This window comes from Paracoccus albicereus, assembly GCF_024359525.1.
GTDB lineage: Bacteria > Pseudomonadota > Alphaproteobacteria > Rhodobacterales > Rhodobacteraceae > Paracoccus > Paracoccus albicereus.
This window is the reverse complement of record NZ_JAKZEU010000001.1, coordinates 55,156-112,590: the sequence shown is the minus strand read 5'-3', so window position 1 is coordinate 112,590 and position 57,435 is coordinate 55,156. Positions and strand designations below refer to the sequence as shown.

The window sequence follows — 57,435 nt, the reverse complement described above, 5'->3', positions numbered from 1 at the left end:
GTGCTGCGCGATCAGTACAACACCATGCTGGCTGCGATCCGTTACTGGCCGGTGCGCGTGGGCGAGGCGACGGCCCTGCTGCTGGGGCCGGTCGCGGTCCACCCGACCGCGCAGGGCGAGGGCCTTGGCGGGCTGCTCATGCGCGACAGTCTGACCCGGGCACGAACGCTGGGCTGGTCGCGCGTGATGCTGGTGGGTGACGCGCCCTATTATTCGCGTTTTGGTTTTTCGCGGCTGGATGACGTCGAGATGCCGCCGCCGACCAATCCCGACCGGGTGCTGGGGCTGGAACTGAAACCCGACGCGTGGGTTGGCATCAAGGGTCTCGTCACGCGCGAGGAGGCGGGGCCCGTCCTCGCCGCTCTGGCGGAAATCGCAGAGCTTCCCCATATCGGGAATGCCTGCGTGGAGGTCGATCATCCGCGCGATGCCGCCGAAGGAGAGACGCGACATGGCGACGAACAGCGCGAAGAACCGCCAACTGGTGCTTCCCCCGATCAATGATCCGACGGTCCATGCAGAAATCGGCGCGCTGGCGCGTCGCTATCTGGATGCAGGCGGGCTGGGGATGGAGATCCTGTCGACCATCGGAACCAGCGCCGAGGGACTGATCGCACGCCTGCCCGGCTTCGTTCGCAAGCGGCTGGATCGGATCACGTTGAGCGGGCTGGAACGCGCCTTCGGGGCGGCTGAACGGTCGCGCCGGATCGTGCGGGACCGCGGCGAGTGGTTCAATCGTCTCGCATCCTCGGTCAGCGGCGCGGCTGGCGGCATTGCCGGTCTGCCGGGCGCGGTGGTGGAACTACCCGTGACGATCACCCTTCTGCTGCGCGGCATCCTGGATGTCGCGTCCGAACACGGGCTGGATACGCAATCACCCGAAGTCAGGGCTGAAGCGCTGCGCGTCTTTGCCGCCGCCGGTCCGATGTCGGAGGATGACGGCACTGATCTGGGTCTGTTGGCCGCGCGGCTGTCGGTGACCGGCCAGACCTTGCAGGCCCTGATCGCGCGGGTTGCGCCGCGATTGTCGGTCGTGCTGGGCCAGAAGCTGGCCGCTCAAGCGACGCCGATCTTTGGCGCGGTCGCTGGGGCGTCGATCAATTACACGTTCGCGCGCTATTATCAGGAGCTTGCCCGCGTGCATTTCGGTGTGATGCGGCTCAGCCAGGAAACCGGCGTTCCGCACGAGGCGCTGGTGGAGGCGCTGCGGCTGGAGATCGAACGGGTCGAAAGGCAGCGTCGTGCGCGCCGGTCGGGCATGGACGACTAGCCGCGAAACAGGACCAGACGGCCCGGACCCTGCGCGGCAAGGATCAGCAGGCCGCCTGCGATAGCCCAGTTCTTGACCACGATCGTGACCTGCCAGGGGTCCGCCCGAAGCTGCCAGTGAAACCAGCTTGTGAAGATGCAGTAGGCAGCCAAAACCAGCGCCCAGTTCCGCACGCCCGGTCCGAAGACCAGCGCCAACGCAGCCAGCAGGTTGAAGGCGAGGACAGGCCAGATCAGCCAGGCCGGCAGATCGATGGACCGGATCATCTGGGTCACCGGTCGCGGATCGACCCACTTCTGGGACGCGCCACCCAGGAACAGCAGCGCGATCAGGATGCGGCCGATCAGGTTCAGGACGTCATTCATCGGTGTCGGCCTCCAGTGACAGGGGTGAGGTTGCCGTCGTCAAATCATCGATCCCCAGCGGCGTCGCGGGCCGCGCCAGCCGCGACCGCACCACCCAGAACAGGCGTTCCTGCGCCCGCGTGATCGCGACGTAGGCGAGACGCTTCCAAAGCGCGATCCCTGCCTCGGAACGACCGGAATATTCCGCCGCGGCGATGTCGGGGGCAAATACCTGGACCGAGGGCCATTGCGAGCCCTGAGCCTTGTGGATCGTCACCGCAGCGCCGTGCAAGAAGACCGCCCCCATCCGTGCCGCGTAGGGGATGAAGGGCTCATCCTCCTCCGGCGCCTCGATGCGCACGATCGAGGCGACCGACAGGCGCGGATCCTCGGCTCCGATAACATGCATCCGCGAGAAACCGGGCTTCTTGCCCGCGCCGAGATAGACCACCTGTGCGCCCTTGATCAGGCCGCGTGCCTCCAGATCGATGCGCTTCTTGCGGTGCTTCACCGGCAGTTCGATTCCGTCGCAGACCAGGGGTTCGCCCGGCAGCAGCGCGTCGCCCGGCGCGCCGTGCGCGCTGCGGAAGGCGTGGATCAGGCGAATACGAGTGGCATTGCGCCAGACAAGCACGGGGCTGCGCGCCATCAGGTCGCTTTCCACGCGTTCCGCCCAGACGACGCGCGGGTCCCGGGCGGCGGCCTCGCGGATCATGCTCTCGAAGTCGCGCAGTGTCAGCGCGGGATCAGCCAAGGCATGGGCCAGATCGAGGATCGGGCTGTCGTCGGCCTGGCGGTGAATGCGGTCCAGCATCAGCCGTTGCGGGGCGGCGAGCTTGTCGAAGACCATCTCGCCCGACTGCCCGACAGGGGCGAGCTGCGCCGGATCACCGAAGAGGACGAGCAGCGGAAAGATCTCGCGCAGATCGTCGAACTGGCGTTCATCCAGCATCGAAGCCTCGTCGATCAGCCCGATGTCCAAGCCGTCGTCACGCCGCTTCCAGCCCTTGATGAAGTCCGAACCGCGCAGCCCAGCCGTCGCCAAGGCGCCGGGGATGCTGGCATGCTGGTCGTAGAAGGCCTTGGCGCGGTCCAGCGAGGCGTCGGTCAGCCCTTCGATCACGGGGCGGTCGCCGTTTCCGGCCAGCCACTCGGCGATCTTTTCATATTCCGGATCATAGACCGGCGTGTAGAGGATGCGGTGGATCGTCGTTGCGGGCACGCCGCGCGTGCGCAGCACGAAGGCCGCCTTGTTGGTCGGTGCAAGGATCGCGACGGTGCGGCGGTCCTTGCGGCGCTTGCCCTCGTAGTCGCCGCTTATCACGTCCACGCCCGCCTCGCGCAGGGCGCGGGTCAGTCCGGCCAGCATCATTGTCTTACCGGAGCCGGCCTTGCCGATCACCGCCATGACCCGCGCCTTGCCCGGCTTCGGTGGCGTGATCTCTTCGGCGGCCAAATCGATGCCCGCCGCATCGAACGCTTCGGCCAGGCGGTCCCATGCCTCGGCCTGATCGTCTGACAATGCGGGAAGGGGGGCTGTGGCCTGCATGGCGCGACACTAGCAGCCGCGCCGGGACCCACAAGCATAAGACCAAAGTTTGCGCGACAGGCGAATCGATGCGTGCTAGGCTGAATGCATGATCGAGCTTTTCTTCGTCACATGCCTGCTGTCCGATCCGGCGAAATGCGCCGATCACAGCCTGCTTTTCGAAGAACGCAACGGCCTTTTCACCTGCATGCGCGAAAGTCAGTTCGAACTGGCCCGTTGGATGGAGACACATCCGAAGGAAAAGGTGCGCGAGTGGAAATGCCGCGTCGCCGGATCGGGCGGACGCAAGGCCTGATCCTCCCTTCAGGGATTCCCTCGACAGCGTCGGTGTGGCATGATCGCATCCAACAAGAACCGGCCGGTCAGCGGCCGCTACGGGCAGCATCATGAACCAGCGCTTTTCGCTTTCCTCGGCGATCTTCTTTCTGCTGACCATCGGGCTTGGCCTTTATTTCGCCTTCGCCGCCGTTCAGGGACCGTCCGGCATCCTCCGTCGGGTTCAGGTCGAGGCGGAGACTGATGAGCTTCTGGCCGAGCGTGAGCGGCTGCAGGCCGAGGTCGGAGAGATGCAGAACCTGACCAGGCGCCTGTCCGACGAGTATCTGGATATCGACCTGCTGGACGAGCGTGCGCGCGACGTCCTCGGCCTTGCGCGGCCCGATGAGGTGATCATCCGCTGACACCTTGTCGTGCGCGGTCGTGGCACATTGCACCCGTTGTGGCGATGCGTTACCCATAGTTTAACGCTGAACTATTCCGCCCACGCGTCAGGAGGAATCCGATGGCCAGGAAACCCGCAGCCGCCAAGCAGACATCGCAGGACTCGGAGACCGCTGCGGCGGCTACGCCCAACGTCTCGGCCGATGAACTGAAACAGTATTACCGGGACATGCTGCTGATCCGCCGGTTCGAAGAAAAGGCCGGCCAGCTTTATGGTATGGGTCTCATCGGTGGCTTCTGCCACCTTTATATCGGGCAGGAAGCGGTCGTCGTCGGCCTGGAAGCCGCGGCCGAGGACGGCGACAAGCGCGTCACCTCTTATCGCGACCACGGCCACATGCTGGCCTGCGGCATGGAGGCGCGCGGCGTCATGGCCGAGCTTACCGGCCGTGAAGGCGGTTATTCAAAGGGCAAGGGCGGCAGCATGCACATGTTCAGCCGCGAGAAGCATTTCTACGGCGGCCATGGCATCGTCGCGGCGCAGGTTCCGCTGGGAGCGGGTCTGGCCTTCGCTGACAAGTATCTGGGCAACGATCGCGTGACCTTCACCTATTTCGGTGACGGCGCGGCCAACCAGGGCCAGGTCTATGAGACCTACAACATGGCAGAATTGTGGGACCTGCCGGTGATCTTCGTGATCGAGAACAACCAGTACGCGATGGGAACGTCGGTCAAGCGGTCGACGAAATCGACGAGCTTCTTCGGCCGGGGGGAGGCCTTCGGCATCCCGGGCGAGCAGGTTGATGGCATGGACGTTCTGGCGGTCAAGGCTGCGGGCGAAAAGGCCGTTGCGCACTGCCGCGCTGGCAAGGGTCCCTACATCCTCGAGGTGATGACCTATCGCTACCGTGGTCATTCGATGTCCGACCCCGCCAAGTACCGCACCCGCGAGGAGGTGCAGAAGATGCGCGATGAACGTGACGCGATCGAGCATGTCCGCGAGTTGCTGCTGCAGGGCAGCCACGCGACCGAGGATGAGCTGAAGGCGATCGACAAGGAGATCAAGGACATCGTCAACGATTCCGCCGAGTTCGCCAAGGACAGCCCCGAGCCTGCGCTCGACGAGCTGTGGACCGACATCTACGCCGAAGCCCTGCCGCAAGGCTCGGCTGAAGACCACGCGGACGCCTGAGGGGAGGGCAGCACATATGGCAACCGAAATCCTGATGCCCGCCCTGTCGCCGACCATGGAGGAAGGCACGCTGGCGAAATGGCTGAAGAAGGAAGGCGACGAGGTCAAATCCGGCGACATCATCGCCGAGATCGAGACCGACAAGGCCACGATGGAATTCGAGGCGGTCGATGAAGGCATCCTTGGCAAGATCCTGATCGACGAGGGTACCGAGGGCGTAAAGGTTAACACGCCCATCGCGGTGATGGTCGAGGAAGGCGAAAGCGCCGACGACATCGAGACGAAGTCACCCGAGAGCGAGCCATCCGCCGAGAAAGGCGAGGGCGAAAACAGCAAGGACGAGACCGGCGAAAAGCCCAAGGCGGAAGCCAAGGCGCCCGACGTGCCCAAGCCCGATCGCAGCCCCGACTGGCCCGCGGATGCCAAGCTGAAATCCATGACCGTGCGCGAGGCTTTGCGTGAGGCGATGGAAGAGGAAATGGACCGCGACGAGACGGTCTTCCTGATGGGTGAAGAGGTCGGCGAATACCAAGGCGCCTACAAGATCAGCCAGGGTTTGCTGGACAAGTTCGGCTCGCGCCGCGTGGTGGACACGCCGATCAGCGAATATGGTTTTGCGGGCATCGGCACGGGTGCCGCGCTGGCCGGACTGCGCCCGATCGTCGAGTTCATGACCTTCAACTTCGCGATGCAGGCGATCGACCACATCATCAACTCGGCCGCCAAAACGTTGTACATGTCGGGTGGCCAGATGGGTTGTCCGATCGTGTTCCGCGGACCGAACGGCGCGGCCGCGCGGGTGGGTGCGCAGCACAGCCAGGATTATTCGGCCTGGTATTCCCAGATCCCCGGCCTGCGGGTTGTCATTCCTTACACCGCATCGGATGCAAAGGGCCTGCTGAAGACCGCGATCCGCGATCCGAACCCCGTCATCTTCCTCGAGAACGAGATCCTCTACGGCCGCAGTTTCGACGTGCCGGACATGGAGGATTTCACCATCCCCTTCGGCAAGGCGCGGATCGCGCGCGAAGGGTCGGACGTGACCATCGTCAGCTTCGGCATCGGCATGAGCCACGCGCTGGAGGCCGCCGACAAGCTGGCCGAGGACGGCATCGACGCCGAGGTGATCGACCTGCGCACATTGCGCCCGATGGATACCGCGACTGTCATCGAGTCGGTCAAGAAGACCAACCGCTGCGTGACCGTCGAGGAAGGCTGGCCCGTCGCCAGCATCGGCAGCTACATCAGTTCGGTCCTGATGCAGGAGGCGTTCGACTGGCTGGACGCGCCGGTCATCACCTGCACCGGCAAGGACGTGCCGATGCCCTATGCCGCCAATCTGGAAAAGCTGGCTCTCATCACCCCGGCCGAAGTGGTCGAGGCGGTGAAGAAAGTCACCTACAAGTAAGGGGATCGCGACATGCCGACAGAAATCCTGATGCCCGCGCTCTCCCCCACGATGGAAGAGGGCACGCTGGCCAAGTGGCTGGTCAAGGAAGGCGACGAGGTCAAGTCCGGCGACATCATGGCCGAGATCGAGACCGACAAGGCGACGATGGAATTCGAGGCCGTGGACGAAGGCGTCGTCGGCAAGATCCTGATCGACGAGGGCACGTCGGGCGTCAAAGTGAACACGCCGATTGCCGTGCTTCTGGAAGACGGCGAGAGCGCGGATGATATCGACGCGTCCTCTGGTGTCGGCAGTGCGGTTAAGCCGGACAAGGACGCGGCCAAGCTGGACGAGGAACCGGAGCCTGCCGAGAAGGGCTATGGCAGCCCGATGGGTGCCCCGGTGAAGGGCGAGGGCGAAGGTAAAGCGAAATCCTCTTCCGGCGAGAAGACCGAAGAGAAGGGCGAGCGTATCTTCGCATCGCCGCTGGCACGGCGGATCGCCGCGGACAAGGGCCTTGATCTGGCTGCCTTAAAGGGCTCTGGCCCGAACGGTCGCATCGTCAAGGCGGACGTCGAAAACGCCAAGCCGGGCGAGGCACCGAAGGCGGAGGCCGCGAAGGAACAGCCCGCTGCGGCAGCGCCGGCAGCGGCTGCGCCGGCCGGGCCGTCGGCGGATGCGGTCGCGAAAATGTATGCTGACCGCGAGACCGAGGTGGTGGAACTGGACGGGATGCGCCGGACCATCGCGAAGCGGCTGGGTGAGGCCAAGCAGACGATCCCGCATTTCTATCTGCGGCGTTCGGCGAAGCTCGATGCGTTGATGGAATTCCGCGGCACGCTGAACAAGCAGCTGGAAGCGCGCGGCGTGAAGCTGTCGGTCAATGATTTCATCATCAAGGCCTGCGCGCTGGCGTTGCAGGAGGTGCCGGACGCGAACGCGGTCTGGGCGGGCGACCGGATCATCAAGCTGAAACCGTCTGACGTCGCGGTGGCCGTCGCGGTCGAGGGCGGGCTGTTCACGCCGGTGCTGCGCGACGCGGATGCCAAGACGCTGTCGAAGCTGTCGACCGAGATGAAGGATCTGGCAAATCGCGCCAAAAACAAGAAGTTGGCGCCGCAGGAATATCAGGGCGGCAGCTTCGCGATCAGCAACCTGGGGATGTTTGGGGTCGAGAATTTCGACGCCGTCATCAACCCGCCGCATGGGGCGATCCTGGCCGTCGGAGCGGGGATCAAGACGCCGGTCGTCGAGGGCGACGAGGTGGTCATCCGCACGATGATGTCGATGACGCTGTCGGTCGATCACCGTGTCATCGACGGCGCGCTGGGGGCGCAATTGCTTGAAGCGATCGTCAAGCATCTGGAGAATCCGATGGGGATGCTGGCCTGAGCCAGCCGCACGTCGGGATGGTTTCAGGGGCGCTTCGGCGCCCCTGTTTCGTTAACGGTCCTTGACGGCAACGGCAGCGCACGGTGGGGCGCAACAGCGCAACACTTGTCGCCCGATTTCGGCCAGCAATTGCTGGGTTTGACGCAGCACAACCCGTACACCGCCCGTACACAGGCTGTACACAACCTGTACACAGGCTGCGGACGTGCGGTTCAGGAAGCGTTAAGAGATCCCGGCTGGCGCCGGGATGCCTCCGGCGGGGATATTTGACTGAAGAAGAAGGGGTTAGGCGACCGCGGCACCCGCTGACGGTGTTGCGCCGCTTTGTGGCGCCCAAGGGCTGCCAAGGCCCTTACTCCGCCGGGACTTCCCGGGCGCTGTTCAGGCCGATGCGACGGGCGAGCCTGCCGAAGACGCGACGCTGCCCGCCGTGGATCACAGAGAAGAGCGATGGCACGAACAGCAGCGACAAAACCGTCGAGAGGAGCAGGCCGCCGATCACCGCGATGGCCATGGGCGAGCGGAACTCGCCGCCTGCGGCGATGCCAAGCGCCGAGGGGACCATGCCTGCGCTCATCGCGATCGTGGTCATCACGATGGGCCGGGCGCGTTTGTGCGCGGCGTCCAGGATCGCCTCGCGCTTGGGTGTGCCTTCCTCCATCGAGGTCAGCGCGAATTCGACCAGCATGATCGCGTTCTTGGTCACGATCCCCATCAGCATCAGGAAGCCGATGACCACCGCCATGCTGATCGACTTGCCGGTCAGGAAGAGCGCCAGGATGGCCCCGCCGATGGCCAGGGGCAGCGACAACAGGATCGCGATCGGGGTGATGAAGTTGTGGAACAGCAGGACCAGCACGACGTAGACCAGCATGATCCCGGCGGCCATGGCGGTGCCGAAGGCCCCGAAGACCTCGCCCATGATTTCGGCGTCGCCGGACGGCTGAATCGTGGTGCCGGGCGGCATGTCCACCTGCGCCTGCAATTCCTGCACCTGCGCGTTGACCGGACCCAGAAGGGCGCCGTCGGCGAGGTTGGCGGAGACCGTGGTGCGATATTGCCGGTCGTAACGACTGATTTCGGTCGCGCCCGAGGCGAGGCGCACGTCGGCCACCGCATAGAGCGGCACCTGCCCGGCGGAGGAGGGCACCCGCAGGTTCTGCACCGTCATCAGGTCCTGACGCGCGGATTCGCGCAGTCGCACCACGATGGGCAGTTGTTCGTCGCCGGTGTTGAACTTGGCGAGGTTCGATTCGGTGTCGCCCAGGGTCGCCACGCGGAGGGTCGAGGCGAGCGCGCTGGCGGTCACGCCAAGCTGGGTCGCGATGTCGCCCTTGGGGTGGATCTGGATTTCCGGCCGCTGAAGGTTCGCGGAGGAGGTGACACTCTCCAGCGTATCCAGACCGGACATCGCCGCCATCAGGCGCTCAGCCGCCTGTGCGGTCGCATCCTCATCATCGCCGAGGACCGAGATGGTCAGATCGTTTTGCCCCGCCTCGTTCTGGAAATTGATGCGCATGTCGGGCGTGCCGGCCAAACGGGCCTTCAGCTCATCCTCAAGCTCGAACTGGGTACGGTCGCGGTCGGCGCGGTCGCCGTAGTTGATCATCAGCCGCGCCTTGCTGACCTTGGACGAGCCGCCCTCGACGAAGACCGTGCGAACCTCTGGCGTCTCGGCGATGCGGTGGCTGAGCGCACGGGCCGCATCTTCGGTTTCGGAGAGGGGGGAGCCGGGCGGCAGCTCGATCTCGACCTGGCTGCGGCCGACATCCTGGGCGGGGATGAATTCGGTCGGCAACAGCGTCGCCGAATAGATCGAGCCCGCGAAGATGCCCAACCCTGCCAGCAGCGTCAGGCCGCGATGGCGTAGCGTCCAGCGCAGCACCGACATCAGCCCGCGCATCAGGAAGCCATCCTTCGGTTCGGCGATGCCCTTTGCGTCGCGCAGAAGGTAGGCGGCCATCATCGGCGTGATGATCCGCGCGACCAGAAGCGAGAACAGGACCGAGACCGCGACGGTCAGTCCGAACTGCTTGAAATACTGCCCGGCAATGCCGCCCATGAAGCTGACCGGGGCGAAGACCGCGACGATGGAGAAGCTGATCGCGATGACCGTCAGGCCGATCTCGTTCGCGGCCTCTTCGCTCGCCTCGTAGGCGGGCAGGCCCATGTGGATGTGTCGGACGATGTTCTCGATCTCGACGATGGCATCATCGACGAGGATCCCGGTGACCAGCGTGATCCCCAGAAGGGAGATGCCGTTCAGCGTGAAGCCCAGCCATTGCATCACGAAGAAGGTGGGGATGATGGACAGCGGCAGCGCGACGGCGGCGATCAGCGTCGCGCGCCAGTTACGCAGGAACAGGAACACCACGATCACCGCCAGGGCCGCGCCTTCGTAAAGCGTTTCCATCGCGGAATGGTAGCTGTCGGCGGTGTAGGTGGTGGAATCGTCGATCAGCGTGATCCGGGTGTCGGGATAGCGGGCGGCGATCTCTGCCAGCTTATCCTTGGTGCCGTCGCCTGCGCCCAGATCGGACTTGCCCGAGGCGCGATAGACGCCGAAGGCCACGACCGGCTGGCCGTCCATCAGCGCGAAGCTGCGTTCCTCGGACGCGCCGTCGATCACCTCGCCCAGTTGATCCAGCCGGATCGTGCGGCCGTTCGCGATGGCGATGGGTGTCGCTGCCAGTTGCGCGACGCTGTCCGCGGCGCCGAGCGTGCGGATCGAGTATTCCGTGCCCGACAGATCGCCGCGCCCGCCGCCCAGATCGATGTTCTTGGCGCGAAGCTGCTGCGAGATCTCGGCGGCGGTCAGGCCGTGGGCCAGCAGGCGGTCGGGATCAAGCTCGACCTTGATCTCGCGGTCGGCACCACCGATGCGGCCGATCTTGCCGACGCCGTCCACGTTCGACAATTCGCGCCCGATCACGTCGTCGGTGAATTTCGACACTTCCTCGATCGTGCGGGTCGGGTCGCTGACCGCGTAGGTCAGGATCGGAAAGCCCTCGATATCGATGCGGGTGACGATGGGCTCGCTGATGCTTTCGGGCAGGTCCGAGCGGACATTGGCGACTGCATCCTTGACGTCGTTGACCGCGCGGTCGGTATCGGTTTCCAGCTCGAATTCGACGGTGATGTTCGCGGCGCTGTCGCTGGCGGTGGCGCTGATATGGCGAACCCCGGTGATCGAGGAAATGGAATCCTCGATCGGCTGGATGACCTGCGTGGTCAGTTCCGTCGGCGCGGCACCGGGCTGGGCCACGGTGACGCTGACGATGGGCAGGTCGATGTTGGGCATCGCCGTGACCGGCAGGCGCTGAAAGCTGAACAGGCCGACGACCAGCAGGACCAGAAAGATCGCGATGGGCGGAACGGGATGCCGGATCGACCAGGTGGACAGGTTCATGGCTGGCGCGAGGCGGTGGTGGCCGGCGCCTCTGCCGCGTCGGCGGCGCCGATGGGCGTGCGGTCGGGCTGGGGCGTTGTGCTGGCGGTGGGGCTGGGCGCGTCGGTCGGCTGAGCCGGCTCGGCAGGGCGGATCGGGGTGATCTGATCGCCGGTGCGGAAGAAGGCGCCCGAGCGGGCGATGACGGTCTCGCCCTCGGCCAGACCCTCTGCGATCTCGCGCCGCCCGTCCCACAAGAGGCCGGCCCTGACCGGGCGCACCTCGACCATGCCGGCATCGCCCACGACGCGGACGGTTTCGCCTTCGGCATCGGCGAGGATCGCGGCCGAGGGAATGGTGACCGCATCGCGGACTGCGGTGGTGATCCAGCCGCTGGCGAAGAGACCGGTGCGCAGGCGCGGATCGGAAGTGAGCGAGATCCTGACCAGGCCCAGTCGGGTGACGGGATCGACGCTGGCCGGGACCAGGCGCACCTTGCCCTCGATCGCGCCGACACCGGCGACCTGGACGCGAGCGGGTAGCCCCGGTTCCAGCGATTGCAGGGCGGTTTCGATGACTTCGGCGGAGACTTCGATATCGCCGCCGGCGACGATGGTGAACAGAGGTTCGGCGCCGGGCGCGGCGATGGCGCCAAGCCGGGCGTTGCGGTCGACGATCAGGCCCGCGACCGGCGCCTTGATGCGCGTGTGCTCAAGGTTCAGCGCGGCGATGCTGCGTGCGGCATCGGCCTGGGCCAGCGCCGCTTCGGCGACGGCAAGACCGTCTGATGCAGAGGCGGCTTGGGCCTGGGCATTCGCCTCAGCCGCGACGGCCTGATCCAGGGCCGCCTGCGAGGCGTTGCCGCTGTCGCGCAGCCGCTGCGCGCGGTCCAGCGCGGTGACGGCCTGCGTGCGCGCGGCCTCGGCGCTGGCGATCTGGCTGCGGGCCTGCCCGACGCCGGCCTGCGCCCGCTGATATTCGGCCTCGGCCTGTTTCAGCTGTGCGGCGAGCGTGCTGTCGGAGACGCGGGCGAGAAGCTGGCCAGCCGTCACCTGATCGCCCGCTTCGACCAGCAGTTCGGTGATCTCGAAGCCGGAGACCTGGGGAAAGACCTGCACTTCCTGCCGGGCGACGAGCGTGCCAGAGACCGGCACCTCGGCCCTGACCTCGGCGATTTGCGCAGAAGCGACCGTAACGGAAGGAGCGGCGGCGGGCGATGCGGCGACATCGTCCTGGGCAAGCGAAGGCTGTGCCAGAAGCGTAAGGGCAAGCGCGGCCAGAAGAGATCGCATCGGGTCGGGACCACCTGTCGTCGGAACGTCGGCGTGACCAAGATAGGCAACAGCCGGCCTTGCAACAATCGCCCGGCCCGCCATTTGACTGGATCGCACGCGACTGTGCCGCAGAGTTTATCAGAAATCGACGCTGACGCCGGGTAAACCAAGCTCGGCCACGAGATCACGCAGCTCCTGACGCGCGGCAATGTTCGACATCGAGAGGTTCTGCGTGCCGATGTCGCGCAGATCCAGCAGGGTCAGCCCCCGCGGGAACAGTTCGCGGAAGATGACCCGTTCCGAAAAGCCGGGCGCGACGCGAAACCCGATGCGCTTGGACAGCGCGGTCAGCGCAGTTCCGACCTTGCGCTTGTTGTGCATCTGCTGCGTCCCGAGCCGGTTGCGCAGCACCAGCCAGTCGATCGGGCCTGCCCCCGCCTCGGCCCGCATCTGGCGTGCGGCCCAGACCATCTCGGCATAGATCGAGGGACCTAGCACCTTCCCTTCGGGCGACATCCGGGCCAGCAGATCGAAGTCGATGAAGCTGTCGTTCATCGGCGTGACCAGCGTATCCGCAAGCGTATGCGCGATCTGGCTGAGCCGCGTGTGCGAGCCGGGACAGTCGAGCAGGATGAAGTCGCAATCGGGCTCCAAAGCCTCCATCGCGGGCGACAGCGGGTCGGAGCCTTCGCCCAGCGTGCCGAGGATCGGCGTCGGCAGGTCCAGTCCCTTGCGCTTGAGATAGGCCATCCGGTTTTCCAGGTAGCGCCCGAAACTGCGCTGGCGCACGTCCAGATCCAGCGCGCCGACGCGGTGGCCCATCCGCGCCAGCGCGGTTGCGACATGCATCGAGGTGGTGGACTTGCCCGAACCGCCCTTTTCGTTCCCGACGACGATGATATGCGCCAAACCTGTCCGCGCCCCCGTTGCGATCCGGCGCGACCCTAGCGGCGAGGCCGGCGATTGAAAAGGCGGCGGGATGAAAAGCGCAGGTTGTTCCGTGCGTTGTGCGGCGCCGCGACCCGGTCTAGGATTGGACATGATCACGCAAAAGATGAAATACGCGCTGAAGGCGCTGATCGTGCTGGCCGATGAGCGGGCCGACACCGATACCGCCCTGCAGATCGAAGAGATCGCACGGCGATCGGGCGCGCCGAAGCGGTTTCTGGAACATATCATGCTGAGCCTGCGCAATGCGGGTGTGGTCACCTCGATCCGGGGGCGGCGTGGCGGCTATCGGCTGGCCCGCGATCCGCGCCAGATTCCGCTGGAAGGGTTGTTGCGCCAGATCGACGGTCCGATCGCGCCGCTGCCTTGCCTGTCGCGCACGGCCTATCAGCGCTGTGAGGACTGCACGGACGAGGCGAGCTGCCGCCTTCGCCGCACCTTCGCCGGTGTGTTCTGGTCCTACCTGCTGCTTCTCGAATCGCTGACGCTGGCCGACCTGGTCGGCGACGGCGCGCCGCTGCCGCTCGATTCCATCCCCGAAGTTCAAGCAAGCGACTGACGCGCAAGGCTTAAATACACGATCTCATCGCTAGATATTTTCGTTGATAATCACGACCGCTTGTGTCGTAATTAACACGTCAGGGGACGACCCGACGCGTCTGACGGGAAAAGGAGATCGTCATGACCATGCTGAACCATCTGGGCGAGTTCGCGCAGAGCGCGAGAGCTGCTTGGATGCCGGTGACCCCTTGCTATGCGGTGCGGCTGATCGACCGAGCGACGGGCATGGCGCATTGCATCGCCGACATTCCGCTGGTGATCTATAGCCGCGATCCACAACAGGCCGCCGCCGAGCTGCTGCGCAATCGCGACCCGGAACGGTGGATGACGCATATCGAGCCGGTTCGGAAAGTCCGGTCGGTGCGATCATGAACGTGCTGACCATGACAGGGCTGGGCGCGACGCTGCAGCCGTTGACGGATGGCGGGATGCTGCCGGATCTGGGCTTCGCCACGATCACCGTCGGAAGCCGCGGAACGGCGCAGGGTCAGGTTCTGCGCCATCATCGTGACGGGCGCGTCACCGTGGACGCGGGCGGTGCGCAGGTGACGGGTCATCCGATCGGCGGCACGCCGCCGCGCGGCTGGTGGGGGCGGATCGGGTCGCCACCGATCATCTGAAAGACATGACATGCTTTGCGAAGCGCCGTCCGGGTTCCGGGCGGCGCTTTTCATGTGATAGCCGGTGGATGTGACGCTGCGCGCCGCTTGCGGCAGGGTGCGCAGGATCATATATGGTTTTTTAGATATGTAAGCCGGAGCCAGACAATGTCGACCTCGCCCATCGTCCGTGCCTTTTTCGACCGTCCGACCGGCTCGCTTCACTATGTCTTCCACGATCCGGCAACGATGAAGGGCGCGGTCGTCGATCCGGTCTGGAACTTCGACCCTGCCGCCGCAGCGGTCTGGACCGAATCCGCGGACGAGATGCTGTCCTATATCCGGGACGAGGGAATCTCGATCGAATGGATCCTCGACACTCATCCCCATGCGGATCATTTCAGCGCGGCGGTCTACATGGCCGGGAAGCTTGGCGGTGTCCCGCGCGCGATCGGCGAGAAGGTCACCGGCGTCCAGCGGCTGTGGGCAGACATCTACGACGATCCCGACCTGCCGCAGGACGGCTCGCAATGGGACCGGCTGTTTGCCGAGGGCGACACGTTCATGGTTGGTGAGGTTCCGGTCAAGGTGATGTTCTCGCCCGGCCACACGCTCGCCTCCATCACCTATGTCGCGGGCGATGCGGCCTTTGTCCACGACACGCTGATGTATCCCAGTTCCGGCACCAGCCGCGCGGATTTCCCGGGCGGGTCGAGCGCGGATCTGTGGGACTCGATCCGCGCGATCCTGGACCTGCCGGCCGAGACGCGGCTGTTCGTCGGTCACGACTATCCCGAGAAGGGGCGTCAGCCGAACTACATGGCGACCGTCGCCGAGCACCGCCTGTCCAACATCCACGTCAAGGACGGGATCGACCGCGACACGTTCATCCAGCGACGCGATGCCCGTGATGCGACGCTGCGCCTGCCGGATCGGATGCTGCATGCGCTGCAGGTCAACATCCGTGGCGGTCGGCTGCCGGGTAGCGAGGAGGGCGGGCACGGATACTTCAAGATCCCGGTCGGACGGTTCGAGCGCCGGTGAGGGATTGACCCTGCCGCGCGGACGCGTCACGCGGCATCAGACCCATCATCGGTGAGGCATTGTGAAACGCGTCGTCTCGGGCCCGGCGGCCGGCAACCTGATGGGCAGTCTGTGGATGATCGCCGCGATGGGCGCCTTCGCGGTCGAGGACAGTTTCATCAAGGCTGCCTCGAAGACCCTCCCGGTGGGGGAGATTCTGATCCTGTTCGGTCTGGGCGGCACGATCGTCTTTGCCGGCCTCGCCCTGAGCCGGGGAGAGCGGCTGTTCTCGCCCGACGTGCTGTCGCGCCCGATGCGCATCCGGGTGGGATTCGAGATCGTCGGGCGGCTGTTCTATGCGCTGGCAATCACGCTGATACCGCTGTCGGCGGCGACGGTGATCCTGCAGGCCACCCCGCTGGTCGTGGTCGCGGGCGCCGCGTTGCTGTTCGGTGAAAAGGTCGGCTGGCGGCGGTGGCTGGCCATCGTCGTCGGGCTTGCGGGGGTGGTGGTGATCGTGAAGCCGGGAGCCGAAGGGTTTTCCGCCCTGTCGCTTCTGGCGGTGATCGGCATGATCGGATTTGCGGGCCGCGATCTGGCAAGCCGTGCCGCGCCCGCCTCGCTGAGCACGGCGATCCTGGGGCTTTACGGCTTCGGCGCGGTGGTGATCGCCGGGGTGCTGGTCGCGCTGTGGGATCGCACGGCGCTGGTGATGCCGGCCGCCGGGGCCGCAGGCGCGATGCTGGCGGCGGTTCTGTCCGGGGTCGCCGCCTATTCCTGTCTGATGAAGGCGATGCGCACTGGCGAGGTCTCGGCCGTGACGCCGTTCCGCTATACGCGGCTTCTGTTCGGCGTGGCCTTCGGGCTGGCGTTCTTTGGCGAGCGCTTCACGCTGTCGATGCTGATCGGATCAAGCCTGATAGTGCTTTCCGGCGTGTTCATCCTGTGGCGCGGGCGACAGGTCCGCGGCGAGGCGTAGCCGGCAAGCAAAAACGCCGCCCCGAGGGACGGCGTTTCCATGGTGCACTGACCGGATTTCTCAGAAACCCAGGCCGGCGTACTTGTTCTTGAACCGCGACACGCGACCGCCGGTGTCCATCAGCTTGGCCGAGCCGCCGGTCCAGGCCGGGTGCGAGGTCGGGTCGATGTCGAGCGACATCGTGTCGCCTTCGGCGCCCCAGGTCGAACGGACCTGGTAGGTGGTGCCGTCGGTCATCTTGACCTCGATCATGTGGTAGTCGGGATGGATGTCCTTTTTCATCGCCGCTCTCCTTACGCGTTCACGCCGGCGCCCTTGGGCGCGCGGTAGTTGGTCTTTTCCGCGATCCGGGCCGACTTGCCGCGGCGGTCGCGCAGGTAATAGAGCTTCGCGCGGCGGACCTTGCCGCGGCGCACGACCTCGATCGAATCGATGTTGGTCGCGTAAAGGGGGAACACACGCTCCACGCCCTCGCCGAAGCTGATCTTGCGGACGGTGAAGCTGGCGGCGATGCCGTCACCACCCTTGCGGGCGATGCAGACGCCTTCGTAGTTCTGAACGCGGGTGCGGGTGCCCTCGGTCACCTTGTAGCCCACGCGGACGGTGTCGCCGGCCTTGAAATCCGGGATGGTCTTGCCGAGCTCCTTGATCTGCTCGGCTTCGAGTTCTGCGATCAGGTTCATCGCGCTAATCCTTTTCATGCTCGCGGTGCTGCCGCGATTGGTCTGATGCGCCCGAGAGCTGTCGGTCCTTTGCCGGGTCCATACCGTCCTGGTATGCCCGCCACAGGTCGGGGCGGCGTTCCTTGGTCAGGCCTTCGGCCTGCTTCATCCGCCAATCGCGAATGGCCGCGTGATTTCCCGAAAGAAGGACTTCCGGGATCGCGCGGCCTTCCCAAAGGGCGGGCTTCGTGTACTGCGGATGTTCAAGCAGACCGTCGGAAAAGGATTCCTCGGCCAGCGACGCCTGATTCCCCAGCACGCGCGGTATAAGGCGGACGGTCGTGTCGATCAAGACCTGAGCCGCGATCTCTCCGCCGGTCAGGACGTAGTCGCCGATGCTGATTTCCTCGACGTTGCGGGCGTCCAGAAGGCGCTGGTCCAGCCCCTCGAACCGGCCGCAGATCAGCGTCATTCCGGGCCCTTCGGCCAGCGCGCGGGCGCGGGCCTGGGTGAAGGGACGGCCGCGGGGCGACAGGTAGATGACGGGCAGGCCGGGATCGGCCTTTGCCAAGGCGGCGGCCATCACGTCGGGGCGCATCACCAGACCCGCGCCGCCGCCCGCCGGCGTATCATCGACGTTGCGGTGCTTTCCCAACCCGTACTCGCGCAGCGGGATCGTGCGCAGATTCCACAGACCGTCGGCCAGCGCCTTGCCTGTCAGCGAAAGGCCCAGCGTGCCGGGGAAAGCCTCGGGGAACAGGGTGACGATGTTCGCGGTCCAGGCGCCGACATGCTGCGGCTCGGCCATCAGGTCGCGCGGCTGGCGGCTCGCGCGGACCGAAAGTCGGCCATGCGATTTCGAGGTGCGTGGATCACTCATCGAAGGCGGGCGCCGGATCGCTGTCCTCGGCCGGCGGGTCGGCGACGATGCGGCCAGCCGCAAGGTCGACGGTCGGGACGACCGCACGGGTGAAGGGCAGAAGGATCAGGCCCTTGCCCACCACCTCGAGGATGTCGCCCGCGCCGTGATCGTAGATCGCACGGACGCGGCCAAGCGTCGCGCCGCCGGTATCGACGACTTCCAGCCCGATCAGGTCGGTGTGGTAGAATTCGTCGTCCGGCAGCGAGGGCAGGGCGTCGCGGGGCGCCCAGAGCGTCGTGCCTTTCAGCGCCTCCGCCTGTTCGCGGGTGGCCACGCCCGACAGGCGCGCGCCGAACCCGCCGGTGACGGGGCGGGTCAGCGTCACGATGTACTGCCGCGCGCCATCCTCGGTTGACAAGGCGCCGTAGCTGGCGATGTCGCCCGGTTCGGCACAGAAGCTTTTCAGCCGCACCTCGCCGCGGACGCCGAAGGCGCCCGCGATGGCACCGACGCAGACCTTATCCGCGCCGGCCATGCGATCATTCCGCCGAGGTTTCGGCGGGCGCTTCGGCGGCAGCTTCCTCGGCGGGCGCATTGGCGGCCTCGGCTGCGGCGGCTTCGCGGTCGGCGCGCTTCTTGGCGCGGTCCTGCGCGGCCTTGCCGGGTTCACCTTTTTTCAGGTTCGCGCGCTCGGTCTTGTCCTTGACGCCGGCGGCTTCCAGGAAACGCGCCACGCGGTCGGTCGGCTGCGCGCCCTGGTCCAGCCAGTGCTTCACGCGCTCCATGTCCATCTTCACGCGCTCTTCGCTGTCTTTCGGCAGCAGCGGGTTGTAGCTGCCCAGCTTTTCCAGGAAGCGACCGTCGCGAGGCATGCGACTATCGGTCGCGACGATCGAATAGAACGGACGTTTCTTGCTGCCACCACGGGCAAGGCGGATCTTCATGGCCATCGGGATACTCCTTTGAAATGGCGTTTCGGGCGGGGTTATTCCCCGGCCTGAGGTTGGGTCTGCGATTGGTGGTGTTCGTGGTGCCGGATCACTTCGGCGATCACGAAGTTGAGGAGCTTGCGCGCGAATTCGGGGTCGAGATCGGCCTCGCGTGCAAGCCGTTCCAGCCGCTCGATCTGGGTCGCCTCGCGGGCGGGATCAGAGGGCGGAAGATCGTGTTCGGCCTTGAGGCGGCCGACGGATTGAGTGTGCTTGAACCTTTCGGCCAGCGTGTAGACGAGGATCGCGTCCAGCCTGTCGATGCTGGCGCGATGGTCACGCAGAAGCGCCGCGGCGCGGATGGCGGCTTCGGTCATGCGGCAGCTCCGGTGACGAGGTCGCGGGCAGTGGCTGTCTGCCCCCGCACTTCCGAGGATATCTGGACCAGGGAGAAGGGCATCAGGCGGACCCTTCGGTGGAATTCGCGGGGTGGCGGTAGATCAGGCAGGGCGTGCCCCGGACCGTGCCTTCACGCTCGACATGGGCGCCCATGCGTTCGGCAAGCCGGCGAGAGCGATGGTTGTCGGGGTGAATCTGCGAGATCAGCGGGCCGAGGCCCAGATGGGTCTTAGCATGATCGCGTGCGGCAATCGCAGCTTCATAGGCGATGCCCTTGCCTTCGAACCCTTCATAGACATGCCAGCCGATTTCAGGCTCGGGCCAGTCGATGGGGTTGAGGATGCCGACGCGGCCGGCAATCTCGCCCGAGGCCCGATCCTCGACCGACCACATGCCATAGCCGCGCAATGCCCAATGGCCGATGGTGCCGGTCAGGGCGCCCCAGTTCTGCCATTCCTCGAACGGACCGCCGACGAAGCCGGACCGTTCGGACAGGCCGAAACGGTTCACCGCGTCCCAGTCCGACAGGCGCGGTTCGCGCAGGATCAGACGCTCGGTTTCGATGACCGGGATATCGATGGCGATGGTCGTCATCACTTCTTCCCGAACATCCCCGACAGCCCGCCGGGCAGGCCGGCCTTGCCCAGATCGCCGCCAAGACCGCGTGGGTCCTGCAACAGCTTGGTCGCCTCGGCCATCTTGGCGGGATCGACATCGGCCATGTCGGGCAGCCCGCCGCCCTTGCCCTGCATCGCGCGCATCGCCTGTTTCAGCATGCCGCCCTTACCCATCTTGCCGAGCTTCTTCATCGTGTCGGCCATCTGCTTCTGCATCTTCAGCAGGCGGTTCAGTTCTGCGACTTCCATGCCTGCGCCAGCTGCGATCCGCTTCTTGCGGCTGGCCTGCAGCAGGTCGGGATTGGCGCGTTCCTTCTTGGTCATCGAGTTGATCAGCGCGACCTGACGGCGGATGACGCTGTCGTCCATGCCGGCCTGTTCGGCCTGTTTGGCCATCTTCGCCATGCCCGGCATCATGCCCATGATCGACTGCATGCCGCCCATCTTCTGCATCTGCTCAAGCTGGTTCTTCAGGTCGTTCATGTTGAAGAGGCCCTTCTGGAACCGCTTCATCATGCGCTCGGCCTGTTCGACCTCCAGCACTTCCTGCGCGCGCTCGACCAAGGCCACGATGTCGCCCATGCCGAGGATACGGCCGGCGATGCGCTGCGCGTCGAACGCCTCAAGCGCGTCCATCTTTTCACCGAGGCCCACGAAGCGGATCGGCTTGCCCGTGACCGCGCGCATCGAGAGCGCCGCACCGCCGCGCCCGTCGCCGTCCATCCGGGTCAGCACCACGCCCGAGACGCCAACTTTCTGGTCGAACTCGGTGGCGACATTGACCGCGTCCTGGCCTGTCAGCCCGTCGACGACCAGCATCGTTTCGCGCGGGTTGGCGACATCGCGGACGGCCTGAACCTCGTCCATCAGCGTTTCGTCGATGTGCAGACGGCCGGCGGTGTCGAGCATGTAGACGTCGTAGCCGCCAAGGCTGGCCTGCTGTTTGGCGCGTTTGGCGATCTGGACCGCGCTTTCGCCCTTGATGATCGGCAGCGTGTCGACGCCTATCTGCTGGCCGAGGATCGCGAGCTGTTCCATGGCGGCCGGACGGTTGGTGTCGAGCGAGGCCATCAGCACGCGCTTCTTCTCGCGGTCCTTCAGGCGCTTGGCCAGCTTGGCGGTCGTGGTCGTCTTGCCCGAGCCCTGAAGGCCGACCATCAGGATCGGCGCGGGCGGGTTGTCGATGCGCAGCGTGTCGGGTTCGCCCTCGCCCTGCAGGACCTTGATCAGCTCGTCATGGACGATCTTGACGACCTGCTGGCCGGGCGTGACCGATCTGGTGACGGCGGCGCCGGTGGCCTTTGCGGTGATCGACTTCACGAAGGACCGCGCGACCGGCAGCGAAACGTCCGCTTCCAGAAGCGCCGTGCGCACCTCGCGCATCGCGGCGGTGACGTCGTCTTCGGACAGCGCGCCCTGCTTGGTCAGGCGGTCGAAGACTCCGCCGAGGCGGTCGGACAGGTTCTCGAACATCGCGGGCCTCCAGCGGTCCGTTAAAGCAAGATGGCCCCCGTGGGCGCGACGCGCTGACGGGGGGCGATCCCCGCGACGACGGGGACCGGAAGGATCAGCCTTCCGGGAATTGCCGATGCAGATAGGCGAGACGGCGGTGCGAGTCAACAACGCCGGCCATGACGCGGCGCCGGCGGCTTAGCGCTGGATCGTGATGCGCTGCCGAAAGGTGAGCGGTTCTTGCGGCATGTCGGGCGTGAAGGCCGGCATCGGGGGCATGTTGCGCACGAGGCGGAGGGCGGCCTCGTCCAGCGCCCCGTAGCCCGAACTGTCGACAACGCGACCCGACACGATCGTGCCGGACGGATCGACCGTGAGGGAAAACGACAGTTCGACTGGCTCCGTCAACGTCAGGTTCGACATGGACCCAGCGATGGTTCCGGCCTGCCGATGCACGTTGGCCGACAACAGGGTACCCCATTCCTGCATGTCGGCCGGCCGCATCGTCTCGATCGAGCCGAACTGGGTTTGGGCCGCTGCGGGGCCTACCACCGCAGGCAGGGTCACGGCCAGGCTGAGGGCGAGGGCAACACAAGGCGCCACGGATTTACGACGAGGTATCATGTTCGCCCGCCTCAATTGCGATGAACGCCAAGGCCGAGCGTGTGGATATACATCTCCTTGCCCGCCATGTCGGGGGTGAAGGCGGGGAAGGGTGCGCTGGCAGCGATCGCGCGGACCAGTGCCTCGTCTAGACCCGGGCCGCCGTTCGATTGCAGGATCTGGACATCGCCCAGACGACCATCCGGCCTGATCGCCACGGCGACCAGCGTGGCGATACGGGTGGCCCGGCCCGATCGGGGCAGCGACGAATTGGCGCGGCGGATGCCGATCATCAGCTGATCCTCGACCGTCTTTTCATATTCGCGAAGATTGGTGGGCGCCGGCCTGACCTTGCCGAACGAGGTCTGCGCCGCAGCGGGCAGGTTCGCTGCGGGTATTGCCGCAAGAGACAGGGCGAGGGCGGTCAGGGCGATGCGCATGGGGAGGGTCCGTCAGCTTGAAATTCATCTATAGTCTGCGCACGGCGTGGGACAAGTCGTAACGCAGGGATGGTTAATCCCGCGAAGATCGCGATGCGGACTGTCATCATGCCGCGGCGGCACCTGGTTCGACCAGCGCGACGATGTCCATCATGATCGTGTTCAACTGGAAATCCTTGGGCGTGTAGACCCGCGTGACACCCATCGCCAGAAGCCGGCGGGCGTCATCGTCCGGGATGATGCCGCCGACCAGCACCGGCACATCGCCCAGCCCGGCGGCGCGGACGCGGTTCATCAAATCCTCGATCAGCGGCAGGTGGCTGCCGGACAGGATCGAGAGGCCGATGACATGCGCCTCCTCCTTCAGCGCGCGCGCGACGATCTGCTCGGGGGTCAGGCGGATGCCTTCATAGGTGATGTCCATGCCGCAGTCGCGGGCGCGGAAGGCGATCTGTTCGGCACCGTTGGAATGGCCATCAAGACCGGGCTTGCCGACGAGGAACTTGAGCCGACGACCAAGGCGCTGACTGACCGCGTCCACGGCCTCGCGGATGTCGTCCAGCCCTTCGGTGCGGTTGCTAGGCGAGGACGAGACGCCGGTCGGGCCGCGATACTCGCCGTGAACCTGCCGCATCACGCCCGCCCATTCGCCGGTCGTGACGCCCGCGCGGGCGGCCTGGATGCTGGCGGGCATGACGTTTTCACCCTTAGAGGCCGCGTCTCGCAGGGCGGCGAGTGCGGTCTTCACCGCCGACTCGTCGCGGGCTGCTCGCCAGTCATTCAGCCGCGCGATCTGATCCTGTTCGACAGCCGGATCGACGGTCATGATCCCGCCGTCGCCCGCAACCAGCGGCGAGGGTTCGCCCTGCTGCCAGCGGTTCACGCCAACGACCACGGTTTCCCCCGCCTCGACGCGGTTCAGCCGCTCGGCGTTCGATTCGACCAGCCGCGCCTTCATGTAGTCGATCGCCGCGATCGCGCCGCCCATGTCGTCGAGCGTCGCAAGCTCTGCGCGCGTCGCTTCCTTCAACGCCTCGACCTTGGCGGCGACGGCCGGGTTGCCGTCGAAGAGGTCGGCATATTCCAGCAGGTCGGTCTCATAGGCGAGGATCTGCTGCATGCGCAGCGACCATTGCTGATCCCAGGGGCGCGGCAGGCCCAGCGCCTCGTTCCAGGCCGGAAGCTGGACCGCGCGGGCGCGGGCGTTCCTGGACAGCGTGACGGCAAGCGTTTCCAGAAGGATGCGATAGACGTTGTTTTCAGGCTGCTGTTCGGTCAGGCCAAGCGAGTTCACCTGCACGCCATAGCGGAAGCGGCGATATTTCGGATCCTCGATCGCGTAGCGCTGGGCGGTGATCTCGTCCCACAACTGGGTGAAGGCGCGCATCTTGCACATCTCTGCCACGAAGCGGATGCCGGCGTTCACGAAGAAGCTGATGCGCCCGACCATCTCGGGGAAGCTGTCCGTCGGCACCTTTGTCTTCAGGTCGTCCAGCACCGCAATCGCCGTCGCCAAAGCGTAGGCCAGTTCCTGCTGCGGCGTCGCGCCCGCTTCCTGCAGGTGGTAGGAACAGACGTTCATCGGGTTCCATTTCGGCAGATGCTCGCGCGTGTAGGCGGCGACGTCGGTGATCATCGCGAGGCTTGGTTTCGGCGGGCAGATATAGGTGCCGCGCGAGAGGTATTCCTTGATCAGGTCGTTCTGCACGGTGCCTTGCAGCGCCGAGACGTCGGCGCCCTGTTCCTCGGCCACTGCGATGTAGAGCGACAGCAGCCACGGCGCAGTGGCATTGATCGTCATCGAGGTGTTCATCTGGTCCAGCGGGATCTGGTCGAAGAGCGCGCGCATGTCGCCCAGATGGCAGATCGGTACACCGACCTTGCCAACCTCACCGCGCGCAAGGACGTGGTCGCTGTCATAGCCGGTCTGGGTGGGCAGATCGAAGGCCACCGAAAGCCCTGTCTGCCCCTTGGCGAGGTTGGCGCGATAGAGCGCGTTGGACCTTTCGGCGGTGGAATGGCCTGCATAGGTGCGGAACAGCCAGGGCTTGTCGCGGCTTGGTGCTTCTGGATCGGCCATGTCGTCGCCTCGCAACAATCTGTCGGTTGTGAAAGCGTTACTGAAATAATGATACGCCGTCAATTCGCTGCAGCGCGGCGGAATTCTAACCTTCTGCTGATTGCGTCAAAAGCGAGCGATTAGCTGGTCGAGTAGGTTGATCGGGGCAGCGAGGAAGTTACATAATTACGAAATACACACCCTATGTGTTGTAATGTTTCGCGGCGTCTCGTATTCCTGACGCATCAAGCCGCCGATTCTGCGGTGCGGCACCCGCTAGGAGTTTCCGATGGCCCTCGACGCCCCGACCCCGATCGCGCCCTACGACGCACCCGAAAAGGATCTGTATGAAATCGGCGAGATGCCGCCCCTCGGGTATGTTCCGAAAACCATGTACGCCTGGGCGATCCGGCGCGAGCGTCACGGCGAGCCCGACAAGAGTTTCCAGATCGAAGTCGTCCCGACATGGGAGATCGACAGCAACGAGGTCCTGGTTCTCGTGATGGCGGCGGGCGTTAATTATAACGGCGTCTGGGCGGGGTTGGGCGTGCCGATCAGCCCCTTCGACGGACACAAGCAGCCCTATCACATCGCCGGATCCGACGCGTCGGGGATCATCTGGAAGGTCGGCGACAAGGTGAAGAACTGGAAGGTCGGCGATGAGGTCGTGATCCATTGCAACCAGGACGACGGCAACGACGAGGAATGCAACGGCGGCGATCCGATGTTCTCGCCCACCCAGCGGATCTGGGGCTACGAGACGCATGACGGCAGTTTCGCGCAGTTCACCCGCGTGCAGGCCCAGCAGCTGATGCCGCGCCCGCGTCACCTGACGTGGGAGGAATCGGCCTGCTACACGCTGACGCTGGCCACCGCCTACCGGATGCTGTTCGGACATGAACCGCATGAGTTGAAGCCGGGCATGAACGTGCTGGTCTGGGGGGCATCGGGCGGCCTGGGGTCCTACGCGATCCAGTTGATCAACGCGGCGGGCGGCAACGCGATCGGCGTGATCAGTGAAGAGGACAAGCGCGACTTCGTCATGGGACTGGGTGCGAAGGGCGTCATCAACCGCAAGGAATTCAAGTGCTGGGGCCAACTGCCCACGGTCAACACCCCGGAATACAAGGAATGGTTCGCCGAGGCGCGCAAGTTCGGCAAGGCGATCTGGGACATCACCGGCAAGGGCAACAACGTCGATATCGTCTTCGAGCATCCGGGCGAGGCGACGTTCCCGGTCAGCACCCTGGTCTGCAAGAAGGGCGGCATGGTGGTGATTTGCGCGGGCACCACGGGTTTCAACTGCACGTTCGACGTGCGCTACATGTGGATGCACCAGAAGCGCCTGCAGGGCAGCCACTTTGCGCATCTGAAACAGGCGGCTGCGGCCAATCGACTGATGCTCGAGCGGCGGCTGGACCCCTGCATGTCCGAGCTGTTCCCATGGGCCGAAATTCCGGACGCGCATGTCAAGATGATGAAGAACCAGCACAAACCCGGAAACATGGCGGTTCTGGTCCAGTCCCCGCGTCCCGGGCTTCGGACGCTGGAGGATGTGCTAGAAGCCGGGCCGAAACGCTGAGAGAGCGATCACTGATCGCTGACCGATCGTGCGGCGATCAGTGATACTGCTGCGATTAATCTGTCGCAGGCGATAGAAATCGGGTGGTGGGATACGGGAGGCGATTGCGCTAACGGCCAAGGATGCTAGGCTCGACTCACAAAAACGAGAGCGAGGGCAGCCATGAATGCGATCGTCGATTTCCTGAACACGATCTTCTGGGGTTACGTGCTGATCTACGGCCTTCTGGCCGTGGGCATCTATTTTACCATCCGACTGGGCTTCATCCAGTTTCGGCATTTCCCCGAGCTTTTCCGGTGCGTCATCGGCTCGGGCGAGACTGACAAGAACGGCATCTCACCCTTTCAGGCGCTGACCGTTTCGCTGGCCAGCCGCGTCGGCACCGGCAATATCGCCGGCGTCGCGGTCGCGCTGACGCTGGGCGGGCCGGGCGCGATCTTCTGGATGTGGATGGTGGCGCTGGTCGGCATGGCGACAGCCTATGCGGAATCGACGCTGGCGCAGCTTTACAAGGTCCATGGACCGGGCGGGATGTATCGCGGCGGACCGGCCTTCTACATCGCCAAGGGTCTGGGGCAGCCATGGCTGGCCGCGGTGTTCTCGATCGCCTTGATCCTGTCCTTCGGTCTGATCTTCAACGCCGTGCAGGCGAACTCGATCGCCGAAGCCGTGCAGCAATCCTTCGGTGTACCGAAGGCCGTCGTCGGGATCGCCGTTGCGGCGCTGGCGGGGATCATCATCTTCGGCGGCATTCCGCAGATCGCGCGCGTGGCCGAAAAGGTCGTCCCGGCGATGGCCGGGCTATACCTTCTGGCCGCGATCATCGTGCTGATCATGAACATCACCGAAGTGCCCGGCATCCTTGCCGGCATCGTCAAGTCGGCCTTCGGCCTGCAGGAGGCGGTCGGCGGCGTGTCGGGCGGTATCCTGGCTGCCGCGCTGAACGGCATCAAGCGGGGGCTGTTCTCGAACGAGGCGGGCATGGGCTCGGCCCCGAACATCGCCGCGGTGGCGACGCCCGACCCGCATCACCCGAGTTCGCAAGGCTTCGTGCAGGCCCTTGGCGTCTTCATCGACACGCTGCTGATCTGCACGGCGACGGCGGTGATGATCCTGCTGGCGGACGTCATGCCCTCGGCCGAGCTGACAGGGGTGAACCTGACCCAGGCGGCGCTGAACGACCATTTCGGCGGTTTCGGCGGCATCTTCGTCGCGGTGGCGATCTTCTTCTTCGCCTTCACCTCGATCATCGGCAACTATTCCTATGCCGAGAATGCGGTCGTCTATCTGGGCGGAGGCACCGCGGGGATCATGGTCCTGCGGGTCGTGTCGCTTGCGATGGTGATCTGGGGCGCAATCCAGGCGGTCGGCACGGTGTTCAACTTCGCCGATGCGAGCATGGGCCTGATGGCGACGATCAACCTGATCTCGATCGTCTTGCTGTCGGGAACCATCGCCTATGTCACGCGCGACTATCTGCGGCAGCGGGCCGAGGGTCAGTTGCCCAAGTTCCATATCGAGGATCATCCCGACATCGCACCGGGCGTGAACCGCGAGATCTGGAAATAAGATCGGACAGGGGCGGCCGGCCATCCGGCCGCCTCGATGCCGGCGCTTGCCTTTTCGGCTGAAATGTCGCATAGGCAACCGGCTACGTTATTCCATTCGAACCTCTGTCTCCGCTTTTCGGCTTCAGTCTCGATCGTGATCTGACGACGCCGGGCCATCGCATCGTGTGGATGGCAACATTGACAGGAGATCTCACGATGGCCAAAGGCACCGTGAAATGGTTCAACGCCACCAAAGGCTTCGGCTTCATCGCCCCTGAAGGCGGCAAGAAAGACGTGTTCGTTCACATCTCGGCGCTGGAGCGCGCTGGCATCCGTCATCTCGAAGACGGCCAGGCCGTGACCTTTGATCTGGAAGCCGGTCGTGACGGCCGCGAATCGGCGACCAATCTGGCTCTGGCCTGATTTTTTCGACCGAATGAACCGAACGGGTCGCGTTTCGCGGCCCGTTTTCTTTTGCGCTCAGCCCAGCAGGTCGTCCAGCACCAGCGCCATCACGCGCGCGCTGTCCAGCATGTCCTGCACGCCCACCCATTCGTCGGGCTGATGGGCCAGATCCAGCACGCCGGGCCCGTAGGCGATGCAATTCTTCAGCTTGCCGATGCGGTCGATATGTTTCTGGTCGTAGGTGCCGGGGCTGACGACGTAGCCGGCCTCACGCCCCAGGACCCGCTCGATCGCGGCGGCGGTGGTGCGGACGACCGGCGCGTCGCGGTCGGTCATCGACGGGATGACCTCGAACAGGTCGCGCACCTCGTAGCGGAAGCTCGGGCGCTGTGCCTTCACTTTTTCCAGCAGTGCGGTGACCTCTGCCTTCACCTCGGCCAGATCCTCTTCGATCAGGAAGCGGCGGTCGATGACGATGCGGCAGCGGTCGGGCACGCAAGGGGCGGGCAAGCCGGTATAATCCGCCTCGGGCTCGGACGCGCCGCCGTGGATCGAATTGATGTTCAGCGTCGATGATCGCGCACCGTCGGGGATGACCGGCATTTCGGTGTGCTTGCCGGCGAGCAGCGGCCACAGCGTCGCCTCCATCTCTTCCAGGACTGCACCCATGTGACGGACGGCACAATCGCCCAGGAACGGCATCGAGCCGTGGGCGATGCGGCCCTGCGTCTCGATTTCCGCCCACCAGACGCCGCGATGACCAAGACAGATGCGGTCCTTGTGCAGCGGTTCGGGGATGATGACGTGATTGACACGGGCGAAATCACCCCGCTCGGCCAGATAGGCCACGCCGCCGAAACCGCCCGATTCCTCGTCTGCCGTGGCGCTGATCTCGACCGTGCCGGCATGGTCCGGGTTCTCGGCGATGAAGGCTTCGGCCGCGATGATGCTGGCGGCCAATCCACCCTTCATGTCGCACGAACCGCGGCCATAGATGCGGTCGCCGTCCAGTTCGCCGCCGAATGGATCGCGCGTCCATCCATGGCCGACTTCGACGACGTCATGATGGCTGTTGAAATGGACGCAATCGCCGGACCGCGCGCCCTTGTGCCGGGCGACGATGTTCCATCGCGGATAGGTTTCGCTGTCACCAGGCGCGCCATGCGCGCGGACCAGTTCGCAATCCCAACCCTGCGGCGCCATGCGGGCCTGAAGGAATTCGCAGATGTCGAGGTAATGGCGGCCCGGCGGGTTCAGCGTCGGAATTCGGATCAGATCCTGCGTCAGTTGGATCAGGGATGGGCGGCGGGCCTCGATGGCGGTGGTAAGGTCGGTCATGGCGCGACGCTAGGCCCGCCGTGAGCGACCCGCAACGCCGATTCCGACTGAACTTGCGGCGACAGCCACCTCGCTGGCTGCAAGCCTGTGCCGCGTGGTAGGCTTGCATCGGCCTGTAGAGGCAAGACCCTGAACGCGATCCCCCACGCCAAGGATTCGTCACCATGACCGCGCTGATCCGCCTGATCCTTGTCGTGATCCTGATCGAGGGGGTGTTCTACATCCTGCTGTCGCTTTATATCCGATCTCTGCGCCGCGAGCGGCTGGAAGAGCATTGGGATCTGCGTCACCCGCACCGCGCGGGCGACAGCCCCGACCGACGTGAATTCGTCGATCGCGGCGTGGCGCGGTTCCGGAAGTCGCTGCAATCGCGACTGCTGCTTCTGGTCTTCGTGCTGCCGACGCTGGCGATCATGGTGATCGTCTGGCTGGTGAACTGGCAATAGGGGGAGTGCCCGGATGTATTACGTCAAGGCCGTGCTGGGCATCCTGCTGGGGCTTATCGTGTTCATGTTCCTCGACTATTCGTTGCCGTCGAAGAACACGGTCAGGATCACCAACACCTACAACCGTCTGACCTATATCAGCCCGACCAACAGCATCTTCTATGCCAGCGACGACACCGGCACGGTCGAAAACCAGCAGGGTCAGCGCGACATCCGCTTCATCGACACGGTGCGCGCGAACGGCAAGGTCTTCGTCTATCGCAACGAGGACACCGGCTGGATCTGGCCGCCCTATTTCAAATACGACAGTTCGAACCTCCATTCAGAGGCGACGAACCTGAAATCCACCGCGTCCGATCCGCAATGGGTCAGCATCACCGCCTATGGATGGCGCGTCCCGTTCCTGTCGATCTATCCGAACGCGATTTCCATCGACACGGTCGCCGGCCCGGCGGAGCGCCCGCGGAACTGGGCCGCCTCGATCGTTCTGGTCGTCCTGTTCGCGCTGCTGGTGTTGTTCTGGCGGATGTGGGCGCAGTTTCGCCAGCGCACGATCCAGCCTGCGGCTGCACGCGCGGATCGCGCCTGGGACGGCGTCGAAGGTCGCGCCGGCGCGGCGCGAGGCCGCGTCACCGGCTGGATGGACAATTGGCGGGGCAAGCCGCGTCGCTGAGGCGACGCGCCGTCCGGCTTGTCGCCGCAGGGTGCGGACGTTACCGTTTCGCCTGACCCCGACCTTCCGAGGACGACATGGCCTCCCTCAGACGAAATCCCGGCACTGCCCTGACGCCGGAATGGTTCGCCGACATTCGCATCAATGCGCCCGCCGTGGAACGACGCGCTGCCACGTTGCCTGCGCGCCGCAGCCTCAAGAAGGAATGGCAGGCTGCGTGGCTGCTGAACGCGATCCGGTGCATCGACCTGACCACGCTTGCGGGCGACGACACCGAGGCGCGGGTCGTCCGGCTCTGCGCCAAGGCGAGACACCCGATCGCGCCAGAGATCGCCGAGGCGTTGGGCGTCGAGGGGCTGACGACCGGCGCAGTCTGCGTCTATCCGACGATGGTGGCGGCGGCGAAACGCGCGCTCGGCAATTCCGGCATCCCCGTGGCAAGTGTCGCGACCGGCTTTCCCGCCGGGCTGATGCCGCTGGACCTGCGACTGGCCGAAATCCGCTATGCCGTCGATCAGGGTGCCGACGAGATCGACATCGTGATCACCCGAGCCCATGTCCTGATGGGCGAATGGGCCGCGCTTTACGATGAGATCAGCGCGATGCGCGAAGCCTGCGGGGCGGCGCGGCTTAAGGCGATCCTTGCCACGGGCGATCTGAAATCGCTGACGAATGTCGCCAAGGCCAGCCATGTTGCGATGCAGGCGGGGGCCGACTGGATCAAGACCTCGACGGGGAAAGAGGGCGTGAACGCGACCCTGCCAGTATCGTTGGTAATGGTCCGCGCGATCCGCGACTACGTTGCGCAGACGGGCCAGCGCGTCGGCTTCAAGCCGGCGGGCGGTCTGCGCACCGCTAAGGATGCGTTGAACTGGCAGGTGATGATGAACGAGGAGCTGGGCCAGGATTGGCTGTCGCCGGACCTGTTCCGCATCGGCGCCTCCAGCCTGCTGGGTGATATAGAGCGGCAATTGTCGCATCATGTCACCGGCCGCTACGCAGCCGCCCACCGCCAAGCCATTGCCTGAGGATCACATGCCGAGCGTGAGCGAGATCATGGACAACCTGGATTACGGCCCATCGGTCGAGGACAGCGGCGCGGTCCGCGACTGGCTAAAGCAGCGCGGCCCGTTCGGTCATTTCATCGGTGGCACCTTCGCGAAGCCGGGCGAGACATTCACGGTCCGCGATCCGGCGACGGGCGATCTGCTGGCCGAGGTCTCGCAGGGGACAGCGGCGGATGTGGCCGCAGCTGTGAAGGCCGCGCGGAAGGCACAACGGGGTTGGGCGGGCCTCAGCGGATCCGAGCGCGCGCGATATCTCTACGCCATCGCGCGCCACGTCCAGAAGCGCGAGCGCTTCCTGTCGGTGCTGGAGACGCTCGACAACGGCAAGCCGATCCGCGAGTCCCGCGACATCGACGTGCCCCTGGTCGCGCGGCACTTCTATCACCACGCCGGATGGGCAGAGCTTCGCGACGCCGAATTTCCGGGTCACCAGCCGCTGGGGGTCTGCGGCCAGATCATCCCGTGGAACTTCCCGCTGCTGATGCTGGCCTGGAAGATCGCGCCCGCGCTCGCCGCAGGCAACTCGGTCGTCTTGAAGCCCGCCGAATACACCCCCCTCACCGCATTGGCCTTTGCCGAGATCTGTCGCGACGTCGGCCTGCCTGCTGGCGTGGTCAACATCGTGTCCGGCGACGGTGCGACCGGCGCGGCCCTGGTCGCCGCGGATGTGGACAAGATCGCCTTCACCGGCTCGACCGAGGTCGGTCGCGGCATTGCCCGCACCCTGGCGGGGACGAAGGTCAAGTTGACGCTGGAGCTGGGCGGCAAGTCGCCTTTCGTGGTGATGGAGGACGCGGATCTTGATGCCGCGGTCGAGGGCGTGGTGGACTCGATCTGGTTCAATCAGGGACAGGTCTGCTGCGCGGGCTCGCGTATTCTTGTGGCAGAGGCGGTCGCGCCCCGGTTCGGGGCGCTGCTGACCGCGCGGATGGCACGGATGCGGATGGGCCAGCCGCTAGACAAGTCGACCGATGTCGGCGCCATCGTCGATCCGATCCAGAAGGCGCGAATCATCGACATCTGCGCGCAGGCGACCGATGCGGGTGCCGAACTGGTCGGTGGACAGCCGGGCGAGGGCTGTTTCATAGCGCCTGGCTATCTGAGGAACATCGGCCCCGCCAACCCCGGCATGGTTCAGGAGATCTTTGGGCCGATCGCCACGCTGTCGACTTTCCGTGCGGCGGACGAGGCGGTGGAACTGGCCAACAACACCCGCTACGGACTGGCCGCCAGCGTCTGGTCGGAAAGCGCCGCCGTCGCGACCGATATCGCGGCCCGGATCAAGGCGGGCGTGGTCTGGATCAACTGCGCCAACCTTTTCGACGCCGGCGCGCCCTTTGGCGGCTATCGCGAGAGCGGCTTTGGACGCGAGGGCGGGTTCGTGGGGATGCTGGACTATCTCGCACCGCCCGCGCCGAAGCCTGCGAAGATCACCACGCCAACCGCGCCCGTCCCGGCACCAGGCGCCGGCAACGCGCAGGATGGCATCGACCGGACCGCCAAGCTTTATATCGGCGGCGCGCAAAAACGCCCCGATGGCGGACAAAGCTATGCGGTGCCCGGCGGGCTGGCGCCCTTCGGCAACCGCAAGGATATTCGAAACGCGGTCGAGGCCGCTGGCAAGGCCGCGCCGAAATGGGGCGCGATGGGCGGACATGCCCGTGCGCAGGTGCTGTATTTCCTGGCCGAGAACTTGTCGCAGCGCCGCGATGCGCTGGTGGCGCGAACCAGCCGGGCCGAGGCGGATGCGGCCATCGCACGCGCCTTCCACTATGCCGCTTGGGCCGACAAGTTCGACGGCCGCAACGTGCAGACGAAGACCGGGCATCTGGTGAACGTCGTCCCAGAGCCCTACGGCATCGTGGGCATCACCTGTCCGAATGAGGCGCCTTTGGCCGGGCTGATGTCGTTGGTGATGCCCGCGATCGCGATGGGGAATGTGGTCGTCGCTATCGCTTCGCAAGACGACCCAATGCCGGCACTGGATCTGTATCAGATCCTCGACACCTCTGACGTGCCGGGCGGGGTCGTCAACATCGTCACAGGACCGCGCGACGAACTGGCGAAGACGCTCGCCGCACATGACGACGTCGTGGCGATGTGGCATGCGGGCGATGCCGAAAGCCTGCAGACGGTCGAGACGGCGGCGGGCGGCAACCTGAAGCCGGTCTGGCCCGTAACGCCGCGTGACTGGACAGCGGCGGATGCCCAGGGTCGCATGATGCTGGACCATGCGGTCCAGTGGAAGACGATCTGGCTGCCCTATGGCGCCCTTCCCGCGGGTGCCGGTGGCGCCGCTTACTGAGACAGCGAATCGCTCAGGAAGGTTGAAGACGCTTTCAGGTCAGCAAGTTTACGGAATAGCCGTTTATCGCTGATGGGTCGGTACGATGCCCCGCAAAATTTGATTTGCTTTGCGAATCGGCCCGCGTGTGATTTTCAGAATCACCCCCTTCTCCTGCCGCTTGACCATGCGGTCCACCATTGCCGCTTGTTTTCAAGAAATTTATTTACTACCTCCGCCACTTTCCTGAGTAATTGAAAAGCCAGATCATGGTTTTAAAAACTATGTTTATTATTTCTTATATGCTAAACAAATGATCGGCGGTTCAGCGATCGATCGAGTTTAGCCATGCCTTTTCCAGACGGCACGCCGCTCGGCGACATCCTTGGTGACGAGGGGGCGTCGGGTTTTCGCGACATCGCGCGCATGTTCACGACCGAAGGCGTCACCTCGACGTCTTTCACAGGTGGGACTCAGCACAGCGGCACGCTGAAATCACTGCAGACCGATCCGATCCAACTCGGCTTCGGTGAGCTGGAACTGCCCGGCATCACGGCCGGCACGCCGTTCAGGCTGGCCATGTTCGACAGCCCCGAAGGCCGCTGGCATCTTGATCTTGTGCTGAACGGCATCAGCCTGAAGCTGCACGACCTGCACGGCGCCGATTTCGTCAAGGAAACGGGTACGACGCCGCGGCGTCTGATCCGTCGGCAGACCGACACCGCCGTGGTGATCTCGGGCGAGGCGACGATCCGCTTTGCCAAGGCGTCGGCCAGCGATCCCGTCGCGCTGCTGTTTGTCGAAAATCGCTCGGCCGCCGATCCGCTTGCCGACACCGGCGCGGTGGTCAGCCTGCGCTGCTCGCCGCCCCATTTCTTTTTGGGCTCGTCAGAATTCGGAATGACCCTGACGCAGATCCTGTTCGATGCGTCGGACACGGTCTCACCGCCCTTCATCACCAATCTCGGGCAGGGGCCCGACTGGGTCGGCTTCGCGATTGCCGAGGCGACTGTCTATGCGCCGCCGAACGCGTTGGGACAGGGCGGTTTTTCCGGCGGGGTGCGCAATCTGCTTCTGGGATCGCCACGCGGCGTGCAGGGCGAGTTCGAGGTCCAGTGGGGCCGCGCACCGCTGGACCCCGCCACCTTCGTCTTTACGCAAGACGGCCAGACGCCCGTCGGCGCAACGGGTGGCGGGAATGAACGGCTGGTCGCGATCACGGCGGGTCAGGACGATCAGGTGCAGATGGCTGTAGGCTTCGCCGCCGCCGCCCCGCCCGAGGGGGGGACCGACACCGACTGGCAGGCGACATGGCGCTGGCCGGACGGAAGCGAGACCACCGGCGACAATTCCGCGGGGCAGGTGGGTCATGGCCAGATCCTGCGGGTGATCCCGGAAGAACATGTCCCCGGGCGCCCCATCATCCGCCACCCCGAGATCAGCTTCCGCTTTATTGCAGCGGGCGAAATCCCCGAGATCGACGTGATCACCGCGGGCACCTCGGTCGTGAACGCGATCCATGTCGCGGGGCCCGCAGCCGATATCGCGGCGCTGTCCTTTCGCGCACGCTCGACCGCACCGACGGCGGGGACGTTTCGCTGGAAGATGGGCGCGAACGGCGCTGTTCAGACGGGCGTGTCCTGTACCGTGCCGCCGGCCGAGATTGCGGGCGACGACTTTCTGGTCCTGACCGAGACGGATGGCAGCGGACATGCCCGCGTCGCCCGGTTGCGGGTTCAGGTGGCCGAGGGCCAGCCGTTGCTGATCGGCGGCGAGGACGGGGTGGTCGCGGCCAGCGCGCCGACCGCGCCGCTGACCCCCGCGGCGGTCGAGGGCACCTATGACCTGCCTGACTTCCATGCCCGCGCCCATTATCGCCCGGTCCTCGACACGGCGCTTCTTGACGGGACGATCCCTGAGAAAGTCGCCGTGCCGGACGGAACGCTGGCCATCGTCACGCTGGAATCGGGTGCGGTCCCCCCTTCGGTCGACCATGATCGGCACGTCCAGATCCTGTTCGAATTCGCGACCGGCGTGGCGCGCCGCTGGGGTGATCTGCGACCGGTGGCGAGCCCCGCGGGCGGCAGCGCCTCGGACCTGCACCGGCAGCTTCTGGCCTGGGCTGCGAATTATCCCGGCGCCGATTTCCTCGTCGTCGGGCGCTGCGACGATCTGGGCGACGACGCCCTGAACCAGACGCTGGCGCGCACGCGGCGTGATACGGCGGTCAACTTTCTCACCAGCGCCGCAGGTGGCGGTGCGCCCGCGCCCTTGGCGCTGGCGCGCGTCACCGGTTGGGGTGAGCAGGACGGCCAGCCCGGCAGCGTCGCCACAAGCCCGCTCGATGACGAGGAGCGCACGGCGCAGCGCCTGATCCTCGCCACCGACGACACCACCGGCGACGACCTGACCGATCGCACGGGATGGCCCGATAAACGCGACACGGCACACGCCGCCGAGCGCGTTCGCGAAAGCTTCCGCCGGGTGGACATCTACGCCGTCGGCGGCACACCCGCCGCCGCCGCTGTGCGTCAGGTGCTGGATCCCGGCCGCGCGCCGGATCTACGCCGCATGTCGATGCCGGGCGAGACTGTGGACCCGGTGCCCGCAATTACCTCGACCCCCAAATCCGATTACCGCATCCGCCTGATGGGCGGCTGGGACAAGCCGACCGGCGAGGGGGCGAAGGACCTGATTCCGTCCAAGGCCGAGTTCGAGTTCGCCTGGTCACCGCAGGACGATCCGCTGCCGCCGCTGGGGGGGCAGCCCGTCGATCTGGGAACAGAGGTGCTGACCATCTATGGCGGCTGGCGGCATGAGGACGCGACCGGCTTCACCCGCACGCAGCTTGGCATCCGATCGGACGGTGCCCCGGACGGGCTGTTCCCGCCGCTGGAACAACCGAACCTTGTCGCCGCGCTGGCACTGGGGCCGGTTCTGCTGTCGGGCGTCGATTCCGATACCGACACGGTCGAGAAGGCCGCGCGGATCACCGCGTTGGCCGCCGGGGCGGGCTTCGCCTCGGTCCTGCTGAAGGACGGCTCGAACGCGACCTTCAAGAAAATCGAGGCTTCGGCTGAAATCGGCAATCTCGACCGGCCCGGCGACGCCTATACCGTCGCGTTGACCAGTGATTATTCGACCCGGCTGCATGTCGATACCGGCGTGCTGGGCCTTTCTACCGATCCCGACCGCCCGGTGAAGCTGCGCTACAAGGACGTCAGCATCCGTTTCGATTCCACGAAAAGCGATTTCTGGGACCAGGTGGCGATCGGCTATCCGACCGACGCAATCTCTATCGAGGACCCCGGCAAGTGGAAGATCGACGGCGTGCTGGGCAAGCTTCTGCGCGCGGTGGAAACCGCGCTGGGCACAGGCAGCATCTGGATCGAGACGCGCTTTGCCTTCGCGCTGACCATCGGTGTCGTCGAGATCTCTGAAGCCGTGATCCGCGTCACCTTTGACGGGGCGAGCCCGATCCCCGCGTTCTCGCTGCGCGGCCTCACCGCGAAGGTGGACATTCCCAACACCCTGAAGGGCGAGGGTCGCCTGCGGATCGAGGATCCGGGCGGCGTCATCAAGGCTGGCGTCGATATCGAGGTGATCCCGCTGAAGCTGAAGGCCTCGGCCGCTTTCGCGATGGCCAGCTTCACCACGCCCGAGCCTTATACCTTCATCAACCTCTTCGCCAAGGTGCAGTTTCCGGGCGGCATCCCGCTTGGACCTTCGGGCTGTGCGATCCACGGCTTCATCGGGCAGACCGTCATCAACGGCGAACGCGACATTCTGGAGACCACGCCCGTCGATATCGTGAAGCGCGAGATCGGCTGGTGGATGAAGCCGCCCGAGGACAAGTACAGTCCGCGCAAGGATCAGCACGCATTGGGCCTGGGCGTGGTGATTGGAACGCTGCCCGACGCTTCCTTCTCGATGTCGGCGCAGGGGATGGTCGTGGTGGCCTTCCCCGACCCCGAGGTGATCTTGGGCGTCGAGGTCAACCTGCTGTCGGTGCCCGACAAGACCTCCAAGGAAAAGGGTGGTGATCAGAACGCGGCGATCATCGGCATGGTGGTGATCGACGACACCGCAGTCTCGCTGGCCGTCGCCGCGCGCTATTCGATCCCGAAGATCCTTGAACTCAAGGCGCCGTTCTCGGCCTATTTCCCCTATTCCGGCAACGGCATCTACGTGCGCATCGGCTCGGACGGGCAGATGGGCCGCGCGGGCGAGCCGGTGACGCTGACGCTGCTGCCCTCGACCTTGGACCTCAAGGCGTTCTCTTATCTGATGATCGAGCAGGACGGGCTGCCCAATCTGGGCGGCGACCCGCGGTTTTCCTTCGACGGCTTTTCGGTCGGTTTTGGCGCGGGCGCGGCGCTGGAATGGAAGGCCGGGCCGATCCGGCTGTCGGCTTCGGTCCTGCTGCTGGCGGGCTTCGGGACCAACCCGATCCTGATCAAGGCCGGGATCTTCGTGAAGGGAGAACTGGATCTGGTCGTCGTCTCTGTCTCGGCGCGCGGCGACATCGTGCTGACCTATCAGAACGGCAATGTCTCGCTGGATGGCGAGTTCTGCGGCAAGGTGGACCTGTTCTTCTTCTCGGTCGAAGGCTGCGTGAAGTTCCACATCGGCAGCAACCCGGCCCTGACCCCGCCGGCGCCGCCCCCGCCCGCAATGTCGGTCGTGCTGACCGACCGGGGCGGCCGGATCATGGGTGAGGCGCTGGACGAGGCGAAGATCGCCGCCGGACAGACGCTGAAGGCACTGCCGATCTTCCAGATGACCGAGGTCGACGGGGTGATGCAGAACACCGGCGCCGACCCCAAGGACAACCACACAATCTGGGCCGATACCGCGCCGGTCATCAACTTCGCGCATTACGTCAAGGACGCGATCCCCGCGGGCCAGCAGTTCGACCCGACCGCGCAACCCTCGGGCGAGATCTGGTTCGGCTCGAACCGGCTGAAATACACCTACCGTCTGGACAATGTGCGGCTGGTCCACGTGGCCAATGGGGCCGAGGTCGCAGGGGTCAACCCGCTGAAAAGCGCATGGGTTCGCTCGCCCGCGCGGCAGGCGGGCAGCGGCGGGCCGCAGGCACCCTCGGGGGCCGAGGTCAGCGCGCTGAAGTTGCTGGACTGGCAGCCGTGGGACTGGGCGCTTCCGATGTCCGACGGCGGTGCCTCGGCACCCGGTGATCCGGCCGGGACGATCGTCAAGCTTTGTGAACCGCTGCCCCAACCCGCGCGCGCCTGCCTTTACGGCAAGGATGCGCGCGGCGCCGGACCCGACCGCATCCGCATCCTGCACGAAACCCCGCCGCCGGGTCCTTACCCAAGCCGGTTCACGCTGGCCGGGCGTCCAGGGCTGCGTATCGGCGCCACAATCCTTCAGGGGCCAGCCCTCACGGCGCTGATCGCGCAAACCGGCGGGATGGTCCTGCCGGGCGCGGTCGTCGATCTGCCCCAACCCGTGGCCGGACCGACCGGCCCGCTGATGCGCGGCTATCGTCTGCCCGAGGCGCAGACGGCACGGGACGGCACGGTGATGCGGACAGCACTGCCCTGGCTTGCAAGCCTTGATCGGACAATCCGGCGTGGCCGGCTGCTGCTGATGGTCTGCGACGGCACAGCGCGCCGTCCGGCAAGCGATGCACGGCAATGTTATGACTTCGCCGGCTTGTCGGTCGGCAAGGAGTTTGCGGCGTTGGACGTGCCTGGATTCAGCCTGAAGGCCTTGGACCCTGCGCGGCCCTTCCTCGTCACGGACGAAGTCGATCTGTCTCAAGGGGGGGCCGTCATCGGGGCCGACAGCCGTCCGGACATTCGCATCACTGCACCCGGCCTGATCGTGGAGCCGCGCGCGCCGGCCCGCGAGATCGAATTGCACCTGTTCCGCCATGAAGCGCGGCCCTTCGACGTGAAGTGGACAGACAGGCAGGGCGAAAGCCGCAGCCTGTCCGATCCGGGCGATGAAAAGGGGTCGGTGACGCTGCGCCTGGAGTCCGATGGCGACATCGCCGAGATCGTCATCGCCACCCGCGCCAAACGCCTGCATCTCTACCGCATCTGCGTCTTGGGCGCGGACAAGGGTCAGCAATGCGTCGATTTTCGTGGGGCGAAGAAGGATCAGGTCGCTTCGGGTCGCTTCAGCCATGGCGGCCACAGCTTCACCGTGCTGAATCGTGATTTCGGCTTGCGGCTGGTCGACTGGGTCGATGCAGCCGCGAACCCGCCCCGGCGTGGTCAGGATGGCGGACCCGAACTGCAGTTCCCCGACAAGGGTGTCGAGATCGTTCCGGACGCGCCGCTGTCGTCGATCTCCATTGGAATTTTCAGCGGTGCCGGTCCTGTGTCAGCGAGCGCCTTTGACGCAAGTGGCGCGATGATTGCGCGGGTCGAGGACGAGGCGCGCGATCCGGTCGACCTGCATCTGAGCGCGCCGGGTATTGCGCGGGTCATCGTCACGGGCGGAAACAATGAAGCGATCATCTTCCGCTTGTGTCACGCCACCGATCTCGGGGGCGAGACGTGCCACGATTTCCGCGAGATCAGCGCCCGCCCGGTCGGCAAGCTTCTGGTCGGTGACACGGTCCTGGTGCCAGCGCAGCGCGGTCAGATGCTGGAGGTGATGGACGTTATCGGCGGCGACGATACAGTCACGACCCAGCCGGACGGCAGGCTTGAGCTGCTGATCCCGTCTGGTGGCCTGATCATGACACCCGATGCGCCGCAATCGCGGATGACCCTCTACGTCGCGACGCTGGGCGGTGAGCGTGTCGAGGCCAAGGCCTTTGATGCGCGAGGCAATACGATCGCCACGGCGACGGGCGGAGGTTCGGTCGAGGCTCTGTCGCGGCTGGAACAGGTCGGCGAGGGGATCGCGCGGATCGAGCTTCACGCGGGCGAGAAATCCTTCCTCACGCAGTTCTGCACCGGCACCAAGGGCGGCCCGGCCGACGCATCAGGTTTGCCACGGGTCGTCACGGGTCAGGGCGAGTCGCGCCGTGACTGGTCGCCCCAGGTGATCGGGACAATTCCGTCTTCGCGGGGCGGATCGTGCCGCATCGTCGCCTATGATCAGCCGGAAACCCTGAAGGACGCAGACGGCTTCGACATCGTGACGCCCGCGGGCCTTCGCACCACGCTGCTGTCGCTCTGCGGTGTCGATACAAGCGCGGACCTGTCGCGTGACGAGGATGCAGAGGCGCAGCAAGGCCTTGGCGATGATGTGGGTGCGTCCGCGACCGGCGAGGTCGCGGTGATCGCGCGCGAAATCCTGCTGGATCCCGGTACCGACTACCGGGTCGAGATCGACTGGTCGTGGCAGGCCTGGACTTCGAACGAGGACGGCACCGACAGCCCGCCCGCGACGCCGCCCGAAACCGTCCCGGGGTCCTCGCCGCCCGTTTCCGCCTGGAAGGCAGGGCCACGGCAGAACTTCCGCTTCCGCGTCGCCGCCGAGGATCTGGTCGGAGGCGAAACTCAGGACGGGCTGAACGAATACAAGTTCGACCCGCGCGATATCGCCCGCTACCTGTCGCGCACGGAACCGGCCGATGGGCGCGACGTGGTGTTCACGGACGATCCGTTATGGGTCCATTTCGACACAGGCCATGTCGAGGCGTTGGCGGACCGTTATGGTCGCAAGCTGGACCTGTGGGTGCGCCGCACCGATCCGCCGCCGCAGCCGAACCAGGCGGCGATGGACCTGATCGTATTCCCGCAATTGCTGGAGATGTTCTGGCTGAAGGCGCCGGCATCGACGCAGAGTGTGGCGGAACAGCGCATCAATGACGCGATCCTTGCCGCACCCTGTCTGCCCGACGGACCTGCGGTCGGTGGCGCGTCGCTGGGCGCCCGGTTCAAGTTGGAGCCGAACGCGATGTACGACTTCAACCTGATCGCGCCGAAGAAGGCGCCGGCGGGGTCCGACCCGGTGATCGTCAATCCGACACGATTCAAGACCTCGCGCTACGCCAATCCGGCCGAGATGATGCGCGCGCTTGGTTTCGCGACATCGGGCACTGCACCGATCGCGCCGACAGAGATGATCTTGGCCGATGCGGCGGTGCTGCCGGCGGGTCCAATGCAGGTTTCGGATAAGGCGATGGGCGATGCGCTGGTGGCAATCGGCGCGGACACGCTGTCGCTGCCAGGCGAGACCGGGCGCACCATCGCGCTGTGGCGACATCTCGGTGGCGGCACATTCGGCGTCGCGGGCGTCCTGATCGATGCGCCCGAACCGCTGCGGCGTGAACGCGCGGTCCTGCAGGGTCAGCAGGCGGTCGATTCCATCCGCTGTGAGCCTGATCGAATCACGCTGGGCGGGGGCACGTTCCTGCCGGTCTGCGCGACGCTGAACTGGACCCGAGTGCTCTTCGTCGCCCCCAGCCCGGTGACTCCCACCGATGCCGCGCCGATGAGTTTCCGCCTGAAGGTGGCGCCGGGTGGAACACTGACCGGGCGGCGAATCATCAACGCGCGCCCTGTCATGCTGGATACGGAAGGCTTCTGACATGGTGACGATCGTTCCGCCGACTCTGCTGAACCTTGCCGGAATTCCGGCCGCGACCTTCGAGCCTCATATCCAGCCGGGCAATCATCTGCGGGTCGGCCATAATCCGGTCCTCGGCCTTCCGGTCGCACCGTTCATCCTGCAGCGGGCGCGCCTGTCCGAGCGGTTGCCGGACAATTTCGCGCCACGTCGTGATATCGTATTCCGCAACGCCCGGGATGAGATCCTGACCCTGCCGATCACGGTCGAGAAGGGTGACGAAATCCGCGCCACGATCGTTCAGGGCGCGGGCCTTTCCTGCATCTTCGTCGGGATGATGTCGCGCGCAGCCGACAAGCCCCAGCCCGGTCCGGTCCGTGTGCCGGTCCCGACACGACCCGTCGTTGGTCCACGGATCACGAGACCTGTGAACCGTGACGGCGGCACGCTTGCCCGCCTCGACACGCGCAGCCTGCGTGACATGCTGGTGGACCGGCTTGCACAGTTGCGCGAGGCGCCGACCGAGACGGGCGATCTGCGGATGCGGGTCTACGGCCCGTCGGTCGGGCTGGGACCGACCTTGGTGGGTGAGCGGCGGGCCGCGCCCTATACGATCGGCGCTCCGGCGATCACCGAGGTGCTGGTCACCGGACGCGGCATCATCACCGACATGGCCTGGATCGCGGCGCAGGACGTCGTCGACCTGTCCTGGGATACGATCGATGTCCTGAATCTGCCCCGTACGTCGGGTCTGCGCTATCTGTCGTTGATCGATCCGGTGGGCCGCGCTGAAAACAGGATGCGGCGTCAGGCGCCAAACCGCCGCCCGTTGCAGGAAACCCAAGGGGCAACCCAGCCCGGGGCCGCACCGGGGTTCAGCGATACCGAGGAAAGCGAGCGGGTCCACGCGCTGGCAAACCCTCTCGACCGTGATCTCGACGCGCTGATCGATGGGCCGGACCTGCCATTTCTCGCGTCAGAGACGGTCCAGGTGACCGATGCTGCCGGACGTCCGCTGGCGACGGCGCCGGGCGAACAGAGCGAGGTGACAATCGGCCATCTCGCCCGCGTCATGCAGGGCAGCCTTGATCCCGGTGTTGCGGGATGGCTGGGGTTTAAGGGTCTGGATCAGAAGATGGATCTGATCGACGGTCTGACCTTCTACCGGGTGATCGGCTTCTTCCGTCATCCGCAATCCATCGGCGTGCCGCCCGACCGCCTTCTGAGCCTTCCGATCAATGTGATCGCGCAAAGCGATCGTCAGATGTCGGCGCCCGTCGTCTTCCGCACCTTCGTGAAGCTTGCCGGAAACTACCTTCGCGATGAGGGTGAGGAGCTGAGGGGCGAACTGGCGCCGGCCAGCGATTACATGATGATGGGCGCGATCTGTGCGGTCGATGGCCGCGCCATCCCTGAACCGCCGGCGCCGCCCCAGATCCTGACACCCGAGCATGTTTCATGGCTGCCGGCATTGCCGCCGCAAGCGGTGCGCGAGATCGAGTGTCCGTTAAAGGGCGTGCTGGTCGGCGCGACGCTGGCCGCGGAACGTGAACAGCCTGCCGCCGGGTTCGAGACAATCAATCGCCGGGTGGAAGGCACGGTCTGGCACATTCCACTGGCCCTTGGACTGACCGGGCAGAACGACAACCAGCCGCTTGCCGAACAGGACGGGAGGCAAGGGTTTGTTGCCGACCGGACGGCAGGCGCGGAAGCGGCGCGCTATCACATCGCGCAGCAGGACCGCTTCGGTCGCTGGTCTGGCTTTGCCATTCAGAACGCGGCGCCCGGGCCGCGGCCCAAGCCACCGCGGCCGGTCGTGCAGGGAAGCTATCGCCAACCCGGGCCGGCCGATGCGGCGACGGTGGGCGGCACCTTTCATCTGCGTGTACCATTGCCTGAGAATGAAAGCCTCGCCCCCGGGTCCTTCTCGCTGTCGCATGTCAGGCTTCATTTCCGCCACCACGGTGTCGATTCGCCGGGCGTCGAGGTGGCAATGGCCGATATCGACGCCGCCGTCGGCACCGCCATCGCGATCGAGGTCCCACCCCCGGGCGAGGTGGCGCGCCGCGCCGTCCCGGTCACGCTGACCGGACCCATCCTCGCCCCGACCGAACAGCGACGGATGGTCATCACGGCGGAATGGATCGACAGCGCCGGCCAGGCTTCGGCCACGTCAGAGCCTCTCCGCCTGCGGATGACCGATCCACGCCCGCCCGCGCAGATGCCGATCCCGGACGTCCTGCTTTATTCCTCGCGTCCCGACGCGACGGGGCTCGCCTGGGTCGAACGCAGCTGGACCGCTCCGGTAACGAACGCGCCGATCTATGCCGCCTATTATACGGACGAGAATCGCCTGCTCGCCTGGCTGAGCGATCAGGGGCGAGCGGTCGAGGCGGGGCAGATCGCGGCGATCACCGATCGGGCCGCACGGGCTGGGCGCTTCCGTGCCATCCAGGCGGACTTTCCGGATCACCTGTTTGAACGATTGCCGACCGCCATCGACGCCCCGAACCCGACGACGCGCAGGCTGAGCCATGCGTTGTCCGGGTCGAGCCGTGTGCTCAATGCCTACAAGATCGCGACCGAGGCACCGGGAAGCGGTGCGCGCCCCGTGCTGCGCGACCTCGACATGGTCTTTTACGGCGTGCCGAACTCTGACCCGCCGCCCAGGCCCTCCGTCTCTGTCCGGCTTGTCCCGCCACAGGCTGGAGAGCCCGATCTGGTGGTCGAGGTTACGGTCACCGCAGAAATCGGTACGACGCGGGGCGAGCGCGCGCGAATCTATCGCACCCGCGGCACTGCCCCCGATCCGCTGAACGCCCCACTGGTGGCCAGTCTGCCACTGCCTGCGCCTGATCCGATCACCGGACGGCAGATTCTAATCTTCCGCGACGCGGGCGCGGCCGACATCGCGCCCGCCGCGCGGCTCAGCGCATTTGCCCGCTACCAATGGCGGGCGGAGGTTCAGGGCGCGCCGGAATCCGGCTCGACCGTACCGGGGATGTGGAGCCGTCCGTCCGATCCTGCGGGTCTTGCGACGATCCCTTTGCCCGGCCCCGTCGCCCCAAGCTTCGATGGCTTTGGCGGTACTGCCGTCGCCGGCGGCACGCAGGACCTGACGCTCGCCTTCTCGCATCCCGGTGATCTTCGGCCAACACCCTTCGGAAACTGGCGGATCGAGATCCTGCGCGCACCACCCGGCGAAGCCTTCGGACTGATGGCCGACGCGCCGATTCTTGAACTGCCCCTTGTGATCGGCGACCCGGCCGCCGATGGCTTCACGCCGCTCGCCACGCAGTTCAAGGCGACCCTTTACGATCCGCTTGGGCGCGCTGCACCACCGGTGACGATGGTTTCGACCTGACGCCACGCGCGTTGCCGCGCGACCAGCGATGGTGTAGAGCGTCGCGCTTTCAGATCGCAGGATCGGACGCGCAGGCGATGAAACAGGCCGATATCCCCTCGGAGACCAGCACGGCGCAGGACGCCGCGCGGCTGTCGGTCGCCCCGATGATGGACTGGACGGACCGGCATTGCCGCGGTTTTCACCGTCTCATGTCCCGTCGCGTGCTGCTTTATACCGAAATGGTGACGGCGCCCGCGATCATTCACGGCGATCGGGCGCGGCTTCTGGATTACGACGCCGCCGAACATCCGGTGGCGCTGCAACTGGGCGGGTCCGACCCGGCCGAGTTGCGCGCGGCCGTCCGCATCGCGCGGGATTGGGGCTATGACGAAATCAACCTGAATGTCGGTTGTCCCAGTGATCGGGTTCAATCCGGATGCTTCGGCGCAGTGCTGATGAAGACGCCGGAACTGGTCGCCGATTGCGTGGCGAGCATGATCGCGGAAAGTGATGTTCAGGTGACGGTCAAGTGTCGCATCGGCGTCGACGATCAGGCCCCGGCCGAGGTGCTGCCGAGCTTCATCGCCACGATGCGCGATGCCGGTGTCCGCCGCATTGCCATCCACGCCCGCAAGGCATGGCTGCAGGGTCTGTCACCGCGTGAGAACCGCGAGGTGCCGCCGCTGGACTATCCGCTGGTCCACGCGATGAAGGCGGAATTTCCCGGCCTGCATCTGTCCGTGAACGGCGGGATCGAAACCCTCGATCAAGCGCGCGACCATCTGCAGGTGATGGACGGGGTGATGCTGGGGCGGGCGGCGTACCATCGCCCCTGGGACATTCTGGGCGATGCGGATTCGCTTTGGGGCGAAGTCGCGCGGTTCAAGAGCCCCCATGCGGTGGCCGAGGCGATGCGCGACAGGGTCGCCGCGCATCTCGCGATCGGTGGGCGGATGCATCAGATCACGCGGCACATGCTGGGCCTGTTTCACGGGCGCCCCGGCGCGCGGGGCTGGAAGCAGATCCTGTCGCAGGCGGGATCGTCTGGCACCCTCGCGGATTACGACCGTGCGCTGGCGGCCGTGTCGGAACCTGCAATCGTCAGCTAGCCTGCACGCTCGGCGGCTTTCGCCGCGTCCCACAATGCATCCATCTCTGCCAGATCGCTGTCCTCGGGACGGCGGCCGTCCTTGGCCAGCGACGCCTCGATCGCGCGGAAGCGGCGGGTGAACTTGGCGTTGGCCGCACGCAGGGCCTGTTCCGGATCGATCTTCAGGTGGCGGGCAAGGTTCGCCATCACGAACATCAGGTCGCCGAATTCTTCTTCCAGCGCGTCGGGGCCAAGCGTGTCGCGCGCCTCGACCAATTCCGCGCTTTCCTCGGCGATCTTGGCGATCACGTCTTCGGGACCGGGCCAGTCGAATCCGACGCGCGCAGCACGGTTCTGCAGCTTGATCGCGCGGGTCAGCGCCGGCAGACCAAGAGCCACGCCGTCCAGCACCCCTTTTTCGGCTTTCGCTGCACGTTCCTGCGCTTTGATCGCCTCCCAATCCTTCACCTGCTGTTCGGCGGACTTGTCGCGCGACTCGGTACCGAAGACATGCGGATGACGATCGACCAGCTTGTCAGCGATCGCGCGGGCGACCGTGGCGAAATCGAACATGCCCGCCTCGTCCGCCATCTGCGCGTGGAACACGACCTGCAACAACAGATCGCCCAACTCACCCGGCAACTCGTCCCAGGCCTTGCGGTCGATCGCGTCGACGACCTCGTGCGCTTCCTCGATCGTGTAGGGCGCGATCGAGGCGAAATCCTGTTCGATGTCCCAGGGGCAGCCGGTTTCGGGATCACGCAGGGCTGCCATGATGCCGATCAGACGGGCAATCTGGTCTTGCGCCTCGGTCTGTGCCGGGTGGTCGGGATCGTCCATCGCGCGCCTCGTGTGTTCCGGTCAGGCTCGTCAGGTGCCACAACGCCGTGATCCTGTCCATGCCGCCGCCTGACGCAGGGTCCCGCTTTCTTGCCAATGCTGGCCCTTACGATTAGGTTCTGCGCGAATTGCGGATCGCCCGGCCGGGCGGTCCCCGCCGCTTTGCCAGAAAAGGACCGCCGATGTTCGTGACACCCGCCTATGCCCAGGCCGCCGGAGGCGCAGGCGCCGCCGGAGCGTTCGCCCAGTTCATCCCGCTGATCCTGATCTTCGCGATCATGTATTTCTTGATGATCCGTCCGCAGCAGAAGCGGCTCAAGGAACATCGCGCGATGGTCGCCGCGGTGAAGAAAGGTGACAACGTCATCACGCAGGGCGGGATCTTCGGCAAGGTGGTCTCGGTCCGCGACGACGAACTGGAAGTCGAGATCGCGCAGGGCGTCCGCGTCCGCGTCGTCCGCTCGACGCTGTCGCAGGTTCTGTCGAAGACCGCGCCCGTCGCCGCCAACAGCTGACAAGGCGCGCATCCATGCTGCATATCGATCGCTGGAAACGCATCCTGATCATCGGGCTCTGCGTTCTGGGGCTGGCCTGGGCCATGCCGAACCTGTTCTACAAACGGGTCGAGGCCCATAACGACGCGGTCGCCGCGATCGAAGCCGCTGGCGGGTCCGCGACGCCAGAACAGCAGGCCGCGGAAGCCGGCTGGCCGGGCTGGCTGCCTTCGGATCTGGTCAATCTGGGTCTGGACCTGCGCGGCGGCGCGCATCTGCTGGCCGAGGTCAACACGACCGAGGTCTACAAGTCGCGCATGGATGCGATGTGGCCGGAGATCCGCCAGAGGCTTGCCGACCAGCGCGCGACCATCGGCAGCATCCGTCGTGTCGAGGCGCCCGAAGGTGTGCTGCGCATCGAAATCGAGCAGCCTGACCAGATCGCCGCCGCGGTCTCGGCGGTTCGCGAACTGGCGACACCTGTCGCCTCGCTGACCGGGGCGGGGTCGAGCGACATCGAGGTCTCCGCCGAGGGTCGGACCCTGACGGTTCAACTGTCTGATGCCGAGAAGCGCGCGACCGATGATCGCACCGTCCAGCAATCTCTTGAAATCGTGCGCCGCCGCGTGGACGAGGTGGGCACGCGTGAGCCGACGATCCTGCGTCAGGGCTCCGACCGGATCCTGATCCAGGTGCCCGGGATCGGTTCTGCGGGTGAACTGAAGGCGCTGATCGGCACCACCGCGAAACTGACCTTCAACCCGGTCGTAGCGACGGGCAGCGACCCGCAGTCCAGTGCCGGCGTGGGCAACGTGATCCTGCCCGATACCGAGAATCCGGATTTCTATTACACGCTGGAAGAAACGCCCGTCGTGACCGGCGAGGAGCTGACGAACGCGGTTCCGGGCACTGATCAGAACGGACAGCCTGCGGTCGATTTCACCTTCAACCCGTCGGGCGCGCGGAAGTTCGGCGCCTACACCTCGGCCAATGTCGGCCAGCCCTTTGCCATCGTGCTTGATGACGAGGTGGTGTCGGCGCCTGTGATCCGGCAGGCGATCACCACCGGGTCGGGGCAGATTTCCGGCTCGATGGATTTCGACGGCGCGAACCGGCTTGCGGTTCTGCTGAGGGCGGGCGCCTTGCCAGCCGAGCTGACCTTCCTTGAAGAACGGACCATCGGTCCCGAACTCGGTCAGGACAGCATCGATGCTGGCCGGATCGCCTCGCTTGTCGGCTTGCTTGCCGTGATCGGTTTGATGGTCGCGTCATACGGATTGTTCGGGGTCTTCGCCTCGGTGGCGCTGCTGATCAACCTCGGGCTGATCTTCGGTGTCCTGTCGGCGATCGGCGCCACACTGACATTGCCTGGCATCGCCGGGATCGTTTTGACCATCGGCATGGCGGTCGATGCCAACGTGCTGGTCTTCGAGCGGATCCGAGAGGAACTGCGAACCGCGCGCGGCCCGGCCCGTGCCATCGAACGCGGGTACGAGAACGCGATGTCGGCCATCGTGGACGCGAACATCACCACGCTTATCATTGCGGGCATCCTGTTCATGCTGGGCTCGGGCCCGGTCAAGGGCTTCGCGGTCACGCTGTCGATCGGGATCATCACCTCGGTCTTCACCGCGATCTGGGTGACGCGTCTTCTGATGATCACGTGGTTCGAGCGCCGCCGCCCCAAGACGATCGAGGTTTGACATGGCGTTCCGCCTGAAGCTGGTCCCCGAAAAGACCAATATCGACTTCTTCCGCTGGCAGTTCCTGACCTTCGGCCTGTCCACCTTCCTGGCGCTGGCTTCGATCGTCGTGCTGTTCCTGAACGGTCTGAACTTCGGCATCGACTTCCGCGGCGGCACCACGATCCGCACCGAGTCGACGCAGAGCGTGGATGTCGGCGCCTATCGCGAGGCGCTGCAACCGCTGAATTTGGGCGATGTCGCGATCACCGAGGTGTTCGATCCGACCTTCGGACCAGAACAGAACGTGGCGCAGGTCCGCATCTCGGCCCAGGACGGCGCCGAGGCCGTGACGCCTGAAACCGTGAACGCGGTCGAGGCGGCGCTGCAGGAGGTCGATCCGTCGATCACCTTCCCATCGGTCGAATCGGTGGGACCCAAGGTGTCTGGTGAGTTGGTGATGACGGCGGTCTACGCCGTCGCCGCCTCGCTGGCCGCGATCTCGTTCTACATCTGGCTGCGCTTCGAGTGGCAGTTCGCGATGGGCGCCCTGGTGTCGCTGGTCCACGATGTCCTGATCACGATGGGCGTCTTCGCCCTGTTCCAGATCAAGTTCGACCTGACCACGATCGCGGCACTGCTGACCATCCTCGGCTATTCGATCAACGACACCGTCGTTGTCTTCGACCGGCTTCGTGAAAACCTGATGAAGTACAAGAAGATGCCGCTGCGCGAGGTGATGAACCTGTCGGTGAACGAGACTCTGTCTCGGACGGTGATGACGTCGGGAACCACGCTGATCGCGCTGATCGCGCTGCTGGTCCTTGGTGGCGACGTGATCCGTGGCTTCGTCTTCGCGATCACCTTCGGGATCGTCATCGGCACCTATTCCTCGGTCTATGTCGCCAAGAACGTGGTGTTGTGGCTGGGCGTCAAGCGCGACTGGTCCAAGCAACCGACCGATGAGGTCGCGGCTCAGTTCCGCGACGCCCCCTGATGGCGATGAAGCCCACCGATTTCGATGGTGCGGTTCCCGTCGATGGCTACGGTCCGGGCTTCTTCCGGGTCGCGGGCGAGGTGCATCAGGGCGCGGTGCTGGTGACGCAGAACGGCGCCGCCGACTGGGGCGGCTACGCGGACCACGATCCGCTTCTGGCACTGGCGGGATCGGTCGACGTGCTGTTCATCGGCACCGGGGCCGAAGTGGCACGCCCGGACAAGGCGCTGGTCGCAGCGCTGGAAGAGGCGGGCCTGATGGTCGAGGCGATGGCGTCGCCCACCGCCGCGCGGACCTACAACGTCACCTTGTCCGAAGGGCGCAGGGTTGCCTGCGCGCTGCTGCCGGTATGAGCCGCGTCGCGCACGGGTCCGTATGAGCCTGCTTTCCGTCCAAGATCTTGCCGTCGCGCGCGGCGGGATCAGGGCGGTCGAGGGTGTCACCTTCGCGGTAAGTCAGGGCGAAGCCCTGATCCTGCGAGGTCCGAACGGTGTCGGCAAGACGACGCTTCTGCGCACGCTTGCCGGTCTGCAGCCGCCCGTCGCCGGAACGATCGAGGCCGAGCCCGACGCCATCGCCTATGCCGCCCATGCCGACGGATTGAAGGGTGCGCTGAGCGTGGCCGAGAACCTGCGCTTCTGGGCGCGAATCTTCGGGCGGGACAAGATCGATGCGTCGCTGTCAGCGATGAACCTGACCGACCTCGCCGAAAGACCGGCGGCGCATCTTTCGGCCGGACAGAAGCGGCGTCTGGGGCTGGCGCGTCTGCTGGTGACGGGGCGAAAGGTCTGGGCGCTGGACGAGCCGACGGTTTCGCTGGACACGGCCTCGGTCGGGCTTTTCGCATCGTCATTGCGGGCGCATCTGGCGCAGGGCGGGGCGGCAATCATCGCGACCCACATCGACCTTGGCCTGCCGGAAGCTCGAATGCTCGACCTGTCCGATTTGCGCGCACAGCCGGGCCGAGCCGCGCGCCCCGCCGGTTTCAACGAGGCGTTCGCGTGATCGCCCTGTTCGCCCGTGACATTCGGCTGGCGACGCGTGCCGGCGGAGGCTTTGGCTTGGGTCTTGGTTTCTTCCTGATCCTCTGCACGTTGGTGCCATTCGGCGTGGGGCCATCCGGCGCAACCTTGGCCCTGATCGCGCCGGGCATCCTCTGGGTCGGCGCGCTGCTGGCCTGCCTGCTGTCGCTGGACCGCATCTTCGCGCTGGATCACGAAGATGGCAGCCTCGATCTTCTCGCAACCGCGCCGATCCCGCTGGAAGGGGTCGTGGTCATCAAGGCCGCCGCCCACTGGATCACGACGGGCCTGCCGTTGGTCGTTGCCGCACCGATCTTTGGTCTGCTGCTGCATCTTCCGGCGATCGCGATGCCCTGGCTGGTCGCCGCGCTGCTGATCGGAACGCCCGCGCTGTCGTTATTGGGCGCCTTCGGGGCTGCCCTGACGGTGGGCCTGCGTCGGGGCGGGCTGCTGCTATCGCTGCTGGTCCTGCCGCTTTACATTCCGACGTTGCTGTTCGGCGCCGAGGTCGTCCGGCGCGGGATGGTCGACGCGGCTCCGCTTACGCCGCTGGCCTTCCTGGGTGCGATCACCCTGCTGTCCTGCGCGTTGGTTCCCTTCGCTGGTGCCGCCGTGCTGCGCGTCAATCTCCGGTGATCGGGCTTGAGCGTCTCAGGGCCGCGGGATAGGAGATTCACATGTCGATCTGGGAATATGCGAACCCCGTCAAGTTCATGCGTCTGTCCGGCCGCGTGCTGCCGTGGGTCGCGATCGGCGCGGCGATCTGCATTGCCTCCGGTCTGGTCTGGGGTTTCCTGACGCCGCCCGACTACAAGCAGGGCGCTACGGTCAAGATCATTTTCCTGCATGTGCCCGCAGCGATGATGGCGATCAACATTTGGGCGATGATGCTGGTGGCCTCGCTGATCTGGCTGATCCGCCGTCACCATGTCAGCGCGCTGGCCGCCAAGGCCGCAGCGCCCGTCGGTGCCGTGATGACGCTGATCGCGCTGATCACCGGGGCGATCTGGGGTCAGCCGATGTGGGGGACCTGGTGGGAATGGGACCCGCGACTGACCAGCGTGTTGATCCTGTTTCTTTTCTACTTGGGTTACATCGCGCTATGGTCCGCCATCGACGATGCCGACACTGCGGCCGATCTGACCGGCTGGCTGTGCATCGTGGGCTCAATCTTCGCCTTTCTCAGCCGCTATGCCGTCCTGTTCTGGAACCAGGGCCTGCATCAGGGCGCGTCGCTGTCCTTGGCGCCCGGAGAGCGGATGAGCGCGGTCTATCGCTATCCGCTTTACCTCTCAATGCTGGGGTTCGGGCTGCTGTTTCTGGCGTTGGTGCTGGTTCGCACCCGGACCGAGATCCGCCGCCGTCGCCTTGCGGCCCTTATCGCGCGCGAGGTGCGGGCATGATCGAACTCGGCAAATACGCCATCCCCGTGCTTGCGGCCTACGCGGTGTCGGCGGTCCTGATCGCCGGCCTGATCCTGCAGTCGCTCGCCGCCAATGCGCGCGCGCGACGCGACCTTGACCGGCAGGAGCAGCGTGATGGCTAGAATCTCGCCTCTGGTGGTGCTTCCGCCTGTGATCTTCGCGGGTCTTGCCGCCTTGTTCCTGTGGGGCATGGATCGCGACGATCCCGATCAATTGCCCTCGGCCATGGTCGGGCGCGATGCGCCCACCGTCCCGGCGACGACCCTGCCCGGAAAGACCGCGCTGACGGACGAGATGCTGCGGGAACCCGGCGTAAAGCTGGTCAACTTCTGGGCCAGCTGGTGCCCCCCGTGCCGGGCCGAACATCCGACGCTGACCGCGCTCTCGGCTGAGCTGCCGGTCTATGGGATCGATCTGAAGGACCCCGAACCGGCGGCCGCCCGCTTCCTTGACGAACATGGCGATCCATTCCATGCGCTCGCCACCGATCCAAATGGGCGCACCGCGATCGATTGGGGCGTCACCGCGCCGCCAGAGACCTTCATCATCGATGGCGACGGCAAGGTTCTGTTCCGCTTTGCGGGACCCCTTGTGCGCGAGGATTACGAGAACCGCTTCCTGCCCGAGCTGCAGCGGGCGCGCGCTGCCGAATAAGCGGGCGCTGTTTCGATTATATCACAATTGATCGATCACGCGCTGGTTGCGCCTGTCTTTCCTCACATCCGTTGATACAATTAACAGGTGATTAAAGGTTTCTTAACACGCCCGTTGCGTGAATCGTGCGGGAGTGGTGACTGACCTCCGGCAGCATCGGAGGGACCATGATCACTCATAGCGTGCAGGGTTTCGCGAATATCCTGAAGTCGACCAGCTATTCGGACGGACGCACCCGGACGATGAAAGAGGGTTCCGACGGTGTAGTCACGGTTAACATCACCGCGCTCAATGTCACCGAAAAGGCTCTGGCGCGTGCGGCCCTGGGCGAACTGTCGACCTTCACCGGTCTGACCTTCCGCGAGACCAACGGAAGCGCCGATATCAGTTACGGCAACAGTTGCGACTGCGCCAACTGCAAGACCCTCGCCAAGGGCGACACGATCAAATCGGCCGACATCAACATCGGAAGTTCGCGTGTCGATCCGAGTGACGGCCCCGGCAGCTTCGCCTTCCGCACTTACATGCACGAGACCGCTCACGCCCTGGGATTGGGTCATCCGCAGGATTATGGCGACATCAAGGAATTCCATCAGTCCCGGATCGCGAACGACAGCTGGCAGATGAGCATGATGTCGTATTTCGATCAGAACGAGAACACGTGGCTGAAGGCGACAAAAGCCTACCACCTGACCCCGATGATCGCCGATTATGTCGCCTTGCGCGACATGTACGGCCCGACCCCTATCCATGTCGGCAACACCACTTATGGCGTCGGTTCGACTGCCGGCGGCACATTGGACAAGGCAATTCAGATCGGGGCTGGGGCGCTGTTCCTGATTGCTGACACACATGGTCAGGACCGTATCAGCTTCGTGACGCGGAGCGAGGCGCAGCGGATCGACCTGCGGCCGGGCGCGATTTCGGACGTGATGGGTGGGCGCGGCAACATGCAGATCGCCCCTGACACGGTGATCGAACATGCTGTTGGCGGTCGTGGCGCAGATGTCCTGATCGGCAACGGCACCCACAACATTCTGCAAGGCGCCGCGGGCAACGATCCGCTGCACGGACTGGCGGGCAATGACACCCTGGATGGCGGTGCGGGGCGCGATGTGCTGATCGGTGGACCCGGCAACGACATCTACATCGTCACACCCGGCGATCGCGTTGTCGAGGCCGCCGGCCAGGGCGTGGATCTGGTCCGAAGCTCCGGCAGTTTCTCGTTGGGACCGTGGGTCGAGCATCTGGTTCTGACCGGTGCCGCGCCGAGCAACGGCTTAGGCAACATGCTCAACAACAGCATCGTGGGCAATGATGCCGCGAACGTCCTTTTCGGCGGGATGGGGAACGACCGGTTGGATGGCGGTGGCGGCATCGACACGGCGCTGTTCAGCGGCAGCAGGAACGTGACGGTCGATCTTGCCAAGGTCGGGCCGCAGGCAACCGGCCATGGCATCGACACTCTGATCCGCATCGAGAACGTGACCAGCGGTTCGGGCAACGATCGGCTTAGCGGCAATCATCTGTCCAACGTGCTGAACGCCGGTGCGGGCAACGATATCCTGAACGGTCGCGGCGGCCGGGACGTCCTGATCGGAGGCGCCGGAAACGATCGCTACATCGTTTTGCCCGGCGATCGTGTGATCGAACGGCCGGGAGAGGGTATGGACACGGTCCTGAGCGCTCACACCCATGTGCTGGCTGCCAATGTCGAGGTGCTTTCGCTGACTGGGAGCGCTTCGGTCAACGGCTGGGGCAACGCAGGCGACAACCGGCTGAATGGAAATGCGGGAGACAACGTGCTGGTCGGTTGGGCGGGCAACGATTACCTGCGCGGAGGTGCCGGCAGTGACCGACTGATCGGTGGCGCCGGGCGGGACACCCTCAATGGCGGTGTCGCCGACGGCGAACGCGATTATTTCATCTTCAACGATCTGAGCGACAGCGCCCCCGGTGCAGACCGCGACGTGATCCACCATTTCGAACAGGGCATGGATGTGATCCACCTCGCGCGTATCGACGCGGATACCTCGCTTGAAGGTAACCAGTCTTTCGTGTTCACCGGCGAGACCCGCACGGCAAACTCGCTCTGGTACACCACGGACGGCCGCACCTCGATCGTGCGAGCGGATGTCGATGGCGACGCCGTATCCGATTTCGAGATTCGCGTCGTTGGCATCCCCTCTCTCGACGCAAGCGACTTCATCTTCTGATCACGGCTCAACCCGCAACGAAAAAGGCCCCCGTGTCCCGGGGGCCTTTTCATTCGAAGAGTGATGCTGCGATCAGGCTGCAGCGAGGTTGCGCAGCACGTAGTGCAGGACGCCACCGTTCTCGAGATATTCGATTTCGACCGCCGTATCGACACGCGCTTTCAGCGTGATCTCCTTCTCGGTCCCGTCGGCGTACTTGATCGTCGCCGGCACATCGGCCAGGGGCTTGAAGCCCTCGGCGAGGCCGTGGATCGAGATCACTTCGTCGCCTTTCAGACCCAGCGACTTGCGGTTGTCACCGCCGGTAAACTCGAACGGGATCACACCCATCCCGACCAGGTTCGAACGGTGGATACGCTCGAAGCTCTCGGCGATAACCGCCTTGATCCCCAGAAGGTTCGTGCCCTTCGCGGCCCAGTCCCGCGACGAGCCTGCACCGTACTGCTCACCGCCGATCACGACCAGCGGGGTGCCCTGATCGACATAGGCCATCGCGGCATCGTAGATCGGCTCTTGCTGGCCGTCCGGCCCCTTGCTGAAGCCGCCTTCGACCCCGTCCAGCATCTCGTTCTTGATGCGGATGTTTGCGAACGTGCCGCGCATCATCACTTCGTGATTGCCCCGGCGCGAACCGTAGCTGTTGAATTCGCGCGGCGGCACCTGACGCTCGGTCAGGTACTTCCCGGCGGGGCTGTTTTCCTTGAACGAACCAGCAGGCGAGATGTGGTCGGTGGTGATCATGTCGCCCAGCATTGCCAGGATACGGGCACCCTCGATGTTCTCGATCTTCCCCTTCTCCGTCGACATGCCCTGGAAGTAGGGCGGGTTCTGGATGTAGGTCGAACTCGCTGGCCAATCATACGTCTCGCTGTCGGTGACCTCCACCTCGCGCCAGCGCTCGTCACCTTTGAAGACGTCACCGTATTTTTCGATGAACATCTCGCGCGTGACGATCTGGTGGACCAGATCGGCCACTTCCTTGGACGACGGCCAGATGTCCTTCAGGAACACGTCATTGCCGTCCTTGTCCTGCCCCAGCGGGTCGCGGGTCAGATCGACATTCATGTCGCCAGCGATCGCGTAGGCCACGACCAGTGGCGGCGAGGCGAGATAGTTCGCACGCACGTCCGGCGAAATCCGCCCCTCGAAGTTGCGGTTGCCCGACAGGACCGACACGGCGATCAGATCGTTGTCGTTGATCGCCTTGGAGATCTCGGGCTGCAGCGGGCCCGAGTTG

Annotated in this window: 50 protein-coding genes and 1 pseudogene (2 of these 51 cut by a window edge); 32 read left to right on the top strand and 19 right to left on the bottom strand. The window is 65.3% G+C overall.

All coding sequences use genetic code 11. The features are described 5' to 3' along the window. Nucleotides 1-342, top strand: a pseudogene (locus MLD63_RS00570) (GNAT family N-acetyltransferase) (its annotated part extends 141 nt beyond the left edge of the window); the annotation flags it as partial. 109 nt (nt 343-451) lie between these two features. Further along, nucleotides 452-1,270 carry an EcsC family protein gene (locus tag MLD63_RS00565; protein WP_255327893.1) on the top strand — a complete coding sequence of 273 codons (819 nt, stop codon included), beginning with the start codon at nt 452-454 and terminating at the stop codon, nt 1,268-1,270. On the opposite strand, the gene MLD63_RS00560 is transcribed toward MLD63_RS00565, so the two are convergent. Continuing rightward, a complete protein-coding gene (locus tag MLD63_RS00560) occupies nt 1,267-1,635 on the bottom strand; it encodes a DoxX family protein (protein ID WP_255327892.1) in 369 nt (122 codons plus the stop codon). The two genes, MLD63_RS00565 and MLD63_RS00560, sit on opposite strands and share 4 nt — an antisense overlap. Continuing rightward, nucleotides 1,628-3,163: an ATP-dependent DNA helicase gene (locus MLD63_RS00555; RefSeq protein WP_255327891.1), complete on the bottom strand. Its 1,536-nt coding sequence runs from the start codon at nt 3,161-3,163 to the stop codon at nt 1,628-1,630. Before MLD63_RS00555 ends, MLD63_RS00560 begins: the two co-directional genes overlap by 8 nt. An 88-nt stretch (nt 3,164-3,251) precedes the next feature. Between MLD63_RS00555 and MLD63_RS00550 the strand changes: the two genes are divergently transcribed. The 5 genes from MLD63_RS00550 to MLD63_RS00530 all read left to right on the top strand — a co-directional run bounded on the left by MLD63_RS00550 (nt 3,252) and on the right by MLD63_RS00530 (nt 7,797). Beyond that, nucleotides 3,252-3,458: a hypothetical protein gene (locus MLD63_RS00550; RefSeq protein WP_255327890.1), complete on the top strand. Its 207-nt coding sequence runs from the start codon at nt 3,252-3,254 to the stop codon at nt 3,456-3,458. Between the two features lie 91 nt (nt 3,459-3,549). Continuing rightward, nucleotides 3,550-3,843: an FtsB family cell division protein gene (locus MLD63_RS00545; protein WP_255327889.1), complete on the top strand. Its 294-nt coding sequence runs from the start codon at nt 3,550-3,552 to the stop codon at nt 3,841-3,843. 101 nt (nt 3,844-3,944) lie between these two features. Continuing rightward, on the top strand, nt 3,945-5,015 hold the full coding sequence (gene pdhA / locus MLD63_RS00540) for a pyruvate dehydrogenase (acetyl-transferring) E1 component subunit alpha (protein WP_255327888.1): 1,071 nt from the start codon (nt 3,945-3,947) through the stop codon (nt 5,013-5,015). Nucleotides 5,016-5,031: 16 nt separating this feature from the next. After that, the gene (locus MLD63_RS00535) at nt 5,032-6,423 is read left to right on the top strand and encodes a pyruvate dehydrogenase complex E1 component subunit beta (protein WP_255327887.1); all 1,392 of its coding nucleotides are present in this window, start codon (nt 5,032-5,034) and stop codon (nt 6,421-6,423) included. A 12-nt stretch (nt 6,424-6,435) separates the two neighbouring features. Continuing rightward, nucleotides 6,436-7,797, top strand: coding sequence for a pyruvate dehydrogenase complex dihydrolipoamide acetyltransferase (locus tag MLD63_RS00530; RefSeq protein WP_255327886.1), 1,362 nt, complete (start codon nt 6,436-6,438; stop codon nt 7,795-7,797). Nucleotides 7,798-8,149: 352 nt separating this feature from the next. On the opposite strand, the gene MLD63_RS00525 is transcribed toward MLD63_RS00530, so the two are convergent. The 3 genes from MLD63_RS00525 to MLD63_RS00515 form a co-directional block, all read right to left on the bottom strand. Then, a complete protein-coding gene (locus MLD63_RS00525) occupies nt 8,150-11,206 on the bottom strand; it encodes an efflux RND transporter permease subunit (protein WP_255327885.1) in 3,057 nt (1,018 codons plus the stop codon). Next, complete coding sequence (locus MLD63_RS00520) at nt 11,203-12,477, bottom strand: efflux RND transporter periplasmic adaptor subunit (RefSeq protein ID WP_255327884.1); 1,275 nt, start codon at nt 12,475-12,477, stop codon at nt 11,203-11,205. Before MLD63_RS00520 ends, MLD63_RS00525 begins: the two co-directional genes overlap by 4 nt. 120 nt (nt 12,478-12,597) lie before the next feature. Beyond that, a complete protein-coding gene (locus MLD63_RS00515) occupies nt 12,598-13,368 on the bottom strand; it encodes a division plane positioning ATPase MipZ (RefSeq protein WP_255327883.1) in 771 nt (256 codons plus the stop codon). A gap of 130 nt (nt 13,369-13,498) precedes the next feature. On the opposite strand from MLD63_RS00515, the gene MLD63_RS00510 reads away from it, so the two are divergent. The 5 genes from MLD63_RS00510 to MLD63_RS00490 all read left to right on the top strand — a co-directional run bounded on the left by MLD63_RS00510 (nt 13,499) and on the right by MLD63_RS00490 (nt 16,569). Next, nucleotides 13,499-13,966 (top strand): RrF2 family transcriptional regulator, encoded by a 468-nt coding sequence (locus MLD63_RS00510; protein ID WP_255327881.1) that lies wholly within the window; start codon nt 13,499-13,501, stop codon nt 13,964-13,966. Nucleotides 13,967-14,088: 122 nt separating this feature from the next. After that, nucleotides 14,089-14,340, top strand: a complete 252-nt coding sequence (locus MLD63_RS00505; protein WP_255327880.1) for a hypothetical protein — start codon at nt 14,089-14,091, stop codon at nt 14,338-14,340. Continuing rightward, complete coding sequence (locus tag MLD63_RS00500; protein ID WP_255327878.1) at nt 14,337-14,588, top strand: hypothetical protein; 252 nt, start codon at nt 14,337-14,339, stop codon at nt 14,586-14,588. Before MLD63_RS00505 ends, MLD63_RS00500 begins: the two co-directional genes overlap by 4 nt. A 147-nt stretch (nt 14,589-14,735) precedes the next feature. Further along, the gene (locus MLD63_RS00495) at nt 14,736-15,611 is read left to right on the top strand and encodes an MBL fold metallo-hydrolase (RefSeq protein WP_255327877.1); all 876 of its coding nucleotides are present in this window, start codon (nt 14,736-14,738) and stop codon (nt 15,609-15,611) included. A gap of 115 nt (nt 15,612-15,726) precedes the next feature. Next, entirely contained in the window at nt 15,727-16,569 is an 843-nt protein-coding gene (locus tag MLD63_RS00490) for a DMT family transporter (protein WP_439957613.1), read from the top strand. 60 nt (nt 16,570-16,629) lie between these two features. Here MLD63_RS00490 and rpmE read toward each other — a convergent pair whose 3' ends face one another. The 11 genes from rpmE to MLD63_RS00435 form a co-directional block, all read right to left on the bottom strand. Beyond that, on the bottom strand, nt 16,630-16,851 hold the full coding sequence (rpmE, locus tag MLD63_RS00485) for a 50S ribosomal protein L31 (RefSeq protein WP_255327876.1): 222 nt from the start codon (nt 16,849-16,851) through the stop codon (nt 16,630-16,632). A gap of 11 nt (nt 16,852-16,862) precedes the next feature. Further along, a complete protein-coding gene (rplS, locus tag MLD63_RS00480; RefSeq protein WP_255327875.1) occupies nt 16,863-17,252 on the bottom strand; it encodes a 50S ribosomal protein L19 in 390 nt (129 codons plus the stop codon). Between the two features lie 4 nt (nt 17,253-17,256). Beyond that, entirely contained in the window at nt 17,257-18,111 is an 855-nt protein-coding gene (trmD, locus tag MLD63_RS00475) for a tRNA (guanosine(37)-N1)-methyltransferase TrmD (protein WP_255327874.1), read from the bottom strand. After that, nucleotides 18,104-18,628, bottom strand: a complete 525-nt coding sequence (gene rimM / locus MLD63_RS00470) for a ribosome maturation factor RimM (RefSeq protein WP_255327873.1) — start codon at nt 18,626-18,628, stop codon at nt 18,104-18,106. The genes trmD and rimM overlap by 8 nt, the downstream gene beginning before the upstream one ends. Before the next feature lie 4 nt (nt 18,629-18,632). Beyond that, a complete protein-coding gene (gene rpsP / locus MLD63_RS00465) occupies nt 18,633-19,043 on the bottom strand; it encodes a 30S ribosomal protein S16 (protein WP_255327872.1) in 411 nt (136 codons plus the stop codon). Between the two features lie 35 nt (nt 19,044-19,078). After that, nucleotides 19,079-19,399, bottom strand: coding sequence for a chorismate mutase (locus tag MLD63_RS00460; protein ID WP_255327871.1), 321 nt, complete (start codon nt 19,397-19,399; stop codon nt 19,079-19,081). Nucleotides 19,400-19,481: 82 nt separating this feature from the next. Next, nucleotides 19,482-20,015 (bottom strand): GNAT family N-acetyltransferase, encoded by a 534-nt coding sequence (locus tag MLD63_RS00455; RefSeq protein WP_255327870.1) that lies wholly within the window; start codon nt 20,013-20,015, stop codon nt 19,482-19,484. Continuing rightward, nucleotides 20,015-21,511 (bottom strand): signal recognition particle protein, encoded by a 1,497-nt coding sequence (gene ffh / locus MLD63_RS00450; protein ID WP_255327869.1) that lies wholly within the window; start codon nt 21,509-21,511, stop codon nt 20,015-20,017. Before ffh ends, MLD63_RS00455 begins: the two co-directional genes overlap by 1 nt. 177 nt (nt 21,512-21,688) lie before the next feature. Then, the gene (locus MLD63_RS00445; protein ID WP_255327868.1) at nt 21,689-22,114 is read right to left on the bottom strand and encodes an energy transducer TonB; all 426 of its coding nucleotides are present in this window, start codon (nt 22,112-22,114) and stop codon (nt 21,689-21,691) included. A gap of 11 nt (nt 22,115-22,125) precedes the next feature. Next, on the bottom strand, nt 22,126-22,533 hold the full coding sequence (locus MLD63_RS00440) for a TonB family protein (protein WP_255327867.1): 408 nt from the start codon (nt 22,531-22,533) through the stop codon (nt 22,126-22,128). Nucleotides 22,534-22,639: 106 nt separating this feature from the next. Further along, the gene (locus MLD63_RS00435; RefSeq protein WP_255327866.1) at nt 22,640-24,613 is read right to left on the bottom strand and encodes an ethylmalonyl-CoA mutase; all 1,974 of its coding nucleotides are present in this window, start codon (nt 24,611-24,613) and stop codon (nt 22,640-22,642) included. A 268-nt stretch (nt 24,614-24,881) separates the two neighbouring features. Between MLD63_RS00435 and ccrA the strand changes: the two genes are divergently transcribed. The 3 genes from ccrA (at nt 24,882) to MLD63_RS00420 (ending at nt 28,147) form a co-directional block, all read left to right on the top strand. Next, on the top strand, nt 24,882-26,174 hold the full coding sequence (ccrA, locus tag MLD63_RS00430) for a crotonyl-CoA carboxylase/reductase (RefSeq protein WP_255327865.1): 1,293 nt from the start codon (nt 24,882-24,884) through the stop codon (nt 26,172-26,174). Between the two features lie 162 nt (nt 26,175-26,336). Beyond that, nucleotides 26,337-27,743, top strand: a complete 1,407-nt coding sequence (locus tag MLD63_RS00425) for an alanine/glycine:cation symporter family protein (RefSeq protein ID WP_255327864.1) — start codon at nt 26,337-26,339, stop codon at nt 27,741-27,743. A gap of 197 nt (nt 27,744-27,940) precedes the next feature. Further along, the gene (locus MLD63_RS00420) at nt 27,941-28,147 is read left to right on the top strand and encodes a cold-shock protein (RefSeq protein WP_255327863.1); all 207 of its coding nucleotides are present in this window, start codon (nt 27,941-27,943) and stop codon (nt 28,145-28,147) included. A 57-nt stretch (nt 28,148-28,204) separates the two neighbouring features. Here MLD63_RS00420 and MLD63_RS00415 read toward each other — a convergent pair whose 3' ends face one another. Next, entirely contained in the window at nt 28,205-29,467 is a 1,263-nt protein-coding gene (locus MLD63_RS00415; RefSeq protein ID WP_255327862.1) for an acetylornithine deacetylase/succinyl-diaminopimelate desuccinylase family protein, read from the bottom strand. A 164-nt stretch (nt 29,468-29,631) separates the two neighbouring features. Here MLD63_RS00415 and MLD63_RS00410 point away from each other — a divergent pair, with 164 nt between their 5' ends. The 7 genes from MLD63_RS00410 to dusA all read left to right on the top strand — a co-directional run bounded on the left by MLD63_RS00410 (nt 29,632) and on the right by dusA (nt 46,888). Continuing rightward, complete coding sequence (locus MLD63_RS00410) at nt 29,632-29,913, top strand: hypothetical protein (protein WP_255327861.1); 282 nt, start codon at nt 29,632-29,634, stop codon at nt 29,911-29,913. 13 nt (nt 29,914-29,926) lie between these two features. After that, the gene (locus MLD63_RS00405; RefSeq protein WP_255327860.1) at nt 29,927-30,586 is read left to right on the top strand and encodes a DUF1523 family protein; all 660 of its coding nucleotides are present in this window, start codon (nt 29,927-29,929) and stop codon (nt 30,584-30,586) included. 77 nt (nt 30,587-30,663) lie between these two features. Continuing rightward, nucleotides 30,664-31,614, top strand: coding sequence for a deoxyribose-phosphate aldolase (gene deoC, locus MLD63_RS00400; protein ID WP_255327859.1), 951 nt, complete (start codon nt 30,664-30,666; stop codon nt 31,612-31,614). Between the two features lie 7 nt (nt 31,615-31,621). After that, entirely contained in the window at nt 31,622-33,958 is a 2,337-nt protein-coding gene (locus tag MLD63_RS00395) for an aldehyde dehydrogenase family protein (RefSeq protein WP_255327858.1), read from the top strand. 327 nt (nt 33,959-34,285) lie between these two features. Continuing rightward, nucleotides 34,286-42,454 (top strand): OmpA family protein, encoded by an 8,169-nt coding sequence (locus MLD63_RS00390; protein WP_255327857.1) that lies wholly within the window; start codon nt 34,286-34,288, stop codon nt 42,452-42,454. A gap of 1 nt (nt 42,455) precedes the next feature. Then, on the top strand, nt 42,456-45,797 hold the full coding sequence (locus MLD63_RS00385) for a hypothetical protein (RefSeq protein WP_255327856.1): 3,342 nt from the start codon (nt 42,456-42,458) through the stop codon (nt 45,795-45,797). A 77-nt stretch (nt 45,798-45,874) separates the two neighbouring features. Further along, nucleotides 45,875-46,888, top strand: a complete 1,014-nt coding sequence (gene dusA, locus MLD63_RS00380) for a tRNA dihydrouridine(20/20a) synthase DusA (protein ID WP_255327855.1) — start codon at nt 45,875-45,877, stop codon at nt 46,886-46,888. On the opposite strand, the gene mazG is transcribed toward dusA, so the two are convergent. Beyond that, entirely contained in the window at nt 46,885-47,709 is an 825-nt protein-coding gene (gene mazG, locus MLD63_RS00375; RefSeq protein ID WP_255327853.1) for a nucleoside triphosphate pyrophosphohydrolase, read from the bottom strand. The two genes, dusA and mazG, sit on opposite strands and share 4 nt — an antisense overlap. Before the next feature lie 182 nt (nt 47,710-47,891). Between mazG and yajC the strand changes: the two genes are divergently transcribed. The 10 genes from yajC to MLD63_RS17925 all read left to right on the top strand — a co-directional run bounded on the left by yajC (nt 47,892) and on the right by MLD63_RS17925 (nt 56,198). Next, the gene (gene yajC / locus MLD63_RS00370) at nt 47,892-48,224 is read left to right on the top strand and encodes a preprotein translocase subunit YajC (protein ID WP_255327852.1); all 333 of its coding nucleotides are present in this window, start codon (nt 47,892-47,894) and stop codon (nt 48,222-48,224) included. A 14-nt stretch (nt 48,225-48,238) separates the two neighbouring features. Then, nucleotides 48,239-49,906, top strand: a complete 1,668-nt coding sequence (gene secD, locus MLD63_RS00365; RefSeq protein ID WP_255327851.1) for a protein translocase subunit SecD — start codon at nt 48,239-48,241, stop codon at nt 49,904-49,906. 1 nt (nt 49,907) lies between these two features. Further along, nucleotides 49,908-50,882: a protein translocase subunit SecF gene (secF, locus tag MLD63_RS00360; RefSeq protein WP_255327850.1), complete on the top strand. Its 975-nt coding sequence runs from the start codon at nt 49,908-49,910 to the stop codon at nt 50,880-50,882. After that, the gene (locus MLD63_RS00355; protein WP_439957599.1) at nt 50,882-51,235 is read left to right on the top strand and encodes an Mth938-like domain-containing protein; all 354 of its coding nucleotides are present in this window, start codon (nt 50,882-50,884) and stop codon (nt 51,233-51,235) included. The genes secF and MLD63_RS00355 overlap by 1 nt, the downstream gene beginning before the upstream one ends. Nucleotides 51,236-51,257: 22 nt before the next feature. Then, entirely contained in the window at nt 51,258-51,887 is a 630-nt protein-coding gene (gene ccmA, locus MLD63_RS00350; RefSeq protein WP_255327848.1) for a heme ABC exporter ATP-binding protein CcmA, read from the top strand. Further along, the gene (ccmB, locus tag MLD63_RS00345; protein WP_255327847.1) at nt 51,884-52,540 is read left to right on the top strand and encodes a heme exporter protein CcmB; all 657 of its coding nucleotides are present in this window, start codon (nt 51,884-51,886) and stop codon (nt 52,538-52,540) included. Before ccmA ends, ccmB begins: the two co-directional genes overlap by 4 nt. A 41-nt stretch (nt 52,541-52,581) precedes the next feature. Beyond that, entirely contained in the window at nt 52,582-53,307 is a 726-nt protein-coding gene (gene ccmC / locus MLD63_RS00340; protein WP_255327846.1) for a heme ABC transporter permease CcmC, read from the top strand. After that, nucleotides 53,304-53,450 (top strand): heme exporter protein CcmD, encoded by a 147-nt coding sequence (gene ccmD, locus MLD63_RS00335; RefSeq protein WP_255327845.1) that lies wholly within the window; start codon nt 53,304-53,306, stop codon nt 53,448-53,450. Before ccmC ends, ccmD begins: the two co-directional genes overlap by 4 nt. Next, the gene (locus MLD63_RS00330; RefSeq protein ID WP_255327844.1) at nt 53,443-53,982 is read left to right on the top strand and encodes a DsbE family thiol:disulfide interchange protein; all 540 of its coding nucleotides are present in this window, start codon (nt 53,443-53,445) and stop codon (nt 53,980-53,982) included. Before ccmD ends, MLD63_RS00330 begins: the two co-directional genes overlap by 8 nt. Before the next feature lie 167 nt (nt 53,983-54,149). Further along, complete coding sequence (locus MLD63_RS17925) at nt 54,150-56,198, top strand: M10 family metallopeptidase (RefSeq protein WP_304363983.1); 2,049 nt, start codon at nt 54,150-54,152, stop codon at nt 56,196-56,198. A 72-nt stretch (nt 56,199-56,270) separates the two neighbouring features. On the opposite strand, the gene acnA is transcribed toward MLD63_RS17925, so the two are convergent. After that, nucleotides 56,271-57,435, bottom strand: the 3' end of a protein-coding gene (gene acnA, locus MLD63_RS00310; RefSeq protein ID WP_255327843.1) for an aconitate hydratase AcnA. It continues 1,607 nt past the right edge of the window; 1,165 of the gene's 2,772 nt are visible here — the last part of the coding sequence; its start codon lies beyond the right edge, outside the window; the stop codon is at nt 56,271-56,273.

Coding starts and splice junctions, on each gene's coding strand:
- MLD63_RS00565 (WP_255327893.1), top strand. CDS start 452: ATGGCGACGAACAGCGCGAAGAACCGCCAACTGGTGCTTCCCCCGATC.
- MLD63_RS00560 (WP_255327892.1), bottom strand. CDS start 1,635: ATGAATGACGTCCTGAACCTGATCGGCCGCATCCTGATCGCGCTGCTG.
- MLD63_RS00555 (WP_255327891.1), bottom strand. CDS start 3,163: ATGCAGGCCACAGCCCCCCTTCCCGCATTGTCAGACGATCAGGCCGAG.
- MLD63_RS00550 (WP_255327890.1), top strand. CDS start 3,252: ATGATCGAGCTTTTCTTCGTCACATGCCTGCTGTCCGATCCGGCGAAA.
- MLD63_RS00545 (WP_255327889.1), top strand. CDS start 3,550: ATGAACCAGCGCTTTTCGCTTTCCTCGGCGATCTTCTTTCTGCTGACC.
- pdhA (WP_255327888.1), top strand. CDS start 3,945: ATGGCCAGGAAACCCGCAGCCGCCAAGCAGACATCGCAGGACTCGGAG.
- MLD63_RS00535 (WP_255327887.1), top strand. CDS start 5,032: ATGGCAACCGAAATCCTGATGCCCGCCCTGTCGCCGACCATGGAGGAA.
- MLD63_RS00530 (WP_255327886.1), top strand. CDS start 6,436: ATGCCGACAGAAATCCTGATGCCCGCGCTCTCCCCCACGATGGAAGAG.
- MLD63_RS00525 (WP_255327885.1), bottom strand. CDS start 11,206: ATGAACCTGTCCACCTGGTCGATCCGGCATCCCGTTCCGCCCATCGCG.
- MLD63_RS00520 (WP_255327884.1), bottom strand. CDS start 12,477: ATGCGATCTCTTCTGGCCGCGCTTGCCCTTACGCTTCTGGCACAGCCT.
- MLD63_RS00510 (WP_255327881.1), top strand. CDS start 13,499: ATGATCACGCAAAAGATGAAATACGCGCTGAAGGCGCTGATCGTGCTG.
- MLD63_RS00505 (WP_255327880.1), top strand. CDS start 14,089: ATGACCATGCTGAACCATCTGGGCGAGTTCGCGCAGAGCGCGAGAGCT.
- MLD63_RS00500 (WP_255327878.1), top strand. CDS start 14,337: ATGAACGTGCTGACCATGACAGGGCTGGGCGCGACGCTGCAGCCGTTG.
- MLD63_RS00495 (WP_255327877.1), top strand. CDS start 14,736: ATGTCGACCTCGCCCATCGTCCGTGCCTTTTTCGACCGTCCGACCGGC.
- MLD63_RS00490 (WP_439957613.1), top strand. CDS start 15,727: ATGATCGCCGCGATGGGCGCCTTCGCGGTCGAGGACAGTTTCATCAAG.
- rpmE (WP_255327876.1), bottom strand. CDS start 16,851: ATGAAAAAGGACATCCATCCCGACTACCACATGATCGAGGTCAAGATG.
- rplS (WP_255327875.1), bottom strand. CDS start 17,252: ATGAACCTGATCGCAGAACTCGAAGCCGAGCAGATCAAGGAGCTCGGC.
- trmD (WP_255327874.1), bottom strand. CDS start 18,111: ATGAGTGATCCACGCACCTCGAAATCGCATGGCCGACTTTCGGTCCGC.
- rimM (WP_255327873.1), bottom strand. CDS start 18,628: ATGGCCGGCGCGGATAAGGTCTGCGTCGGTGCCATCGCGGGCGCCTTC.
- rpsP (WP_255327872.1), bottom strand. CDS start 19,043: ATGGCCATGAAGATCCGCCTTGCCCGTGGTGGCAGCAAGAAACGTCCG.
- MLD63_RS00460 (WP_255327871.1), bottom strand. CDS start 19,399: ATGACCGAAGCCGCCATCCGCGCCGCGGCGCTTCTGCGTGACCATCGC.
- MLD63_RS00455 (WP_255327870.1), bottom strand. CDS start 20,015: ATGACGACCATCGCCATCGATATCCCGGTCATCGAAACCGAGCGTCTG.
- ffh (WP_255327869.1), bottom strand. CDS start 21,511: ATGTTCGAGAACCTGTCCGACCGCCTCGGCGGAGTCTTCGACCGCCTG.
- MLD63_RS00445 (WP_255327868.1), bottom strand. CDS start 22,114: ATGATACCTCGTCGTAAATCCGTGGCGCCTTGTGTTGCCCTCGCCCTC.
- MLD63_RS00440 (WP_255327867.1), bottom strand. CDS start 22,533: ATGCGCATCGCCCTGACCGCCCTCGCCCTGTCTCTTGCGGCAATACCC.
- MLD63_RS00435 (WP_255327866.1), bottom strand. CDS start 24,613: ATGGCCGATCCAGAAGCACCAAGCCGCGACAAGCCCTGGCTGTTCCGC.
- ccrA (WP_255327865.1), top strand. CDS start 24,882: ATGGCCCTCGACGCCCCGACCCCGATCGCGCCCTACGACGCACCCGAA.
- MLD63_RS00425 (WP_255327864.1), top strand. CDS start 26,337: ATGAATGCGATCGTCGATTTCCTGAACACGATCTTCTGGGGTTACGTG.
- MLD63_RS00420 (WP_255327863.1), top strand. CDS start 27,941: ATGGCCAAAGGCACCGTGAAATGGTTCAACGCCACCAAAGGCTTCGGC.
- MLD63_RS00415 (WP_255327862.1), bottom strand. CDS start 29,467: ATGACCGACCTTACCACCGCCATCGAGGCCCGCCGCCCATCCCTGATC.
- MLD63_RS00410 (WP_255327861.1), top strand. CDS start 29,632: ATGACCGCGCTGATCCGCCTGATCCTTGTCGTGATCCTGATCGAGGGG.
- MLD63_RS00405 (WP_255327860.1), top strand. CDS start 29,927: ATGTATTACGTCAAGGCCGTGCTGGGCATCCTGCTGGGGCTTATCGTG.
- deoC (WP_255327859.1), top strand. CDS start 30,664: ATGGCCTCCCTCAGACGAAATCCCGGCACTGCCCTGACGCCGGAATGG.
- MLD63_RS00395 (WP_255327858.1), top strand. CDS start 31,622: ATGCCGAGCGTGAGCGAGATCATGGACAACCTGGATTACGGCCCATCG.
- MLD63_RS00390 (WP_255327857.1), top strand. CDS start 34,286: ATGCCTTTTCCAGACGGCACGCCGCTCGGCGACATCCTTGGTGACGAG.
- MLD63_RS00385 (WP_255327856.1), top strand. CDS start 42,456: ATGGTGACGATCGTTCCGCCGACTCTGCTGAACCTTGCCGGAATTCCG.
- dusA (WP_255327855.1), top strand. CDS start 45,875: ATGAAACAGGCCGATATCCCCTCGGAGACCAGCACGGCGCAGGACGCC.
- mazG (WP_255327853.1), bottom strand. CDS start 47,709: ATGGACGATCCCGACCACCCGGCACAGACCGAGGCGCAAGACCAGATT.
- yajC (WP_255327852.1), top strand. CDS start 47,892: ATGTTCGTGACACCCGCCTATGCCCAGGCCGCCGGAGGCGCAGGCGCC.
- secD (WP_255327851.1), top strand. CDS start 48,239: ATGCTGCATATCGATCGCTGGAAACGCATCCTGATCATCGGGCTCTGC.
- secF (WP_255327850.1), top strand. CDS start 49,908: ATGGCGTTCCGCCTGAAGCTGGTCCCCGAAAAGACCAATATCGACTTC.
- MLD63_RS00355 (WP_439957599.1), top strand. CDS start 50,882: ATGGCGATGAAGCCCACCGATTTCGATGGTGCGGTTCCCGTCGATGGC.
- ccmA (WP_255327848.1), top strand. CDS start 51,258: ATGAGCCTGCTTTCCGTCCAAGATCTTGCCGTCGCGCGCGGCGGGATC.
- ccmC (WP_255327846.1), top strand. CDS start 52,582: ATGTCGATCTGGGAATATGCGAACCCCGTCAAGTTCATGCGTCTGTCC.
- ccmD (WP_255327845.1), top strand. CDS start 53,304: ATGATCGAACTCGGCAAATACGCCATCCCCGTGCTTGCGGCCTACGCG.
- MLD63_RS00330 (WP_255327844.1), top strand. CDS start 53,443: ATGGCTAGAATCTCGCCTCTGGTGGTGCTTCCGCCTGTGATCTTCGCG.
- MLD63_RS17925 (WP_304363983.1), top strand. CDS start 54,150: ATGATCACTCATAGCGTGCAGGGTTTCGCGAATATCCTGAAGTCGACC.